Consider the following 55,913-nt stretch of genomic DNA (forward strand, 5'->3'; position numbering starts at 1 on the left):
CTGGTAGTGGGCCACCGCGTCGGAGGTGCGGCCGGCGCCGTAGACCCGGAGGAACTCGGCCAGTTCGGGGTGGGTCGGGGCGAGGCTGTCCGCGGCCTCGATGATGTCGCCCGCGGCGGCCACCGACCGCAGCAGCGACTGGATCTCGCGGACCACCCGCTTGACGGTGGGCGCACCCGAACTGTTCGTCGTGTGCGTGGTGTTGCTGAGCACGGAACCCCCCTGCGACTTCTTGATCTCGTCCATGCGCTCGGTCGCCTCGGCGGCGCTGACGCTGCCGTCCGCGACCTGGGCCGCCAGCTCCTGCAGCAGTTGCACCCGCTGGACCACCGCGGGATTGCCGATCTTCGCGCGCTGGCCGCTCATCAGCTGCGAGAGCATCGGAGCGGACAGCCCCAGGACCGCAGCCAGACGGGCCTGGTTGAGCCCGAGATCGTCGATGAGCTTACGGAAGAGCGCCCCCAACGGCTCCCCGTACCAGTTCCGCTGCAGCTCCCGCGCTCTGGCGGTGGCTTCCTGCTGTGCGGCGTCCATTGCGTCTCCCCATCGCTTCCCCTAAAAACGCGGTTCGCTGTAGCGAACCACGTCGAGCATCTTACGGAGAGTGGTCATCCACGGGGACCCCCAATCTTTTTGCGGGATACGGGGGGTGACCCGGTACTCTGGTCTGCGGCGCCCGCCGGACCACGCTTTCCCGGCCGGTCGCTCCTTCCCGGGGCCTTAGCTCAGTTGGTAGAGCGCCGTCTTTGCATGGCGGATGTCAGGGGTTCGACTCCCCTAGGCTCCACGGTCAAAAACCCCTCCGACCTGCGGAAACGCGATCGGAGGGGTCCTTTGTGCGCCCGGAGGCCCGCTGGTGCGGTCCGTTCTACGGCCTTCCGGTACGGCCATCCGGTTCCTCGAGGACGGCCTGTCCCGCCGTCCGGTGCCGGGCGGCCTCGGCCGGGTCGGTCTTCTCCAGCACGGTCGCGATTCCCTCGTGGGCCAGCGCCTCCGCGTGCCGGTTTCCCAGCCGGGGGGCCAGCTCCAGCGCCTGCCGGTGCAGCCGCAGGGCCTCGTCCGGGAGCCCCGCGAGCCGACAGGTCTCGGCGTAGCCGTTGAGGAAATGGATCTTCCAGTGCTCCTCGAACAACTCGTCGAGCAGCGCGAACGCCTCCCGGTGGCTGGCCAGCGCCTCCTCGTACCGGCCCATCTGCCGCAGGGCGACGCCCTGGCAGTTGAGGCACCAGGCCTGGTTGTGCAGGTGCCCGTCCTCGCGGGCCAGCTCCAGCGCCCGGTGCAGGTGCTCCGCCGCCTCGTCGGGCCGCTCCCGGGCGACGGCCAGGCCGAGCGTGATCCGCGCCGTCAGCCCGGGCGGCCACGCCGGGTCGGCGTGTGGCAGGGCCAGCAGCTCCCGGGCCCGCTGCGCCGCCTCCTCCCGGTGTCCCAGCTGGAGCATCGCCCAGGCCTCCGAGGCTGCCGCGTGGGCGGCGCCCGTGGGACAGCCGGCCTGCTCGTACAGCTTCCCGGCCAGCCGGAACAGCTCCAGCGGCTCCTCGACGTGCCCCTCGTCCCAGCTGAGATAGCCGCGCCGCAGGGCCAGCTCGGCCTCCGCCCGCGCGTCCCACGCCTGGGACAGCCGGCGCCCGGCCGCCTCGTACGCGGCGGCGGCCTCCGCCATCCGGCCCGCGTTGTAGCGGGCGAAGCCCAGGTCGCTGTGCGCCTCGGCGAGCCGCGCCGGGTCGCCCAGGCGCTCGGCGGCGGCGAGCGACCGCTCGAAGAGGACGTTGAGATGCGTGGTGCCGCAGCGCCGCGCGAAGTAGGAGCGCAGGACGCGCGGCAGCTCGCACACGTGCGCGTCGGACCCGACGGCGGCCGCCGTCTCGAAGGCCGCCATCAGGTTGCCGTACTCCGCGACGAGCCAGGCGAAAGCCGCGTTCTTGTCCGGGAACTGCGGCAGCTCGGCCGGGGACCGGCCCGCGCGGACGGCCCGGCCGGGCGACAGGAACGGCATCGCGGCGTCGGCGGCGGCCGCCGCGTGCACGTAGTAGTCCAGCACCCGGCAAAGGGCCCGCTCCCGCTCGCCCGCCGGGTCCTGTTCGGCGCCGGCCCGCCGCGCGTGCTGGTGCACCAGGTCGTGCAGCCGGTAGCGGTCCGCCGTCGGCTGCTGCACGAGGTGCGCGTCGAGCAGGTCCTCCAGCATCGCCTGCGCGCTGTGCAGCGGGACGTCCGCCAGCGCGGCCACCACGTACGCGTCGAAGGACGTTCCGGGCAGCAGGCCCAGCATCCGGAACAGGCGGGCCTGGGATCGGTTGAGCTGCCGCACCGACATGGCGAGCGCCGCGCCGAACGCGGCGTCGAACTCGCTCGTGCCCTGCGCCATCCGCTCGGCCAGGATGCCCACGGTCCAGCCCGGCCGGTGCCGCAGCCGGGCCCCGGCCAGCCGCAGGGCCAGCGGCAGACGCCCGCACAGCCGCAGCACCTCGGCGGCGGACTCCGGGTCGCGGGCCAGCCTGCCCTCGGGGCCGTCCGGATCGCCGCTGGCCCGGGCCAGCAGCCGCGCGCTCTCCTCGGGACTGAGCACGTCGAGCGAGACCGGGGGCACCTCGTCCAGGCCGAGCAGCCGGTTGCGGCTCGTGATCAGGGCGACGGAGGGACCGGCGCCGGGCAGCAGCGGGCGGACCTGGTCGGCGTCCGCTGCGTTGTCGAGGACCACGACGACCCGCCGTCGGGCCAGTTCCGACCGCCAGCAGGCGGCCAGCCGCTCGAGACCCTCCTGCGGAACCCGCTCGGACGGCACGTCGAGCGCGGCGAGCAGCGTCCGCAGCGCGGAGTCCGGGTCGAGCGGGGGACGACCCTCGGTGAACCCGTGCAGGTCCACATACAGCTGGCCGTCCGGGAAGTCTGCGGCGAGCCGGTGCGCGGCGTGCACCGCCAGACAGGTCTTGCCGACCCCCGCCATGCCGTCGACGGACACCGCCCGATGGCTGTCGAGCGCGTCGAACACGGCGGCGAGCCGCTCCTCGCGCCCGGTGAAGTCGGGCACGTCGCGCGGCAGGTCGTTGCGGGGCAGCGGCCGGCCCTGGCGGCTGCTCTTCGGGGGCGCCGGCAACGGGTTCGAGGCCCGCTCCCACAGGGGGCGCAGGGGGCGGGGGTCGCGCTTGACCAGGCGGCAGAGGGCGACCACCACGGGCCAGGGCGGCGCGGTCTGCCCGTTGAGGTAGCGCGACAGCGACGAGGAGCTGAGGCCGGTGTCCCGCGCGAGGGCGCGCACACCGAGACCGGACAGGTCCTGCAGCAGCCGCAACCTGGCCGCCAGTTCCTCCTGCGGATCGGCCTTCGCCGCCCGTTCCCGACCGTCCACGGTGTCCCCGCCTCCCCCGTCCCGTTCCGGCAGCAGTCTTCCGAGCCAATTCGCGGCTGGTCAAGGCTGTTTCAGGTGTCCCACGGTGTCCCATCGCCCTCGTTTCGGCGCCCGGGCCGGGCTGTCATTCAGTCACGCCCCGACGGGAACGGGGCGGCGACCCGGAAGAGGGAGACCACGATGCAGTCCCGCATGCAGAACCCCGCCGTCGTCCTGTCCGACGCGATGCAGCCCATTCAGCAGCTCGTCACGGCCGTGCACTCCGGCGGTGTGGACGCGCAGACGCTGGAGCTGGTGCATCTGCGGGTCAGCCAGATCAACGGGTGCAGCGCCTGCGTCGACGCCGGTGCCAAGACGGCCCGCACGGCCGGCGTGAGCGACGAGCGGCTCGCCACCGTCGCCGCCTGGAGGGAGGCCCCGTACTTCACCGACGAGGAGCGGGCGGCCCTTGCGCTGGCCGAGGCCGCGACGCGACTGGCCGACCGTGCCGACGCGGTGAGCGACGAGGTCTGGGACGCGGCGGCCACCTACTTCGACGAGAAGCAGCTGGCCGCGATCGTCCTGATGATCGGCGTCACCAACCTGTTCAACCGCCTCAACGCCACGACCCGGCAGATCGCCGGCGCCTGGGGCTGACGACGCACGCACGCCGCAGCCGACGACATCCGCACCCGCAGGAGGAGACCTACGATGAACAACGCGAAGAAGCCCGCCGGAACCGCCCTCGCCACCGACACGACGTCCGAGGGGTTCACGGACGAGGAGCGGGCCGCGATGAAGGAGCGTGCCAAGGAGCTGAAGGCCTCCGCGCGCCGCGGATCGCGCGCCGACAAGGCGGCGCAGGACGAGGCCGCCGTGCTCGCGAAGATCGCCGAGATGCAGGAGCCGGACCGGATCATGGCCGAACGACTCCACGCCGTCGTCAGGGCGAGCGCGCCGGAGCTCGCCCCCAAGCTCTGGTACGGGATGCCGGCGTACGCCCGGAACGGCAAGGTCGTCTGCTTCTTCCAGAGCGCGCAGAAGTTCAGCTCGCGCTACGCGACGTTCGGCTTCAGCGACCAGGCGAACCTGGACGAGGGCACCATGTGGCCGGCCTCCTACGCCCTGAAGGAGCTGACCGCCGCCGACGAGGCGAGGATCGGCGCGCTGGTCGAGAGGGCGGCGAGGCCACGGGGCTGAGGCTCCCGGCGATGTTTCACGTGAAACGGGCCGTGGGCCGGGAGATGCTCAACTCTCCCGGCCCACGGCCCGTTTGACGTCTGTGCGGGACAGGCCCGCCTCACTCCTCCTTGTCGCGGTCGGCGGAGTCCTCCTTGGCCTGCTTCGCCTGCACCTCCGGGTCCAGTGCCGAGGCGCTGCTGCCGTCCACGGAACTCAGCCGCCCCGGCTCGGGAACCTCCGTCGCGGCCGGCGGCTCGACCAGCCAGTCGGGGTTCGCCTGCTTGTCCCACCACTTCCAGGCCGCGAAGGCACCGCCCGCCACCACGCCCAGCAACGCCACCAGCTTCGCGGCCCGGCCGGCGCGGCACCTGCGCTGGTTCCTGCGGGCCAGCTTCTGGATGTCCTGGGCCGAGACGTTGCCGCGCAACGCGGCCAGTGCGGCGGCGCTGCGCGCGGCGGCCTCGTCACGGACCGGAGCGGCCGCGGCCATCGCCTGCTCGATCTTGGGACGCGAGTACCTGGCCGCCTGGCGGGCGGCCTTGCGGGTGCGGACGGCGGCCTCGTGCGCGGCCGAGTCCACCTTCGGCGGCACATACGCACGGGCTTGTTCCAGGCGCGGGGCGAGCCGGGCGTCGTACTGCACGCGGGCCTGTTCGGCGGCCTGCGAGACCACGGGCGCCAGCCGTACGCGTGCCTCCTGCGCGTACTGCGCGGCACGCTCCTTGGCCGTGTCGGCGTAGGGCGCCACCACTTCCGCGGCGTGCAGCACGCTGTCCCTCGCCGAGCCGGTCGCGGCGCGCACGCTGTCGATGCGGGTCACGGGTTCCTCCTCCTCGGTGGCGTACGGTATTTCGACTTTCCACCCTTTTACGGATCATGCCTGCCAACGGTCTGCGCGGCATGTGCGGGCGGGCATATGGGTGCCGATGGCTCTTTCGGCTCGATTCCGGGCAACAGGAGCTTGCCGACGACACTGTCACGAATCGCCGCCCGACGCTGCCCTACCGGTGGAACTCACGGCGGCACTCCTGGCCGACGGGCGACGCACGGGCCGGTCCGTGCGAGGATCGGAGAGTCACAGGAAGACAACGGAAGGCAGATCGTGGCTGAGCAGCTTTATGCCACCCTGAAGACCAACCACGGCGACATCGAGGTCCGGCTGTTCCCGAACCACGCGCCCGTCACGGTCAAGAACTTTGTCGAACTGGCGCAGGGCGAGCGCGAGTGGACGCACCCCGGCACGGGTGAGAAGAGCAGGAACCGGCTCTACGACGGCACGATCTTCCACCGTGTCATCAGCGGCTTCATGATCCAGGGCGGCGACCCGCTGGGTTCCGGCATCGGCGGCCCGGGCTACAAGTTCGAGGACGAGTTCCACCCGGACCTGTCCTTCAACAAGCCCTACCTGCTGGCCATGGCGAACGCCGGCCCGGGCACCAACGGCTCGCAGTTCTTCATCACCGTCGCCCCCACGACGTGGCTGAACCGCAAGCACACCATCTTCGGTGAGGTCACCAGCCCGGCCAGCCAGAAGGTCGTCGACGACATCGCCGCCGTGCCCACCGGCCGCAACGACCGCCCGGCCAAGGACGTCGTCATCGAGTCGGTCGTCATCGAGAACCGCGAGGGCTGAGCCCACCGCTCTGTGCGCCGTCCGCGGGGATCATCCCCGCGGAACACCCCACAGGGAACCAAACGCCCCGCTCGTCCGTAAGGATGGGCGGGGCGGGGTATGTGCCGGGGGAAGCGTCACGACAAGCAAGGGGACCTGATGGATCACGCTGCACGGAGCGCGCAGGAGGCCCGGAGCCTGCCCGTGTGCTACCGGCACCCGGACCGTGAGGCCGGGGTGCGCTGCACCCGCTGCGAACGCCCGATCTGCCCCGAGTGCATGGTCAGCGCCTCCGTCGGCTTCCAGTGCCCCGACTGTGTCCGCGGCGGCGGCTCCGGCACGGGTCCGGCGCCGGCCGCATCCCGGCCGCGCACGTTCGCGGGCGGCACCATGACGAGGGACCCGCGGCTGCTGACGAAGCTGCTCATCGGCGTCAACCTCGCCGTCTTCCTGGTCCAGCTCGCCGTCGGCGACCGCTTCACCAACCGGTTCGAGCTGATCGGCCAGGCCTACGCTCCGCTGCTGTCCGGGGTACAGGGCGTCGCCGCGGGCCAGTACTACCGCATGCTGACCGCGATGTTCCTGCACGGCGGCTACGCCCACATCCTGTTCAACATGCTCAGCCTGTGGTGGATCGGCGGCCCGCTCGAAGCCGCGCTCGGCCGCGCCCGCTATCTCACCCTTTATTTCGTCTCCGGGCTGGCCGGCAGCGCCCTCACGTATCTGGTCGCCGCCCCCAACCAGGCCTCGCTCGGCGCCTCCGGAGCGATCTTCGGTCTCTTCGGCGCGACCGGCGTGCTCATGCGCCGGCTCAACTACGATCTGCGGCCGCTGGTCGCCCTGCTGGTGATCAACCTGATCATCACCTTCAGCCCGGGCTTCAACATCGCCTGGGAGGCCCACATCGGCGGCCTGGTCGCCGGTGTCGTCGCCGGGTACGCCATGGTGCACGCCCCGCGCCGCAACCGGGCGCTGGTCCAGTACGGCACCTGCGCCCTCGTACTGGCGGTGGTCGTCGTTCTCACCCTGGTCAGGACGGTTCAGCTCACCTGATCCGGGCCGTTGTCCACAGCGGGTGGTGGATCTTGTGCACACGGTGCGGGCACAGGTGTGCCGCCTGCCGCTCGGATGTGTTTTCGCAGGTCGAGCCGGGTGCGAACGGGTGTGTGGGAGCCGGTAGGGCAGTCACACCGGCGTCAACGCTCGATGAGTTATCCACAGATCGTAGTCTTTTCCCCAGGGGGATGTGGAAATCCTCAGGCCTGTGGATAACTCATCGGACACCCCTGGGCAGAGCCAGGGCCGGCCGGCCTACTTCCACTGCGTGGAGACGCCGAACCCGGCGGCGATGAAGCCGAAGCCGACCACGATGTTCCAGTTGTCCAGCGCGTCGATGGGCAGCGAGCCGTCGGTCACGTAGAAGACGACGATCCAGGCCAGGCCGATGATGAACATGGCCAGCATGACCGGCGCGACCCAGGCACGGTTGCTCAGATTGATCGCGGTGGCCTGCTTCGCCGGCGGCGGCGTGTAGTCGGCCTTCTTGCGGATACGTGACTTCGGCACGAGGGTCTCTCCTGTCGATGCGCTGCGTGGCCGCGCAGGTAACTGGGTCGGGCTCGGGGCAGCGTACAAGGGGCCAAGATGACGACTCTGTGTGCTCCCCCGGGCGTCCGTTAGCGTAGTGCTTCCGCGGCGCCGAAGGAGATAAGGGTACGTTGAGCAATTCTGCCGACTCCGCCGGGACGGGAGCAACGGGCTCCGGCCCCGGCCGCAGGCTGCGGTTCCGTCCGGTGCGTGTCCTCACGGCGGCCGTCTTCGCCCTCGCGGGACTGATCTTCTTCACCAGTTTCGACACGGCGAAGGGCACCGACATTCGCCAGGACGGCTCCCTGCTGAAGCTGTCCGACCTGATCCAGCAGCGCAGCCGCAAGAACAAGGAGCTGGACGAGTCCAACGCCTCCCTGCGCAGCAGCGTGGAGTCCCTCGCGGAGAGTGACGACGGCAGCTCCAAGGCCCAGGACCGGCGGCTGACCAGGCTGGAGAACAGCGCGGGCACCCAGCCGCTCACCGGCAAGGCCATCACGGTCACCCTCAACGACGCCCCGCCCAACGCCACCGCCAAGCTGCCCGGCTACCCCGAGCCGCAGCCCGACTACCTGGTCATCCACCAGCAGGACCTGCAGGCCGTGGTGAACGCCCTGTGGCAGGGCGGCGCCAAGGGGATCAAGGTCATGGACCAGCGGCTGATCTCCACCAGCGCGGTGCGCTGCGTGGGCAACACGCTGATCCTCCAGGGCCGCGTCTACTCACCGCCGTACAAGATCACCGCGGTCGGGGACCCGGACAGGCTGCAGCAGGCGCTCGCGGCGAGCAAGGCGATCCAGACCTACATGGTGTACGTCAACGTCTACGGCCTCGGGTGGAAAGTCACCGAGGACGGGACGGTGACTCTTCCGGGTTACTCCGGCACAGTGGATCTGCACTACGCGAAGCCCGTGCAGTAGCCGCCCGCAGTCGCCGCCTGGAGCCGCCGGTGCGCGTGATCGTCAGGACCTTGAGCGAACTGTGTGTCACCGTCGGCGGGCTCATCGTGCTCTTCGTCGTCTACCTGCTGTTCTGGACGGGGATACGGGCCGACGGCGCGATGAACGACCAGATCGACCAGCTGCACCGGCAGTGGTCCACGGGGAGCGTGCGGCCCACGACGGGAACGGGAAGCGCCTCGGCGGGCGGGGTGAAGCCGGCGCCGTACCACTACGGCAGGCCCTTCGCGATCATGTACATTCCGCGGCTCGGTTTCACGTGGAACAAGCCGGTGCTGGAGGGCACCGGCCGGGACGTGCTGGCCAGGGGCCTCGCCCACTATGCCGGCACCGCCCGGCTCGGCCAGGTGGGCAACTTCGCGGTGGCCGGGCACCGGCGCACCTACGGCGACCCGTTCAAGGACTTCCCGAAGCTGCGGCCCGGCGACGCGGTCGTGCTCACGGACGGAATCACCTGGTTCACGTATCGGATCGACAAAGGCCCCTACAAAACAGTTCCGGCGGACGTTGAGGTGATCGACCCTGTGCCACGTAAGTCGGGGTACACGCGTCCGGGCCGGTACCTGACGCTGACCACCTGCGATCCGGAGTGGGGCCACAGCCACCGGCTGATCGTCTGGGCGCACCTGGACGCCACGCGGCCCGTGGAGTCGGGCGAACCGGAGGCTCTGCGCCGTTAGTCTGGTGACGTACGGCGTGTGTCTGATGCCGTAGGGATACGGAAGGGACGGCAAGGGACGGCATGTACGGCTGGATCTGGCGGCATCTGCCGGGAAACGCATGGGTGAAGGCAGTGATCAGCCTCGTCCTGGTCCTGGCCGTGATCTACATCCTCTTCCAGTACGTCTTCCCGTGGGCCGAACCGCTGCTGCCCTTCAACGATGTGACGGTGGACAACCAGTGACTGCGCGGATTCTCGTCGTCGACAACTACGACAGCTTCGTCTTCAACCTCGTCCAGTACCTGTACCAGCTGGGCGCCGAGTGCGAGGTGCTGCGCAACGACGAGGTGTCGACCGCGCACGCCGAGGACGGCTTCGACGGCGTGCTGCTCTCGCCCGGCCCCGGCACGCCGGAGGAGGCGGGCGTGTGCGTGGACATGGTCCGGCACTGCGCGGCCACCGGAGTCCCGGTCTTCGGCGTGTGTCTGGGCATGCAGTCCGTGCAGGTGGCGTACGGCGGCGTGGTGGACCGGGCGCCCGAGCTGCTGCACGGCAAGACCTCGCTCGTCGAGCACGAGGGCCGGGGTGTCTTCGCCGGTCTGCCCTCCCCGTTCACCGCGACCCGCTACCACTCCCTGGCGGCCGAGCCGGCGACGGTCCCGGCCGAGCTGGAGGTGACCGCCCGCACCCACGACGGCATCATCATGGGCCTGCGGCACCGGGAACTTCCCGTCGAGGGCGTGCAGTTCCACCCCGAGTCGGTGCTGACCGAGCACGGGCACCGGATGCTGGCCAACTGGCTGGTGGAGTGCGGCGACCAGGGTGCCGTGGCGAGGTCGGCGGGGCTCGCCCCGGTGGTGGGCAGGGCCACGGCGTGACCGCGGTGCGCCCCGAGCGTGAGGACTTGTACGGCGGCGAGAGTCCGTACGAGTCCCACGGCGGCGCGCCCTACGCCGGAAGCCGGGCCGAGCGCCGGGCGGGTCGCCACGCGGGGCGGCGGGACGACCCGCCGACGGCCGCGATGCCCGCGGTCGAGCAGCCCGGTTCCCCGCTGCGCGCGCCCGCCGGGGAGACGGCCCTGCTGCCGCCCCTCGGCGAGGCGCCCGGCGCGCCGCTGACGCGCCTCGACGACGAGACGATGGCGCTGCGGATTCCCGGCCCGGCGTCGGCGGAGCCGGGCGGCGGCCACAGACGGGCCTCTGAGGCCTCGTCCGCCTCATCAGCCACTGGATCCACAGCCGGGGGCCGAGCGGCCCGCAGGAAGGCCGCCAGGCGGCGCGGCGGACGTCATGGCGCCGGCCGGGAGACGGCCGCTTCCGCGGCGGCGCAGGATCCGCAGCGCCCGCTGTCGCGGGTGGAGGCCCGGCGGCAGGCGCGGCTGGCCAAGCCCGGCCCGGCCGTGATCGCGAGCCGCGTGATCGGCGAGGTGTTCATCACCACCGGCGTGCTGATGCTGCTGTTCGTCACCTACCAGCTGTGGTGGACCAATGTGCGCGCGCACGCGCAGGCGGGCAGCGAGACCCATCAGCTGCAGAACGACTGGGCCAGCGGCAAGCGCAACCCGGGCGTCTTCGAGCCCGGTCAGGGCTTCGCCATCCTGCACATCCCGAAGCTCGACGTGGTGGCGCCGATCGCGGAGGGCGTCAGCAACGCGAAGGTGCTCGACAAGGGCATGGTCGGGCACTACGGCGAGGGCGCGCTGAAGACGGCGATGCCCTATGACAAGACCGGCAACTTCGGCCTCGCGGCACACCGCAACACCCACGGCGAGCCCTTCCGGTACATCAACAAGCTCAAGCCCGGTGATCCGGTCGTGGTCGAGACACAGGACACCTACTTCGTGTACAAGGTGACGTCGATGCTGCCGGTCACCTCGCCGTCCAACACCAGCGTGCTGGACCCCGTCCCCAAGGGCTCGGGTTTCACCAAGCCCGGCCGGTACATCACGCTGACCACCTGCACACCCGAGTTCACCAGCAAGTACCGGCTGATCGTCTGGGGCAAGATGGTCGAGGAACGCCCACGCAGCAAGGGCAAGCCGGACGCGCTCATCGAGTAGGGGCAAAGACACAGTGGCAGCGACCGCCGACGAGACCGAAGAACACACGGACGCGTCCGGCCCGGAGCCGGCGGAGCGCCGCCGGCGGCCGGGCAGGATCGCGACGGCGGTGAGCTTTTTCGGCGAACTCCTCATCACGGCGGGCGTGCTGCTCGGCCTCTTCGTCGTCTACTCCCTGTGGTGGACGAACGTGATAGCGGACCGCAAGGCGGACAAGCAGGCCGACAGGGTCCGCCAGCACTGGGCGCAGTCCACGGACTCCGGCCCCGGCGCGCTGGACACCAAGGACGGCATCGGCTTCCTGCACGTGCCGGCGATGAAGAACGGCACGGTCCTGGTCGAGAAGGGCACGGACACGGACGTCCTGAACGACGGCGTGGCCGGCTACTACACCGACCCGGTCAAGGCCACGCTGCCGATGACCGGCAAGGACGGCAACTTCGCCCTCGCCGCCCACCGCGACGGTCACGGCGCGAAGTTCCACAACATCGACAAGCTGAAGAAGGGCGACCCGATCGTCTTCGAGACGCGGGACGACTGGTACGTCTACAAGGTCTTCTCGATCCTTCCCGAGACCTCGAAGTACGACGTCAAGGTCCTCGACCGGGTCCCGAAGGAGTCCGGGAAGACCAAGCCGGGCCACTACATCACGCTGACGACCTGCACGCCGGTGTACACGTCCCTGTACCGCTACGTGGTGTGGGGCGAACTGGTCCGGGTGGAGAAGGTGGACAGCAAACGGACGCCTCCGGCGGAGCTGCGCTGAGCATGTGACAGGGCCCCTGCCCGGAGGTTGCTCCGGGCAGGGGCCCTGTCGTCTGTGCGCCGGGTGGTCAGCCGGTGACACCGCCGAAGAAGTTGGTGCCGCCGTTGTTGTTGCCGCCCTGGCCGCCCGGGCCGCCCACGGTGACCAGGTTGACCACGGTGCCCTGGTTCACCGGGGTGCCCGGGGCCGGGTCCGAGTTGAAGACGATCGCGTTGTCGTCCTGGGAGCCCTGGATGTTCCCGACCTGCAGGCCCGCCTGCTGGAGCAGCCGCTTGGCGTCCCTCAGCTTCTGGCCCTGGAGGTTCGCCGGAACCTGCACCTGGCTGTTCTGGACCTTGCCGACGTTGACGGCGATGGGCGTGTTCTTGGCCACCTGCTGGCCCGCCGGCGGGTTGGTCGAGAGGACCTTGCCGTTGTCGTCGGGGTTGTTGGTCGGGGTGTCGTTGCAGGTCGGCGTCAGACCCAGCTGCTGCAGCTCGGCCTTGGCGTCGTCACAGGACTTGCCGACGAGGTCGTTGGGCACGGTGACCTTCTCCGCCTCCTTGGCGACGGTGAGGGTGATCGTGGTGCCCTTCTGCTTGCTCTCGCCGCCCGCCGGGTCCTGCTTGATGACGACGCCCGGGGTCTGGTCGGAGACCACGTCCTTCCTCTCGACCTTGAACCCCTTGTTCTCGAGCTGGGACTGGGCCTGGTCGAACTGGATGCCGCGGACGTCCGGCACGGTGACCTTCGGGGCGCCGGTCGACAGCGTGAGGCTGACCGTGGTGCCCTTCGCGACACTCGTCTTCGGGTCCGGGTTCTGGGCGCACACGCTGCCCTTGGGCTGGTCCTCACAGGGCTTGCGGGAGCCGACCGTCACCTTCAGGTCGACGTTGTCCGCCATGGTCCTGGCCGCGTTCAGCGGCTGGCCCACGAAGTTCGGTACGGACACCTTGCCGTTGCCGGCGTTGTGGCCGCTGAAGGCCCACTTGCCGATCAGGATGGCGCCGACCAGGACGAGGATGCCCGCGACCACGAGGAGGATCGTGGAGGTGTTGGACTTCTTCGGCTGCTGACGGCGCCGGTCGGGGCGCTCGTCGTAGCCGTAGCCGCCGTCGTCGGGGTTCATGGGCGGGAGCATGGTGGTCGCTCCGGCGCCCGGCTCCTGGCGCAGGGCTGTGGTCGGCTGGTCGTCGGGGTAGCCGCCGTAGCCGACGGCGCCCAGCGCGGCCGTGGCCGCGACCGGCTGGCCGTCCAGGCAGGCCTCGATGTCGGCGCGCATCTCGTCGGCCGACTGGTAGCGGTAGTTCGGGTCCTTGACCAGCGCCTTCAGGACGATCGCGTCCATCTCGGGCGTGATCTCGGGGTCGAAGACGGACGGCGGCTGCGGCTCCTCGCGGACGTGCTGGTAGGCCACCGCCACCGGGGAGTCGCCGACGAACGGCGGGCGGACCGTCAGCAGCTCGTACAGGAGGCAACCCGTCGAATACAGGTCGGAGCGGGCGTCGACCTGTTCGCCCTTCGCCTGCTCCGGTGAGAGGTACTGGGCCGTGCCGATCACCGCGGCCGTCTGCGTCATCGTCATGCCGGCGTCGCCCATGGCGCGGGCGATGCCGAAGTCCATGACCTTGACCTGGCCGTTGCGGGTCAGCATGACGTTGGCCGGCTTGATGTCGCGGTGGACGATGCCGTTGCGGTGCGCGTACTCCAGGCCCTGGAGGATGCCGATGGTCATCTCCATCGCGCGCTCCGGCAGGAGCTTGCGGCCGCTGTGCAGCAGTTCACGCAGGGTGGAGCCGTCGACGTACTCCATCACGATGTACGGGATGGAGACCCCGTCGATGTAGTCCTCGCCCGTGTCGTAGACCGCGACGATCGCGGGATGGTTGAGCGAGGCGGCCGACTGGGCCTCCCGGCGGAACCGGGCCTGGAAGGACGGATCGCGCGCGAGGTCGGCGCGCAGCGTCTTCACCGCCACGGTGCGGCCGAGCCGGGTGTCATGCGCGAGGTAGACCTCCGCCATGCCACCACGGCCGAGCACCTGGCCCAGCTCGTACCGGCCGCCGAGGCGACGCGGCTCTTCCATAGCTACCTACCAGCCCTCTCCGTCGGTCTCGGCCGTCACGTCGATGCGCGACCGAGGCTGCCGTCCGGGCCTACGGTACCCGGCTCGCTTTGTATGACCTGGCCAAGCCCGGAACCCGATACAGGACCGGTATCGCAACGTGCACCGATGTGAAAGCGTTGTGATGGGCCTCACTTCTTGGAGGAGATGACCGCCTCCATCACGCTCTTCGCGATGGGCGCGGCCAGGCCGCCGCCGGAGATGTCGTCGCGGTTGGCCTGCTCGTCCTCGACGACGACGGCCACGGCGACCGGCGAGCTCCCGTCGGGAAGCTTGGCATAGGAGATGAACCACGCATACGGGTTTGCGCTGTTCGCCACACCGTGCTGGGCGGTGCCGGTCTTGCCACCGACGGTGATGCCGCCGCCCAGCTGCGCGTTCTTGCCGGTGCCGTCCTTGACGACGGTCTCCATCATCGACTGCAGGATCTGCGCGTTCTGCGGCGACAGCGGCCGGCTCAGCTCCTCCGGCTGGGTCTTCTCGATCGGGTCGAGGTTGGAGGACTGCAGCGTGTCGACCATGTACGGCTTCATCAGCTTGCCGTCGTTGGCGACCGCCGAGGCGACCATGGCCATCTGCAGCGGGGTGGCGGCGGTGTTGTACTGGCCGATGGAGGACAGCGCGGTCTGCGACTGGTTCATGTTGTCGGAGAACACCGACGCGTTGGAGCGGACCGGGGTGAACTGCTCGGAGTCGAAGCCGAACTTCTTCGCCTCGGCCAGCATCTTGTCGTTGCCGAGGTCGGCGCCGATCTTGCCGAAGACGGTGTTGCAGGAGAACTGCAGCGCGACCCGCATGGTCGCGTTCTTGCAGGGGATGTTGCCCTCGTTCTTCAGCTCGGTGCGGGTGCCCGGCATCACGTACGGCAGCGGGGAGTCGGTCGGCTGGTCGGCAGAGGTGTACTTGCCGTTCTCCAGCGCGGCCGCCGCGGTCACCACCTTGAAGGTGGAGCCCGGCGGGTACGTCTCGCGCAGGGCCCGGTTCAGCATCGGGTCAGCCGGGTTGTTCTTCTTCTGCAGGCTGTTCCAGGCCTTGGCGTCCTTGTCGGTGGTGTTGCCCGCGAAGGACGACGGGTCGTACGACGGGTAGGAGGCCAGGGCCAGGATCTTGCCGGTGGACGGCTCCAGGGCGACGACCGCGCCCTTGCCGCCCTGACCCTTCAGCCCGTTGTACGCCGCCTTCTGCGCGGCCGCGTTCAGCGTGGTGACGACGTTGCCGCCCTGCTTCTGCTTGCCCGTGATCATGTCCAGGGTGTTGCGGAAGAAGAGCCGGTCGTCGTTGCCGGTCAGGATGCCGTCGTCGAGCTTCTCCAGCTGGGTGGCGCCGAAGGCCTGCGAGGAGTAGCCGGTGACCGGGGCCCACATGGGCCCGTTCTTGTAGGTGCGCTTGTACTTGAAGTCGCCGCTCTTGGCCTCGACCGAGCCGGTTATCGGGTTGCCGTCGACGATGATGTCGCCGCGGGGGGACGCGTACCGCTCGATGGCGACCCGTCGGTTGTTCGGGTCGGTGCGCAGCGCGTTCGCCTGGACGTACTGGAGGTAGTTGTCGCGGACGAGCAGGGCCAGCACGAGCAGGCCGCAGAAGATCGCGATCCGGCGCAGGGGTTTGTTCATGACGGGCGAACCACCTGGGTCATCTCGGCGTCGGGGTTGGCGGCGGGAGCGGGCGCCGGGCGGCGGGCGGTGTCGCTGATGCGGATCAGAATGCCGATGAGGGCCCAGTTGGCGATCACGGAGGAGCCGCCGTAGGCGAGGAACGGCATGGTCATACCGGTCAGCGGGATGAGGCCCATCACACCGCCGGCCACGACGAACACCTGGAGCGCGAAGGCGCCGGACAGGCCGACGGCCAGCAGCTTGCCGAACGGGTCGCGGGCGGCGAGGGCGGTGCGCACGCCGCGCTCCACGATCAGGCCGTAGATCAGCAGGATCGCCATGATGCCGGCCAGGCCCAGCTCCTCGCCGAAGGTGGCGAGGATGAAGTCGGAGTTCGCGGCGAACCGGATCAGCTCGGAGTGGCCCTGGCCCCAGCCGGTGCCGAGGGTGCCGCCCGAGCCGAACGCCCACAGGGCCTGCTGCAGCTGGTCGGAGTGGACACCGGTGACGCCCGGAGTGCGGCTGAGCTGGTATTCGCGCATCGGGTTGAGCCAGGCCTGCACACGCACCTGGATGTGCGGCTCGAAGCTCGCCACGCCGACGGCGCCGGCCGCGGACATCAGCAGACCGAACACGATCCAGCTGGTCCGCTCGGTGGCGACGTACAGCATGATCACGAACATGCCGAAGAACAGCAGCGACGTACCGAGGTCGGTCTCGAAGACCAGGATCAGGATCGAGATCGCCCAGACCACGAGGATCGGGCCGAGGTCGCGGCCGCGCGGCAGGTACAGCCCCATGACCCGGCGGCTGGCGAGGGCGAGCGCGTCCCGCTTGACCATCAGGTAGCCGGCGAAGAAGACCGCCAGCACGATCTTGGCGAACTCGCCCGGCTGGATGGTGAAGCTGCCGACGTGGATCCAGATCTTGGCGCCGAAGACGTTGGCGCCCAGGCCCGGGACCAGCGGAAGCAGCAGCAGGACCAGCGCGGCCACCATGGAGATGTAGGTGTAGCGCTGCAGGGCGCGGTGGTCCTTGAGGAAGACCAGCACCGCGACGAACAGCGCGATGCCCATCGCCGTGTACAGCAGCTGGTTGGTCGCCTTGCCGCCGGAGACGCCGATCGACTGCAGCAGCTTGGACTGGTCCAGCCGCCAGATGCAGACGAGGCCGAGCCCGTTGAGCAGGGTGGCCAGCGGCAGCAGCAGCGGGTCGGCGTACGGGGCGAACTTCCGGACGACGAGATGGGCGACGCCGGCCAGCAGGCCGAGGCCCAGGCCGTAGCTCAGCAGCCCGGCGGGCACCTGGTTGTCGATGGCCAGGCCCACGTTGGCGTAGGCGAACACCGGGATGGCCACGGCGAAGATCAGCAGGGCCAGCTCGGTGTTGCGGCGGCTCGGTGCGCCGATCGCGCCGATGGTGGACGTGTGGTGCGTCGGCGAGTTAGTCGTACTGCTCATCGTGTGACAGGGCCTCTCACGGCTTGCCTACTGCTTACCGCACAGCGAGACGACCTTCTGCTCATCCTCCGAGAGAGTGGGGCCGGGGCTGGGGGTCGCGGACGGGGTCGTGGACGGAGACTTCGACGACCCCGGGGAGGCCGGGGACGTCTTCGAGGTCGACGGGTGGGGGGTCGGGGAGGCCTTGGTGAAGGAGGTGCTGTTCGCGGTGGTGGTGTTGCCGCCGGTCTTGGCGGGGTGCCCGCCGGCGGCGGCCTGGCGCTCGGACTCCTTCTTGCAGGCGGAGGCCTGCACGGCGAGCTCCTGGATCTTCGACTGGGCGTCCTGCAGACCGCCCTCGGTGATCGTCGCCTTCACCTGCTTCTGCTGGTACGGCGGCAGGTACTTGAGTTCGATCTCCGGGTGGTCCTTCTCCACCTTGGACAGCGACACCCAGGCCAGGTCCTGGCTGATGCCGCGGTACAGCGCGACGTGCTCGTCGTTGGCGCCGACGTAGTACTGGGTCTGCGTCCACCGGTAGCCGCCGTACAGGCCGCCGCCGATCACGGCGAGGGCCAGGACGCTGTAGAGGGATCTCTTCAGCCACCTGCGCCCGCGGGGCTTGGTGAAGTCGTCGTCGGCCCAGTCGCCGAAGGCGCCGGCCGGGACGTAGCCGGTGGTGTCGCCGGAGCCGGGCGGGCCGAACTCGCCGCCGCCGTGCCCGCGGCCCTGCCGGCCGAGGTGCGAGGCACGGCCGGCCGGGGTCTGCATGATGCCGTTGTCGTGCAGGTGGTGCTGGTTCTCGGCGACCGCGCCGACCACGACCGGCTGGTCGGACAGCTGCCCGGCGAGGGTGTCACCGGTGTCCAGGTCGAGGACGTCGGCGACGATGACGGTGATGTTGTCCGGGCCGCCGCCGCGCAGGGCGAGCTGGATCAGCTCCTGGACGGTCTCCTGCGGGCCCTGGTAGCTGGCGAGGGTCTCCTCCATCGTCTGGTGGGAGACGACGCCGGACAGGCCGTCGGAGCAGATCAGATAGCGGTCGCCGGCGCGGACCTCGCGGATCGACAGGTCGGGCTCGACGTGGTCGCCGCTGCCGAGGGCGCGCATCAGCAGGGAGCGCTGCGGGTGGGTGGTGGCCTCTTCCTCGGTGATCCGGCCCTCGTCCACCAGCCGCTGCACCCAGGTGTGGTCCTGGGTGATCTGCGTGAGCACGCCGTCCCGCAGCAGATAGGCGCGGGAGTCGCCGACGTGCACGAGCCCGAGCCGCTGCCCGGTCCACAGCAGCGCCGTGAGCGTCGTGCCCATGCCCTCGAGCTGGGGGTCCTCCTCGACCATGGAGCGCAGCTGGTCGTTGGCGCGCTGCACGGCGGCGCCGAGGGAGGTGAGGATGTCGGAGCCGGGCACGTCGTCGTCGAGCGTGACCAGGGTCGAGATCACCTCGGACGAGGCGACCTCGCCGGCCGCCTGGCCGCCCATGCCGTCGGCGATCGCGAGCAGGCGGGGACCGGCGTAACCGGAGTCCTCGTTGCCCTCGCGGATCATGCCCTTGTGCGATCCGGCGGCAAAGCGCAGTGACAGACTCATGCGCACCTCGCCCGTCGGCTCCGGGTACAGCCGGTCGTGTCGAGCCACACTGCCCACCCTCCGGTCGGGAGCGCGCCGGCGGCCGGGTGGCGGCCTGCCGCTGCGTGCTCGCTCCGCTCGCTCATTGTCGTACTACTTCCGCAGCTCGATGACGGTCTTGCCGATGCGGATCGGCGCGCCCAGCGGGATCGGCGTGGGAGTCGTCAGCCGGGACCGGTCCAGGTAGGTGCCGTTGGTGGAGCCCAGGTCCTCGACGATCCACTGACCGTCGCGGTCCGGGTAGATCCTGGCATGCCGGCTGGAGGCGTAGTCGTCGTCCAGCACGATCGTGGAGTCGTGCGCCCGGCCCAGCGTGATGGTCTGGCCCTGCAGCGCGACCGTGGTGCCGGTCAGGGTGCCCTCGGTCACCACCAGCTTGGTGGGGGCGTTGCGGCGCTGCCGGCCGCCGGCCTGCTGCGCCCGCTGCTGCGGGGGCGCGGCCTGCTGCCGGGCCGGCGCCTGCTGCCGCCCGGCCTCCCTACGCGACCCGCGCTGGGTGACGCGCGTACCGAACAGGTCGCTCCGGATGACCTGCACGGCCACGATCACGAACAGCCACAGTACGGCCAGGAAACCCAGCCGCATGACCGTGAGGGTCAGCTCTGACATTGCCCCCGCTTCACCCTTCGGCTTGCCTATAGATAACGGTGGTGCTGCCCACGACGATCCGCGAGCCGTCGCGGAGCGTAGCGCGGGTGGTGTGCTGCCCGTCCACCACGATGCCGTTGGTGGATCCGAGATCCTGGATCGTCGAGGGCGTTCCGGTCCGGATCTCGCAGTGCCGGCGGGAGACGCCGGGGTCGTCGATCCGCACGTCGGCGTCGGTGCTGCGGCCCAGCACCAGCGTCGGGCGGGAGATCTGGTGGCGGGTGCCGTTGATCTCGATCCAGTGGCGGGTGCGCCCCGCGCCCATCGGCGCGGCCGCGGGCCGCTGCGTGGCGGGCTGGGGGTAGCCGTAGCCGCCGGGCCGGGAGCCGGGCGGCGGCGCGGACGGCATCGGGGGCGCGCCGGCGGGCATCGCGGGCGGGTACCCGTAGCCGCCCTGGGCGCCCTGGGCGTGGCGGCCGGGGGCCGGCGCCGCCGGAGCGGGCTGGCTGCTGGAGGAGGCGAGCGTGCGCGAGCGGACCCGGTACAGACCGGTGTCCAGGTCGTCGGCCTTCTCCAGGTTGACCTTGATCGGGCCCATGAAGGTGTAGCGCTGCTGCTTGGCGTAGTCGCGCACCATGCCGGCCAGCTCGTCGCCGAGCTGCCCGGAGTAGGGGCTCAGGCGCTCGAAGTCAGGAGCGCTCAGCTCCACGATGAAGTCGTTGGGTACGACGGTCCGGTCGCGGTTCCAGATGGTCGCGTTGTTGTCGCACTCCCGCTGGAGCGCGCCGGCGATCTCCACGGGCTGAACCTCGGACTTGAAGACCTTGGCGAAGGTGCCGTTCACCAGACCTTCGAGACGCTGCTCGAACTTCTTCAGGACTCCCATGGGGCACCTCCTCCGTCCCTGCCGTTTCCTGGCCCTGCTGTGGCGCTGCCTTGCCCGGTACTGCTGGTACTGCTTACTGATCGTATCTACGCGCCCGGCAATCAGCCGGTTCCCCCAGCTGGTCCCTTGGAACCACTCCCCGGGCCTGCGCGCACAACTCCTCCCGGCATGGATCGTAGAGGCGCACGAGGACCAGTGTCCCGCACCCGGCTGTGGACCCGGCCCGCCGACCGGGGAGACGGCCGCGACCGGTACGAGGTTGATACGTGAACCGGCACTCCTTGATACGTGCCCGGGCGCCAGGGCGCTGTGGGCACGGTCACGGGTACGTCCGGGCCTGCGGGAAGGGATGTGAATCCACCCCGGACGGCGTGCTAATGTTCTGGGTGTCGGAAGGGGCCGGCCCGAAGAGGCCGGAGCCGGAGGACACACCCAATGCGCGGGTGGCGGAATAGGCAGACGCGCTGGATTCAGGTTCCAGTGCCCGAAAGGGCGTGGGGGTTCAACTCCCCCCTCGCGCACAGAGAAACCGATGAGACGGGTCTCTGCCGGTGACGGAAGTCACGGCAGGGGCCCGTTTCTCGTTGTGTCCGGGTTTGCTCCGGGTTTGTGACGAATTGCACACCTGGGGACGGGCTTGGTAGACCCCGTCGGTGAGTCATCTCACCGACGGGGTCTACGGCTTTTCTTCAAGTGATGCCGTTTTGTTGCCTGAAGGCTTGCCCGCTGGGCGGCGGCGGGTGTGAGGTGCCCGGTCGGGGTCCAGGTCTTGGGTTCTTTCGCCCGACGGCGATGGCAGGTGCGCCGGCGTGGTCGGTCGCCGCCGAGAGGCACCCGGCTCGTCCAACGCGGCGTCGAGGGGGCCGACGGCACCCGCGCGAAGGCCGACGCGATCATCTGGTGCACCGGCTTCCGGCTCGCTCTCTCCCGCCTCGCCCCGCTCCGACTCCGCGGCGGGCGCGGCCACATCGAGCCGCGGGTGCATCTGCTCGGATGCGGCGACTGGACGGGCCCCGCCTCCGCCACCCTCATCGGCAGCGGGAGGCCGGCCCGCGAGGCTGCCCGCGAGATCAGCACGCTCCTCGCCGCGGGCGCGCGTTGAGCCGTCGGCCGCGACCCCGGTTGCCCGCCTCAGCGGTCCTCGGGGGTCAGCGTGAGCTGTCGGCGATGGAAGTCGAAGTGCTGGGTCGGGTAGCGGTAGAGGTCGGCGATGGTCATGACGTCGCGGAAGAACGGGTCCCAATGGGTGGGGTAGTGCATGGCGAGCGCGAGGTCGCTCTCCCGTTCGGCGTCGAGGCGGCCGTGCAGGAAGGTGATCACACGGTCGAGGACCGTCCCCATCCGGCGGCGCCCGAGCATCCTCGCCCCGCCGACGGGGCCCAGGTAGTTGACGACGTCGAAGGGCTTGGTTCCCGCGTTGAGGAGCCGGGCGAAGGCCCGGCCGGCACCGCGCGGCAGCCGCCCGAAGACCCGCAGCAGGAAGAGCAGCGGCGGGATCAAGAGGTAGCCGAAGACCATGTGGAACAGCAGTTGCTCGTTGGTCCACCGGGTGCCGACGGTGGACCGACGCAGGTCGTCCTCGGTGGCTCCGTCGAGAAGCTCGTGGAACGTCGCACGGGCGCGTTCCAACTCGGCGTGAGTCGCCTGACGGTCCACCAGCGGCTCGTCCATCGGATCCTCCCGCTCGCCGTACGGTTGGGGCCGTCGCCTCAGCCGAGAGTGCCGAGCATGCGCCCCATCGCGGCGACCACCGACGGCTCCACCCGGTAGTACACCCAGGTGCCACGCCGCTCGGAAGCCAGCAGCCCGGCCTCCTTCAGCTTCTTCAGGTGGTGGGAGACGGTCGGCTGGGAGACGCCGACATCGGAGATGTCGCACACGCACGCCTCGCCACCCTCGTGCGAGGCGACCAGCGAGAACAGCCGCAACCGCACCGGATCGCCGAGCGCCTTGAACATCCGGGCGGTCTTCTCCGCCTCGTCAGCGGTCAGCGGGCGCTCGGTGAGGGGCGGGCAGCACGGCACCACGGTGTCGGAGCCCGTCGGCTCCAGCAGCGGCAGCACCTTCGTATTCGACATATGTCTATGTTGACACATGTCGAACCAGTCTGACGAGGGTCGGGCTCGTTCCTCCAGGAGCGGGGTGGTGGTCGGCGATGCGGCGCACCCATGGCAGTGGATTCGATAGATGTCTATATTGACGCTTGCCTATTCAGGTGCCATGCTGGCCACATAAGCCATCGACAAACGTCGAATCAAATCGGTATCGGCACCCCCGCATCGTCCGGCGGCTGCTGACTCCCGCACTCACGAGGTGGTTCGCCATGTCCCGCGTACAGCTCGCCCTCCGCGTCCCCGACCTCGAGGCGTCCATCGCCTTCTACACCAAGCTGTTCGGCACCGAGCCCGCCAAACTCCGCGACGGCTACGCCAACTTCGCCATCGCCGAACCCCCGCTCAAGCTCGTCCTGATCGAGGGCGCCCCGGACGAGCCGACACGCATGGACCACCTCGGCGTCGAGGTTGAGACCACCGAGGCCGTCCACGCCGCGGCCGGCCGCCTCGGCGAGGCCGGCCTGACCACCGACGTCGAGAACGACACCACCTGCTGCTACGCCCTCCAGGACAAGGTCTGGGTCCACGGCCCCGGCCAGGAACCCTGGGAGGTGTACGTCGTCAAAGCCGACGCCGACTCCCTGACCAAGCAGCAAGGCAGCACCTGCTGCACCGGATCGGCCGAGGCCGATCCGAAGGAACCAGCGGTAACGGGCGGCTGCTGCTGATCAGCCGATGACCGACCTCCACACCAGCGGAGCCGCGACGGGATCGGGGGACCGGTCGCGGCCCCGCGCTGCCCTGCCCGCGCTCTGCGCCACGCAGATCACCGGCTGGGGCGTCGTCCCCTACGCGTTCCTCGTTCCCGGCTCCACTTCGGCGTCGGAGACCTGTGTGGTCGGCGTACGTCCGCTCTCGGCATCTGCCGTGTGACCGCGCTCTGTCCCGCACGCCGCCGACTCGGACGTGGACGCCGGCTTCGCATGCGTTCAGGGCGGTGGGGCGGCGGGCTGCACGGTGCCGTCCTTGTCCGAGGTGCAGTCGGGAGATCGTCGGCGCGAGGCTCGCGACGGCGATGCGGCGAGGGTTCACGGCGGGTTCCGCCCGCGACCGGCTCCGTCCGCGTCCGGTTGACACCGCGGGCACCACACCGTGCCGCGGCCGGCCAGGCGGGTGCGGCGCAGGTGGGTGCCGCACCGGGGGCAGAGCGGGTCGGGGTCGTCGCGGTGGCCGGTCAGCCATGCGTCGCGCGGTGGGACGCAGCCGGCGGTGACCGCGGAGCGCAGCGTCCGGCGCATGTGCGTGTACAGGCGCCGGCGTTCGTCGTCCGTGAGATCGCCCGCCCGGACGCGGGGGTGCACTCCGGCGCGCCACAGGATCTCGTCGGCGAGCAGGTTGCCGAGGCCGGCCAGGACGGACTGGTCGGTCAGCGTGGTCTTGATGCGGCCCCGGCGCGAGGAGAGCGCGGCCTCGAAGTCCGCGCGGCCGACCGCCAGCGCGTCGGGACCCTGACGGCCCATCACGCGGGCGAGACCGGCGTCGTCGTCGGCCAGCCAGAGCCCCCGGAGCTTGCGCTGGTCGCGGTAGCGCAGCTGACGGTCGCCGCTCAGGGTGAACAGGACGCGGTCGTGGGCCTCGACCGCGTCGTCGGGGCGGGCGCACAGCAGCCGGCCGGTCATGCCGAAGTGCAGCAGGAGGGTGGGGCCGCTGGTGTGGGCGAGCAGCCACTTGCCGTGCCGCTCCGGCTCGGTGAACCGCCGGCCCTCCAGTGCGTCGCGCAGCCGCCGCCCGCTCGTTCCGTGCAGGACGCCCGCGTCGCGTACGTCGACGCGCCGGATGGTCCTGCCCTGACCGCAGGACACGAGCACCTTGCGGAAGCCCTCGACGTCGGGCAGCTCAGGCACGGCGGACGCCCCCACGCAGGACGACGGTGCCCGGCGCGTGCCGGGGCAGGGCCGTGGCTCGCCTCTGCACCAGGACCACGGCAGCCTCCTCGACGCGCTGTGCCGACGCTCCGTCCCCCGTCAGGTGGCCGCCGGCCTCTGCCGACAGGCTGCCTCCCGCGCCGCCTGCTCGCGCGCGCAGGTCCGCCGGACGGGCCACCGGGGGCGGAGCGCGTCCGTCACGGCGTCGATCGGTCGCGGCGCAGGGTGGCGAGCGTTGCGGCGAGGTCGGCCGGGCGCGGGCGGTTGTGCGGCAGCTTGCCGAGCAGTACGGCCATGCCGCAGGTGTCGGTGAGCGCGGAGAAGACGAGTCCGCCCGCGACACCGGCCGAGAGGAGCTGGAAGGCCGGGTGCACCAGCAGGCCGAGGAGCAGGCCCAGGAGCACCAGCGCGCCCGCGGTGAAGCGCACCTGCCGCTCCATGCTCCAGCCGGCGCGGGTGTCACCGGCGGCGGGCCGGTCGAGGCCGTGCCCCGCGGCGGCCCACGCGTGGGTGCCGCCGGCGAGCGTGGCCGTCCGGACGCCCTGCTCGGCAAGCAGCGTGCAGGCGCTCTGGGAGCGGGCGCCGGACGCGCACACCACGAGGACGTCACCGCGGTCGGCCGCGTGCCGGATCTCGGGCAGCGCGCGCCCCATGAGGTCCAGGGGGACGTTGAGGGCGCCGGGCAGGTGGCCGGAGGCGTACTCACCGGGGGTGCGCACGTCGATGACGGTGAGGTCGTGCAGCCGGGCGCGGGCCTGGTCGGGGTCGAGGGTGAGGGGGCTGGTCATGGGTGTGATGATCCTTGTCGGTCGCCGCCGTCCCGAACCGGGACGTACAGTACCCCTAGGGGTATTTTTCGAGGAGTGATCGTGGAACTGGAGCTTGAGGGCACGGCACTGAAAGCCGTGGTGAACCGGTTGCGGCGGGCGCAGGGCCAGATCTCCGGCGTGATCCGGATGATCGAGGAGGGGCGGGACTGCGAGGACGTCGTCACGCAGCTGGCCGCGGCCTCGCGGGCGCTCGACCGGGCCGGTTTCGCGATCATCGCCACCGGACTGCAGCAGTGCGTGGCGGACATCGAGTCGGGCCGCACGAACGGTGAGGACACCGAGGCGATGCGGGCGCGGCTGGAGAAGCTGTTCCTGTCGCTGGCGTAGGGGAAGTCCGCGCGGGGATGCGGGCGTAGCGGAAGTCCGCGCCGGGGAGGCGTGCGTGGGGAACTCCTCACTCGGGATGCGTGCGTAGGGAAACTCCTCACTGGATGTGGGCGTGGGGGAAGTCGTCCCTGTCGCCGGTGCGAGAGGGCCCAGTCGGACTGTCATCGCACCACCGCGTCCACCAGCATGAAGCCGGCCACCGCCAACAGGGCGAACGCGAACGCCCGTTGAAGGGTGCGCCCGGAGAGCCTCGCCGACAGGCGTCTGCCGTCCCACGCGCCCAGAATCGCCGCGCCGGCGAACGGTCCCATGACGGCCCCGTCCAGGCCGTCGGCCGTACCGGCACGCATCGCCAGGGCGGCCAGTGAGTTCACCGTGATGACGAGCAGGCTGGTGCCGACGGCCGCGCGCATCCGCAGGCCGAGGACGTCGACCAGCGCGGGGACGGCGAGGAAGCCGCCGCCCACCCCGAGGACGCCGGTGAGCGCGCCCAGGCCGGCGCCGGCGGCTGCCGCCCGGCCCGGCCGTACGGGGGCGGTGCTTTCCGTGCGGCGGCGGGGCCTGAGCATGCGCGCCGAGGCGGCGGCCGCGACCACGGCGAAGGCCGCGGTCAGTACCGGTGCGGGCAGACGTCCGGCGAGCGCGCCGCCCAGCAGCGCGGGGCCGATGCCGGCCGCCGCGAACAGCAGCCCGGTACGCCAGCGGACGTGGCCGTCGCGTGCGTGCGCGGACAGGGCGGTGGCGGAGGTGACCCCGACGATGACCAGGCCGGCCGTGGTCGCCGCGACCGGGGTGAAGCCGAGCAGGTAGATCAGGGCGGGGACGGCCAGCACACTACCGCCGCCTCCGAGGGCCCCGAGCGACAGACCGACGACGGCGCCGGCCAGCAGGGCGAGTATCACCGCGCTCATGCGACGGTCCCCTGCTCGCCTCGCGTGTTCATGACCGGGAACCGGGAGTCCGGCCGCGGCGCACGCCTGCATGCCGCCGATGACGTCGACGGCCTCGACTCCCTGCTGGCGGTCACGCGCTCGGGACCGCCCCGGTCGCGTCCGAAGAGGCTCATGAAGAGACCCATCGTGGTTCGCTCCTGTTCGTCTTCCCGGTGCGGCTGATCCGAGGCGGTCGCCGTCAGGGCGTGCGGACGGTCAGCCCGGCCTTCGCGGCCGCGTCAAAGCTGTCGTCGACGGCGACGACGTCACGGCCGGCGGCAGCCAGCAGGGAGGCGGCGACGGCGGCGCGCATACCGCCGGCGCAGTGCACCCACACCTGCCCGTCGGGGACCTCGTGCAGGCGGCGGCGCAGGGCGTGGACGGGGATGTGGACCGAGCCGTCCACGAAGCCGCCGGCCCGCTCCGCGTTGCGGCGGACGTCCAGGACGACGAAGCCGCCCCGGGGCCGCGCCGCAAGGTCGGCGAAGGTGGCCCGCGGGAAGGAGGCGAGCTCATCGCGAGTCCAGTTCGACGGGTCGCCGGTGGCCGCCGCGGCCGGGCGGTCGATGCCGACCCGGACCAGCTCGCGCTGGGCGGCGGCGAGTTGCGCGGGCGACTCGGCGAGCAGGGTCACCGGCCGGCCCCACGGGATCAGCCAGGCCAGGTAGGTGGCGAGCTGCCCCTCGGCCTCGAAGTTGAACGAGCCCGCCACGTGCCCGGCCGCGAAGGCGACCCGGTTGCGCAGGTCGACCACCCACTCCCCGGCGGCGAGCCGGGCGGCGATCTCGTCGGCATCGGCCGCGGCGGGCGGGGTCAGGTCGACGGGCGCGGGCCCGGCCGCGTTGGCCGGAGCCATGTGGGTGTAGTACGCGGGTATGTCGTCCAGTCCGGCGAGCAGGTCGGCGACGAAGCCGTCGACATCGCGGACGAGCGCCGCGTTGGACGCCTTCTCCCTGCCGATCGTCGTGGACTCGCCGCGCGGCCGGCCGGAGGAGCAGAAGCTGCCGAAACCGTGCGTGGGCAGGACTGCCGTGTCGTCCGGCAACTCGTCGGCCAGGCGGTTGGCGGAGGCGTGCTGCGCCCTGGCGAGCCGCTCGGTCAGCCGCGGTTCCACCAGGTCGGGACGGCCGACGCTGCCGATCAGCAGTGAGCCGCCGGTGAACACGGCGACGGCCGTTCCGTTCTGCTCCAGCGCGTACGAGGTGTGGTGCGGCGTGTGGCCGGGGGTCACCAGCGCACGCAGCATCAGGCCGGACGCGGCGTCGATCTCGCGGCGGTCGCCGTCGTGCACGGGCATGCGGTCGTACGAGACCCGGGCGCCGGCGGGGACGAGGTAGGCGGCGCCCGTGATGCGGGCCAGTTCCAGGCCGCCGGTGAGGTAGTCGTTGTGGACGTGCGTCTCGACGACGTGGGCGATCCGCACCCCGCGCCGCGCGGCCGCCGCGATCACCCGGTCGATGTCGCGCGGCGGGTCGACGGCCACCGCCGCGAGTTCGCCGCCGGCCAGGTAGCTGCGGTTGCCGAGCCCGGTCACCTCGATCGTGTCGATGAAGAACACGGGGGACTCCCTTCCAGTGCAAATTACCCCCGGGGGTATATCCCGACGGTAGCACGAGTACCCCCGGGGGTATTTTGGGGAGTGGCCGACGGACGAGACAGCTGCGAGGCGACGGGCCTGAGACGAGCCGACGGGCCGACCGACGGACCGACGCCGTGTGCCCCTGGGCGGACGGCAACGCCGTGGCAACCGGGCTTGTGCGGTACGGCAGTTGAGAAAGGTTTCCGAGGGCCCGACCCGGACTTGGGGTGAGCTGCTCGGTCATGGAGTTGTCCCCAACCGCCGAGTCATCCACAGGGTCTGACGCGTTTCGTTCACCGGCTGTACGGTCTCCACGAGTTGATGTTCGTGTCGAGGTCCGTGCCGGCGCCCTTTCGGGGGCGTGCTCGGAGTGCGGGGGAGGCGAGTCGTGGTGACCGGAACCGGAGTGGACGTGGCGGACGCGGTGGGCCAGGGGGAGCGCAGGCTGCCCCGGGTGCGGGGATTCGCCGAGTGGCCGCGGCAGGGCTCGCCCAAGAAGGAGGGCAAGGCGCTGCGGGAGAGCGTGCCGCGCCGTGCGCACCGCGCCCTCGACCTGGACGCCGCCCGCCCCGACGCGGTGACCACGGTCGCCGAGTCCAACGCCGGCAGGCTCCCCGAGCTGACCGCGCTCCGCGTGGGGCGGATGGCGGCCACGCCCTTCGCCTTCCTGCGCGGCTCGGCGGGGCTGATGGCCTACGACCTGGCCCGCACCCCGATGACCGGGATAGGAGCCCAGATATGCGGAGACGCGCACGCCGCCAACTTCGGCCTGTACGGCGACGCGCGCGGCGGCCTCGTCATCGACCTCAACGACTTCGACGAGACCGTGCACGGCCCCTGGGAGTGGGACCTGAAGCGGCTCGCGGCCTCGCTGGTGCTCGCCGGACGCGAGGCGGGCGCCGACGAGGACACCTGCCGCGCGGCGGCGCAGGACGCGGTGGGCGCCTACCGCCGCACCATGCGGCTGCTGGCGAAGCTGCCGGTGCTGGACGCGTGGAACGCCATCGCGGACGAGGAACTCGTCTCCCACGCCGACGCCCACGACCTGCTCGGCACCCTGGAGCGGGTCTCGGAGAAGGCGCGGGCCAACACCAGCGGCCGGTTCGCGGCGAAGTCCACCGAACAGGCCGGGGACGGCGGGCGGCGGTTCGTCGACGCCTCACCCGTGCTGCGCCGTGTTCCGGACGCCGAGGCGGCGGCGGTGGCCGCGGCCCTGGAGGAGTACGTGACGACGCTGTCCGAGGACCGGCACCCCCTGCTCGCCCGGCACGCGGTGCACGACGTGGCGTTCCGCGTGGTGGGCACCGGCAGCGTCGGCACCCGGTCGTACGTCGTGCTGCTGCTCGACCACCGCGGGGAGCCGCTGGTGCTGCAGGTCAAGGAGGCCCGCCCCTCCGCGCTGGTCCCGCACCTGGCCACCGCCGGCTTCGAGACGCCGCCGGTGGAGCACGAGGGCCGGCGCGTGGTCCTCGGGCAGAAGCGGATGCAGGTGGTCAGCGACATCCTGCTCGGCTGGACCACGGTCGACGGGCGCCCCTTCCAGGTCCGCCAGTTCCGCAACCGCAAGGGCAGCGTCGACCCGGCCGCCCTCGCCGCCGACCAGATCGACGACTACGCGCGCATGACCGGCGCCCTGCTGGCCCGCGCCCACTCCCACAGCGCCGACCCACGCCTGATCTCCGGCTACTGCGGCAAGAACGAGGAGCTGGACGAGGCCATAGCCGGCTTCGCCGTCACCTACGCCGACCGCACAGAGGCCGACCACGCCCACCTCCTCACAGGAATCCGAACGGGCCGCATCCCAGCAGAACCAGGAGTCTGAAACATCACCCCCAGCGCCCCGCCAGGGACGCGAGCAACCACGGCGCTCCCGCACCGTGGCGAGTACACAGCACTCCGTCAGGGGTGCGGGGAACTGCGCGAGCAACCACGGCGCTCCTGCACCGTGGCGAGTACACGGCACCCCGCCAGGGGCGCGGGGAACTGCGCGAGCAACCACGGCGCTCCCGCACCGTGGCGGGTACACGGCACCCCGTCAGGGGCGCGGGGAACTGCGCGAGCAACCACAACAGCCCCGCACCCGGCAACCGACCCCTCACCCCTACGGCGAGAAGCCCGCACCCCTCCCCCAAGAAGCCCGCACTCCTGAACCAAGAGACCCGCACCCCCCGTTCAAGCCAAGCGCAGCGACTACGCTGGGGCGCGTGACGACCCCCGAAGCTGAGCAGTCCCAGCCACCGAGGCCCGAGGAACGGCTCGAGCGGGCCGTACGGGCGGCCGAGCAGGCGTTGATCGAGTACGAGATCGCGGTCGAGACCTTCCGCATCGAGGTCGAGAACTTCGCCCGGCTGCACGAGCAGCGACTCGGACCGCTCTACACCCGCATCGAGGAACTCGACGCCGAGATCGCCGAGGCGAAGGCCGCCCGCACCGGCGACCCGGAGGACGTCCGCCGTGCCCAGGAGGCGCGTGCCCTCGTCATGCCCATCCCAGGCGTCGAGGACCTCATGGGGGGCTGGATGGACGGCGACGGCCTCTACCCGGAGGCCGTCGCCATGCTCACCGACCAGCCCGTACGGCCCCCGGAGCGGGTGCGGCCCAGCGAGGAGGCCCGCAAGCTCTACCGCGAGCTGGCCCGCAAGGCCCACCCCGACCTGGCGCAGGAGGAGGACGAGCGCAAGCGGCGGGAGGAGTTCATCACCCGCGTCAACGCCGCCTACGCCCGGGGCGACGAGGCGCTGCTCCGGGAGCTGGCCGAGGAGTGGGCGGCCGGCCCGGTCCCGCCCGAGCGGCGCCCGAGCCCCGCGGAGGAGCTGTACGCCCGCCTCGAGTGGCTCGCCCAGCGCAAGGAGCTGCTCACCCACGTCGCGCGCCAGCTGGAGGAGGGCGCGATCGCCGGCATGCTCCGCCTCGCCCCCGACGACCCGGACAAGCTGCTCGAGGAGATCGCCGGCAAGCTCCGTGCCGACGTCGCCCAGCGGGAGGCGGAGCTGGCGGCCCTGCTGGCGCAGGGCTGAACCGCGGCGTCCTTCGGGTAGCGTCGGGGGCATGAATTTCGGAGCTGGTGTGCCCACCATCGAGGTCACGGACCTCAAGGACGACGACTTCCTGCTGGACGTCCGCGAGGACGACGAGTGGCAGGCGGGTCACGCCGAGGGAGCACTGCACATCCCGATCAGCGAGTTCGTGGCCCGCTACGGTGAGCTGACCGAGGCCGCCCCGCAGGACGGCCGCGTCCACGTCATCTGCCGCTCCGGCGGCCGGTCGGCCCAGGTCACCATGTATCTGGTGCAGCAGGGCATCGACGCGGTGAACATCGACGGCGGCATGCAGTCCTGGGCGGCCGCGGGCCGTGCAGTGATCACCGACGACGGCCTGCCGGGCCAGGTGCTGTAGCCCACCCGCCCGCTCCGGGACCGCGGTCAGCCCAGCGGATGCGCGGCCAGCAGGTCCCCGAGCTGCTCCTCGTAGGCCGCCGCCGGGCCGAGCGCCAGCTCCAGGTGCTTGGCCCAGGCGTGATACCGGTGCAGGGGACAGTCGGTGTCCGCGCCGAACCCGCCGTGCAGATGCTGTGCCGTCTGCACGATGCGCCGTACACCCTCCGCCGCCCAGATCTTCGCCACGGCGATGTCCCCGGCGGCGGGCAGCGGCCCCGGCGCCCCGGAGGCGATCCGCCACGCGGCCTGCCACAGGGTGGCCTCCATGGCGCGCAGGTCGATGTAACGGTCCGCGGCCTGCACGGCCACCGACTGGAAGGTCGCGAGCGGATGCCCGAACTGCTCCCGCTTGCCGGTGTACTCACTGGTCATCCTCAGCACCCGCTCGCCCAGACCGAGCGCCAGCGCACAGGTACCGGTCGCGAGCAGCGCGTGCAGCCACTCCCACGCGCCGTCGGCCTCGACGACGTCGCCCGCGTCGATCCGCGCGGACGCCAGCCTCAGCTCGGCCAGCCGCTCCCCGCTGGTGGACACCTGCTCGGCTAGGGTCACGCCGTCCCGTGCGGGAGGCACGAGCGCGAGCACGCTCCGGCCGGCCGCCGTGTCCTCGATGTGCGCGGGTACGACGACGAGGTCGGCGTCGTACGCCCACGGCACCGCCGTCTGCACCCCGTCCAGCACCCACACCGGGCCGTCCCGCCGTGCGGTGACGGCGAGGTCGGCGGGGTCGTGGCCGGTACGGCCGCTCGCGGCGACGGTCAGCACCAGTTCACCGCGCCCGGCCGGGCCCAGCACGCGCCCGGCGTGCTCCTGCTCGCCGAAGGCCTGTACGGCCGCGGCGGCCGCACTGTGCTCCAGCAGCGGCACCCGGGCGAGGACCTTCGCCGACTCGCGCAGGACCAGGCACAGGGCGATCGCGTCCAGACCCGCGCCGCCGTGCGCCTCGTTGAGGAGCAAACTCAGTAGGTCGGCCCCGGCGAGCCGGGACCACAACTCGCGGTCGAAGCCGTCGGCCACGGCGCCGCGCGTGAGCGCGGGGCTCGGCACCGCGTCCGGCGCGACACCGGCGAACACCCCGCGCGCCGCCTCGGCCGCCGCCCGCTGCTCCTCGGTGAAGGTGAAGTCCACGGCTGTCCCTCCGACGGTGCGGTCATCTGACGGGCCGTCAAGATAGAACAGGTTCTAAGAGAAGGGAACGCCCGGCGCGGGACCCCGCGCGGCGCCCGGCCTCGGTGGTCGCCGGCTGACGGCAGAGCCCGGACCGGCGGGCGCGGCCTCGTACCCCTGGCTGACGCGGAACACAGACCGGCGAGCACCGCCACATGCCAGTCAGTGGGGGCAGAACGCGGACCGCTCGCGAGGACGGAACACGAACCGGCGACCACAGCCACCTCCCTCTCGTGAGGACGGAACACGAACCGGCGACCACAGCCACCTCCCTGTCGCGAGGACGGAACACGAACCGGCGACCACAGCCACCTCCCTCTCGTGAGGACGGAACACGAACCGGCGACCACAGCCACCTCCCTCTCGTGAGGACGGAACACGAACCGGCGACCACAGCCGCGCTGCGGTCGTGAGGCCACGTCGTGCCAGGTCGGGTGGTGCGCCCTGGGGCCCGTGGATGCCCGGCGAGGGGCCGCACCGGGCGCCGCCTCCCGGGCCCGGGGATGCCCGCCCGGGCGGGCCGCGTGGTGAGGACCACGGCCGTCCGCCCGCACCCGGGGCTGCGCCCGGTGGCCGGGGCTGAGTACCGTTCCGTGCGAGCGCCGGGCTGTGGCGCTCGTGCATCAAGCGGCGCCTGTGAGGGGCGGCCGTGCAGAGCGCTGACCCACTCGGCCGACCGGGCCGAACGACCGAGCCGAAACGGGGGACGGGGCGGAATGGACGCGTACGACGAGGACTCCGGTGGCCGGGACGCCGCGGAGCCGGCCACCCACGCCTCCGGTCAGGCCCCCGACCCCGCACCCCCGGCACCCCCTGCCCCACCCCGCACGGGTGTCGCCGCGCTCTCCCCCCGCTACCAGGTCGGCGCCGCGCTGGCGGTCGCCGTGGTGGCCGTCGGCGTGTGTGCGCACCTGCTGATGGTCTTCCTCAGCGTCGCGCCGCCGAACACCGTGTCGAAGCAGCACGGCAAGGCGGTCGAGGAGTGGGTGTACCCGGAGTTCGAGCAGAACTGGAAGCTGTTCGCGCCGAACCCGCTGCAGCAGAACATCGCCGTGCAGGTGCGCGCCGAGGTGCGGATGAAGGAGGGCGACGTGCGCACCACCGGCTGGACCGACCTGTCCGCGCAGGACGGCGCCGCGATAGACCACAACCCGCTGCCGAGCCACACCGAGCAGAACGAGCTGCGCCGGGCCTGGGACTTCTTCGCCGCCACGCACGGCACGGACAACCGTCCCCTGGGCCTGCGCGGCTCGCTGTCCGAGCAGTACCTGCGCCGGCTGGTCGTGATGCGCCTGTACCGCACGGACCCGACCAGCCGGGCGGGCGTCATCGAGCGGGTGCAGGTCCGTTCGAGCACCACCAACGTGCAGCCGCCCGCCTGGAGCCATGAACGGGTGCCCGACAAGCCCGTCTACCGTGAGCTGCCCTGGTGGACGGTGACCGCCGACGAGGCCGCCGGAGGTGTGCGGTGAACCCCTTCTCGCTGACCCTGTCGCGCGGGATCGCCCGCGTCACCGAGGCGGCCTTCGGCCCGTACCAGAGCGCCGTGATCCGGATCGGGTTCGCCGGCACCTGGCTGCTGTTCCTGCTGCGCGAGTACCCCCACCGCCAGGAGCTGTACGGCCCCGCCGGTCCCTGGGGCTGGAACCTCGCCAGGCAGCTGACCGAGGACAACCACGCCTTCACGGCCCTGATGTGGTCGAACGGGCAGGCGTGGTTCGAGTGCTGCTACCTGCTGGCCGTCCTCGCGAGCGCCACCCTGCTGCTCGGCTGGCGTACCCGCACCGCGTCCGTGCTGTTCATGGTGGGCGTGCTGTCGCTGCAGAACCGCAGCGTCTTCGTCGGCGACGGCGGCGACAACGTGCTGCACCTGATGTCCTTCTACCTGGTGTTCACGCGCTGCGGCCGGGTGTGGTCGCTGGACGCACGGCGGGCGGCGCGCGCCGAGGCGGCACGCGCGCGCGGGGAGCGGACTCCCGCCGACCGGGTGGGGCCGGTGCTGTGGGCGGTGCTGGGGCTCGCGCTCGTCACCGTGACGGCGGCCGGCCGGTTCGACAACGGCTGGCTGATCCCCGCGCTGCTGTGGACGGTGTGGGCGGTGCTCGCCCTGTGGTGGCTGGTCCAGCGCCGGGCGAGGTCGGCCGAGCCGCGGATCATGCTGGACGTGATCGCCAACGTCGTGCACAACGGCGCCCTGCTGGTGATCATGGCGGAGGCGTGCCTGATCTACGCCACGGCCGGCTGGTACAAGATCCAGGGCTCGCGCTGGCAGGACGGCACGGCCGTCTACTACCCGCTCCACCTGGACTACTTCTCGCCCTGGCCCGGCCTCGCCGACCTGATGTCCTCCAGCGGCACGATCATGATGATCGTGGCCTACGGCACGGTCATGGTGCAGGTCGCCTTCCCGTTCACCCTGTTCAACCGGCGGGTGAAGAACGTCCTGCTGGTCTTCATGATGCTGGAGCACGCCGTGATCGCGGTCGTCCTCGGCCTGCCGTTCTTCTCGCTGGCGATGATCACCGCAGACGCGGTCTTCCTGCCGACGTCCTTCCTGCGCCGGCTGGGCGCGCTCGCGGCACGCGCGCGGGGGATCGGCCGGCGCGGGGGCCGTACGGTGCCGCCGCCCCGCGCCCCGGAGGAGAGCACTCCGGGGCGCGTAGGGTTCACGGCATGACCGACCCGCTGACCCGCTGGCGCGAGCACGCCGGCCGCGCCGTGCTGCTCGACGGCTTCCACGCCCTGAAGCACGCGGTGCGCTTCGGGGCCGAGGTGCCGGTGGCGGTCACCACCGACCGGCGGGCCGCCCTCGCCCTGGCGGACGAGCTGGCCCAGGACGTGCGGGAGGCCCTGGACGCACTGCTCACCGAGGTGCCCGCGTCAACGTACGCGTCCCTGGTCCCGCGGCCCCATCCGACGGGCGTGGCCGCGCTCGCCGTACGGCCCCCCCGCGAGGCCAACCTCCGGGCGCTCGCCCGCACCCCCCGCACCGCCCCCGTCGTGCTGCTCGACAACCCCCGCAACCTGGGCAACGCCGGCGCCGTGATCCGGCTGGCCGCCGGCTTCGGGGCGACCGGCGTGGTCACCACGGGCACGCTCGACCCCTGGCACCCCACGGTGGTGCGCGGCGGCGCGGGCCTGCACTTCGCGACGGCCGTGGAACGCCTCGGCGCCGACGAGCTGCCGGCGGGACCGCTGTTCGCCCTCGATCCGGAGGGCGAGGACATCCGCGGCACCAAGCTGCCCGACGACGCCGTGCTCGCGTTCGGCTCGGAGCGCAGCGGGCTGTCGGCGCGGCTGCGCGCGCGTGCCGACCATCTGCTGCGGCTGCCGATGCGCCCCCAGGTCTCCAGCTACAACCTCGCCACCAGCGTGGCGATGACGCTGTACCACTGGAGCGCCACCGGGGGCGCACCTTCCTGAGCCGCTGCTACGCCTCCCTGCGCACCTCGACGACCCGGAACCGGTTCGCCACGAAGGCGCCGTCGCACAGGGCCGCGTTGGCCGCCGGGTTGCCGCCGGAGCCGTGGAAGTCGGAGAAGGCGGCGGTCTGGTTCACGTACACCCCGCCGGTGAGGTTGAGCGACAGCTGGGCCGACTCCTCCAGGCACACGTCCTCGACGGCCTGCTCGACCTCGGGGTCGGTGGTGTAGGCGCCGACCGTCATCGCGCCCTTCTCGCGGACCGTGCGGCGCAGCAGCTCCACCGCGTCGGTCACCGAGTCGACGGCGACGGCGAAGGAGACGGGGCCGAAGCACTCGCTCATGTAGGCGGCCTCGTCGTCCGGCTTGGCGCCGTCCAGCTTGACGAGGACCGGCGTGCGGACCACCGCGCCCGGGAAGTCGGGGTTGGCGATCTCCCGCGAGGCGAGGGCGACCTCGCCGAGCCCGGCCGCGGCCTCCAGACGTGCCTTGACGTCCGGGTTGACGATCGCGCCCAGCAGGGCGTTGGCGCGCGCGTCGTCGCCGAGCAGGCCGTCGATCGCGCGGGCGAGGTCGGCGGTGACCTCGTCGAAGGTCTTCGGGCCCTGGTCGGTGGCGATGCCGTCCCGGGGGATCAGCAGGTTCTGCGGGGTGGTGCACATCTGGCCGCTGTACAGGGACAGCGAGAACGCCAGGTTGGACAGCATGCCCTTGTAGTCGGAGGTGGAGTGCACGATCACCGTGTTGACGCCGGCCTTCTCGGTGTAGACCTGCGCCTGGCGGGCGTTGGCCTCCAGCCAGTCGCCGAAGGACGTCGACCCGGTGTAGTCGATGATCCTGATCTCGGGGCGGGTCGCGAGGGTCTTGGCGATGCCCTCGCCGGGGCGCTCGGCGGCGAGCGCGACCAGGTTCGCGTCGAAGCCGGCCTCGGCGAGCACCTCGCGGGCGATCCGTACCGTCAGGGCGAGCGGCAGCACCGCGCGCGGGTGCGGCTTGACCAGGACCGCGTTGCCGGTCGCCAGGGAGGCGAACAGGCCCGGGTAGCCGTTCCAGGTCGGGAAGGTGTTGCAGCCGATGACCAGGCCGATGCCGCGCGGCACGGGCGTGAACTGCTTGGTGAGGACCAGCGGGTCGCGCTTGCCCTGCGGCTTGGTCCACTGCGCCGTCCGCGGCGTGCGGACCTGCTCGGCGTACGCGTACGCCACCGCTTCCAGGCCGCGGTCCTGGGCGTGCGGGCCGCCCGCCTGGAACGCCATCATGAACGCCTGTCCGCTGGTGTGCATGACCGCGTGTGCGAACTCGTGCGTCCGGTCGCTGATGCGCTTCAGGATCTCCAGGCACACCACGGCCCGCACCTCGGCGCCGGCGTCCCGCCAGGCCCGCTGGCCGGCCTTCATCGCCGGGATCAGCACGTCCACGTCCGCGTGCGGGTAGCTCACGCCCAGCTCGATGCCGTACGGGGAGACCTCGCCGTCCACCCAGCCGTCCGTGCCGGGCTGGCCGAGGTCGAGGCGGGTGCCCAGCAGGGCGTCGAAGGCGGCCTTGCCCGCCGCCGCGTCCAGGCTGCCGTCCTCGCCGTACGCCTTGGGGTGCTCGGGGTGCGGGGACCAGTACGCGCGCGTGCGGATCGCTTCCAGGGCCTGGTCGAGAGTGGGCCGGTGCCTGGCGATCAGCTCGGGCGCGGTCAGTTCGGCGGCCATGCGGGACCAACTCCTCGTTCTCGGAAAACTCGTCGTCGAGTTCATGACCTGGGCAGAAACAGGTGCGGGTGGGGCGCGAGGCGCCTCGATCAGGGTGTGGCGGGTGACGGGCGGTGCGGTCAGAGCTAGAGTAACCGAACGATCGGTCGGGACAAGGGGGACCGCCGCATCTGTGGAAAACGGCGTGCGGGAGGATCGCGCACATGACAGCACTCGACCTCAGCAGTCCCGTGGCCGTCGTCGGCACCGGCACCATGGGCCAGGGCATCGCCCAGGTCGCGCTGGTGGCCGGCCACACCGTGCGGCTCTACGACGCCGTCCCCGGGCGGGCCCGGGACGCGGCCGCGGCGATCGTCGCCCGCCTGGACCGGCTGGTGGACAAGGGCCGGCTCGCCGCCGCCGACCGGGACGCGGCGCGCGCCCGCCTGGAGCCCGCGGAGGGCCTGGCCGAGCTGGCCGACTGCACCCTGGTCGTGGAGGCCGTCCTGGAGCGGCTGGACGTCAAGCAGCAGCTCTTCGGTGAGCTGGAGGACGTCGTCGCCGAGGACTGCCTGCTCGCCACCAACACCTCCTCGCTGTCGGTGACGGCGATCGCCGGCGCGCTGCGCCATCCGGGCCGTTTCGTGGGCCTGCACTTCTTCAACCCGGCGCCGCTGCTGCCGCTGGTCGAGGTCGTCTCCGGCTTCGCGACCGACGTCACGTCGGCCACGCGCGCGTACGAGACCGCACGCGCCTGGGGCAAGACCCCGGTGGCCTGCGCGGACACCCCCGGCTTCATCGTCAACCGGATCGCCCGGCCGTTCTACGCCGAGGCGTTCGCCGTGTACGAGGCCCAGGCCGCCGACCCGGCCACCATCGACGCGGTCCTGCGCGAGTCCGGCGGCTTCCGGATGGGCGCGTTCGAGCTGACCGACCTGATCGGGCAGGACGTCAACGAGTCCGTCACCCACTCGGTGTGGCAGTCCTTCTTCCAGGACGTGCGCTTCACGCCCGCCCTGGCCCAGCGCCGGCTGGTGGAGTCGGGCCGGCTCGGCCGCAAGAGCGGGCGCGGCTGGTACGACTACGCCGACGGCGCCGAGCGGCCCGAGCCGCACACCGCCGACAAGGAACAGCCGCCGGCGTACGTCGTCGCCGAGGGCGGACTCGGCCCCGCGGCTCAGCTGCTCACACTGATCCGCGAGGCGGGCATCCCCGTCCGCGAGGAGGACGAGGACAACGGCACCCGCCTGGTGCTGCCCAGCGGTGGCCAGCTGGTCCTCGCCGACGGCCAGACGTCCGCGGAGTTCCGCGACGTCGTCTACTTCGACCTCGCGCTCGACTACCGCACCGCCACCCGCATCGCCCTGTCCGCCTCCCAGGACACGGCTCCGCAGACCCTCGCCGAGGCCACCGGACTGTTCCAGGCGCTCGGCAAGGACGTCAGTGTCATCGGTGACGTCCCCGGCATGATCGTGGCCCGCACGGTGGCCCGGATCATCGACCTCGCCCATGACGCGGTCGCCAAGGGGGTGGCCACCGAGGAGGACATCGACACCGCGATGCGGCTCGGCGTCAACTACCCGCTCGGCCCGTTCGCATGGGACCGCAAACTCGGCCGCGAGTTCGCCTTCGACGTCCTGGACGAGATGCACGAGCGCGACCCCTCCGGGCGCTACGCCCCCTCCCTCGCGCTCTACCGCCACGCCTACGCCGTCGACAAGCGGGAGGGCACCTCATGACCACGGCCAAGCGCGACACCTACACCCCCGAGACGCTGCTCTCGGTCGCCGTCCAGGTCTTCAACGAGCGCGGCTACGACGGCACCTCCATGGAGCACCTGTCGAAGGCGGCCGGCATCTCCAAGTCGTCGATCTACCACCACGTCAGCGGCAAGGAGGAGCTGCTGCGCCGGGCCGTCAGCCGCGCCCTGGACGGCCTGTTCGCCATCCTGGACGAGGAGCGGGCGCGCGAGGGCCGGGCCGTGGACCGCCTGGAGCACGTCGTGCGGCGCATGGTCGAGGTGCTCATAGCCGAGCTGCCCTACGTCACGCTGCTGCTGCGCGTGCGCGGCAACACCGCCACCGAGCGGTGGGCCCTGGAGCGGCGCCGCGACTTCGACCACCGGGTGGCCGAGCTGCTGAAGGCGGCCGCCGCCGACGGGGACGTGCGCGGGGACGTGGAGGTGCGGCTCGCCACCCGCCTGGTCTTCGGCATGATCAACTCCGTGGTGGAGTGGTACCGGCCGGACGCCCGGGGCGCCACGGGCCGCGAGGTGGCCGACGCGGTCGTGCGGCTGGTCTTCGCGGGACTGCGCAGGGGCTGAGCCGGGCCGCGCGCGGTCTCAGGACTCCGGCTCCAGGTCCTCCTCCTCGAACACCAGCAGCGTGCGGGTGCTCAGCACCTCCGGAATCGCCTGGAGCCGAGTGAGCACCAGCTCGCGCAGCGCCCTGTTGTCGGGCGTGTGCACCAGCAGCAGCACGTCGAAGTCGCCTCCCACCAGTGCGATGTGGGAGGCGCCCGGCAGCTGGCGGAGCTGCTCGCGCACCGTGCGCCAGGTGTTCTGGACGATCTTCAGCGTGATGTACGCCGACGTGCCGTGGCCCGCCCGCTCGTGGTCCACGCGCGCGCCGAACCCCCGGATCACCCCGTCCTCGACCAGCCGGTTGATGCGCGCGTAGGCGTTGGCCCGCGAGACGTGGACGCGTTCGGCCACGGACCGTATCGAGGCGCGGCCGTCCGCCTGGAGGATCTTCAGGATGTCCTGGTCGATCGCGTCCAGCGGACGCGGCGGCAGCGGGACGCCGTCCTGCGGCCCGTCGGCCATTTGTTCAGCTGCCATTGCCCCCCGCTCCCTCGCCGTGGACGTCCTGCGTTCATTCCAGGCTGTGGAGAACCGTTTGTCCACAGCCTGGTGGGGGCTGTAGCCAAAATGTGCCGACGACCGAACAATCGGTAGGTGAGGCGCCTCACAGCCGACGCGCCTCCCGTAGCCGCTCCCACGAGGAGGTGCCGTCATGACGGTTCTGGAGCAGCGGGGCGCGTACCGGCCATCGCCGCCGCCCGCCTGGCAGCCCCGTATGGATCCTGCGCCGCTGCTGCCCGACGCCGAGCCCCACCGCGTCCTCGGCACCGAGGCGGCCGCCAAGGCCGACCCGGACCTGCTGCGCCGGCTGCACGCGCACCTGGTGCGCGGCCGCCGGTACAACACGCAGGCCACCGCGCTCACCAAGCAGGGCCGCCTCGCCGTCTACCCCTCCAGCACCGGCCAGGAGGCCTGTGAGGTCGCCGCCGCCCTGGTCCTCGAAGAGCGCGACTGGCTCTTCCCCAGCTACCGCGACACCCTCGCGGTCGTCGCCCGGGGCGTGGATCCCGTCGAGGCCCTCACCCTGCTGCGCGGCGACTGGCACAGCGGCTACGACCCCTACGCCCACCGGGTCGCCCCCCTCAGCACCCCGCTCGCCACCCAGTTGCCGCACGCCGTCGGCCTCGCCCACGCCGCCCGCATCAAGGGCGACGACGTGGTCGCGCTCGCCATGGTCGGCGACGGCGGTACCAGCGAGGGCGACTTCCACGAGGCGCTGAACTTCGCCGCCGTCTGGCAGGCACCGGTCGTCTTCCTCGTGCAGAACAACGGCTTCGCCATCTCCGTCCCGCTCGCCAAGCAGACCGCCGCGCCCTCCCTGGCCCACAAGGCCGTCGGGTACGGCATGCCGGGCCGCCTGGTCGACGGCAACGACGCCGCCGCCGTGCACGAGGTCCTCAGCGACGCCGTGCGCCACGCGCGCGCGGGCGGCGGACCGACCCTCGTGGAGGCGGTGACGTACCGCATCGACGCCCACACCAACGCCGACGACGCCACCCGCTACCGCGGCGAGGCCGAGGTCGAGGCCTGGCGCGCCCACGACCCGATCCGGCTGCTGGAGGCGGAACTGACCGCGCGCGGCCTGATCGACGAGGCCGGCCTCGACGCCGTACGGGAGGAAGCCGAGGCGATGGCCGCCTCCTTGCGCGAGCGCATGAACCAGGACCCCGAACTGAACCCCATGGAAATCTTCGACCACGTCTACGCCGAGACCACCGCCCAACTGCGCGAACAGCGCGCCCTGCTGCGGGCCGAACTGGAGGCCGAGCAGGACGGGCACGGGACGCACGGCGAGCCGGAAGGCGGCGCCCGATGACCACCGTCGCCGTCAAGCCCGCCACCATGGCGCAGGCCCTCACGCGCGCGCTGCGCGACGCGATGGCCGCCGACCCCGCCGTGCATGTCATGGGCGAGGACGTCGGCACCCTCGGCGGTGTCTTCCGCATCACCGACGGCCTCGCCAAGGAGTTCGGCGAGGACCGCTGCACCGACACCCCGCTCGCCGAGGCCGGCATCCTGGGCGCCGCCGTCGGCATGGCCATGTACGGCCTGCGTCCGGTGGTGGAGATGCAGTTCGACGCCTTCGCCTACCCGGCGTTCGAGCAGCTGATCAGCCATGTCTCCCGGATGCGCAACCGCACCCGCGGGAAGATGCCCCTGCCGATCACCGTCCGCATCCCCTACGGCGGCGGCATCGGCGGCGTCGAGCACCACAGCGACTCCTCCGAGGCCTACTACATGGCCACCCCAGGCCTGCACGTGGTCACGCCCGCGACCGTCGCCGACGCCTACGGGCTGCTGCGCCAGGCCATCGCATCCGACGACCCGGTCGTCTTCCTGGAGCCCAAGCGGCTGTACTGGTCGAAGGACGCCTGGAACCCCGAGCAGCCCACGGACGTGGAGCCCATCGGGCGCGCGGTCGTGCGCCGCCCGGGCCGCAGCGCCACCCTGATCACCTACGGCCCCTCCGTGCCCGTCTGCCTGGAGGCCGCCGAGGCCGCGCAGGCCGAGGGCTGGGACCTGGAAGTGATCGACCTGCGCTCCCTGGTGCCGTTCGACGACGAGACGGTCTGCGCGGCCGTCCGGCGCACCGGACGTGCGGTCGTCGTGCACGAGTCCACCGGATTCGGCGGGCCGGGCGGCGAGATCGCGGCCCGCATCACCGAGCGCTGCTTCCATCACCTGGAGGCCCCCGTGCTGCGCGTGGCCGGGTTCGACATCCCCTACCCGCCGCCCATGCTGGAGCGGCACCACCTGCCCGGCGTCGACCGCATCCTGGACGCCGTGGCCCGGCTGCAGTGGGAGGCCGAGCGCTGATGGCACAGGTGCTGGAGTTCAGGCTTCCCGACCTCGGCGAGGGACTCACCGAGGCGGAGATCGTCCGCTGGCTGGTCCAGGTCGGTGACGTGGTCGCCGTCGACCAGCCGGTCGTCGAGGTCGAGACGGCCAAGGCGATGGTCGAGGTGCCCTGCCCCTACAGCGGCGTGGTCACCGCCCGCTTCGGGGAGGAGGGCGCGGAACTGCCCGTCGGCGCCCCGCTGCTGACAGTGGCGGTCGGCGAACCGGCCGCCGGGGGCGACTCCGGAGGGTCCGGCAACGTCCTGGTCGGCTACGGCACCTCCGAGGCGCCCGCGCGGCGCCGCAGGGTGCGCTCGACCACGGTCGCGAACGGACAGGCGAGGCAGCCCGCTCCGGCAGCGCCCGCACCCACGCGCGCCGACGGTCCCGTGCCCGTGATCTCCCCGCTGGTGCGCCGGCTCGCCCGGGAGGGCGGCGTGGACCTGCGGCAGCTGTCCGGCTCCGGGCCCGACGGGCTGATCCTGCGCGCGGACGTCGAGGGCGCCCTGCGCGCGAAGGCCGCCACGGCTGCCCCGGCTCAGGAGCCGGCCCGTGCCGCCACGGCCCCGCGGGGCGGCATCCGCATCCCCCTCAAGGGCGTCCGCGGAGCCGTCGCCGACAAGCTCTCCCGCAGCCGCCGCGAGATCCCCGAGGCGACCTGCTGGGTCGACGCCGACGCGACGGAACTCATGCGCGCGCGGGCCGCGATGAACGCGGCCGGAGGACCGAAGATCTCCCTTCTCGCGCTGCTCGCCCGCGTCTGCACGGCCGCGCTGGCCCGCTTCCCCGAGCTGAACTCCTTCGTCGACACGGAGGCCCGCGAGGTCGTTCAGCTCGAACAGGTGCACCTCGGGTTCGCGGCGCAGACCGACCGGGGCCTGGTCGTGCCGGTGGTCCGGGACGCCCATGCGCGCGACGCCGAGTCGCTCACCGCCGAGTTCGCCCGGCTGACCGAGGCCGCCCGCGCCGGGACGCTGACCCCCGGCGAACTCACCGGCGGCACCTTCACGCTGAACAACTACGGGGTCTTCGGGGTCGACGGCTCCACGCCGATCATCAACCACCCCGAGGCCGCCATGCTCGGCGTCGGCCGCATCGTCCCCAAGCCCTGGGTGCACGAGGGCGAGCTGGCGGTGCGCCAGGTCGTGCAGCTCTCGCTCACCTTCGACCACCGGGTGTGCGACGGCGGTACGGCGGGCGGCTTCCTGCGGTACGTGGCGGACTGCGTGGAGCAGCCGGCGGTGCTCCTGCGCACCCTGTGACCTGACGGGACGCGGCGGGGGACGGCCTTCGCGGGCGTTCCCCGCGCTTCGCGTCCCGGTCCATCGGTTCCCTGTGATCAGCTCGGCACGCATACTCGGGGAGTGACCGACAACGCCACCGCCGCGCCCGCGCCCGCCGTGCCGTACGACGTCGTCGTGCTGGCCGGCGGCGCCGCCCGGCGGCTGGGCGGTGCGGACAAGCCCGGGGTCCGGGTCGGCGGCCGCGCGCTGCTCGACCGGGTGCTCACCGCCTGCGCGGGCGCCCGTACGACCGTCGTCGTGGCGGCACCCCGGCCCACCGTGCGCCCGGTGCGCTGGGCGCGCGAGGAGCCGCCCGGCGCCGGACCGGTCGCCGCCCTGGAGGCGGGGCTGCGTCAGGCCACGGCCGAGCACACCGTCGTCCTCTCCGCCGACCTGCCCTTTCTCGAACCGGTCACGCTGCACCGCCTGTTGGCCGCCCTCGGGCAGACCGGTGCCGACGGCGCGCTGCTCACCGACGCGGACGGCCGGGACCAGCCGCTCGTGGCCGCCTACCGCACGGCCGCGCTGCGCCGCGAGCTGGCCGGCCTCGCCACCGGGCCGGACGGTCTCACCGGTCTGCCCCTGCGCCGGCTGACCGGCGCCCTCCGACTCACCCGCGTCCCGGACCCGCTCGCGTCCTTCGACTGCGACACCTGGGACGACATCGCCGACGCCAGGGCACGCATCAGGGAGCATGGGCACGTGTTGGATGAATGGATCTCCGCAGTCAAGGACGAACTGGGCATCGACCTGGACGTCGACATCCGCGGTCTGCTCGACCTGGCCCGTGACGCCGCGCACGGCGTGGACCGGCCGGCCGCCCCGCTGACCACGTTCCTCGTCGGCTATGCCGCGGCCCGGGGCAACGGCGGCCCCGAGGCCGTGGCGGAGGCCGCCCGCAAGGCCGCCGCGCTGGCCCAGCGCTGGGAGGAAGAGCACAGAGGGCGCAAGGACGACAACGGCGGGGGCCCGAGCGCCCCGGACGCCGGATGACCGCCCCCGGCACCCGGGCCGGGGCGCCCGCGGAGGACCGCGACGACCTCGACGTCGAGGAGGCCCTGGCCCTCGTGAGGGAAGCCAAGGACGACAACACCGGCCGTGTCCCCGCCCCGGCACCCGAGGGGCGCCGCGAGCGGCACCGGGCCACCCCGTGGGCGCAGGCCGGCGACATCGCCGCCCGGGCCGCCCGGTCCGGCGTCCGCCGCAGCCCGGTGTCCGTGCCGCTCGGCGACGCCCTCGGCCTGGTCCTGGCCGCGCCCCTTGACGCGCTCACCGACCTGCCCTCCTTCGACACCTCCGCGATGGACGGCTGGGCGGTCGCCGGTCCCGGACCGTGGGAGGTGCGCGACGAGGGCGTACTCGCCGGGCATGCGCAGCCCGGGCCGCTCACCGACGGCGAGGCCGTCCGCATCGCGACCGGCGCCCGCATCCCTGCCGACACCACCGCCGTACTGCGCAGCGAACACGGCCGCACCGATTCCCAGGGCCGGCTGCACGCCACCCGGGACGTGGCGCACGGCCAGGACATCCGCCCGCGCGGCCAGGAGTGCCGCACCGGCGATCAGCTGCTGCCCGTCGGCACCCTGATCACCCCCGCCGTCCTGGGGCTCGCCGCGGCGGCCGGATACGACACCGTGACCGTCGTGCCCCGGCCCCGCGTGGAAGTTCTCGTGCTCGGCGACGAGTTGCTCACCGAGGGCCGTCCGCACGACGGGCTGATCCGGGACGCGCTCGGCCCCATGCTGCCGCCCTGGCTGCGGTCGCTCGGCGCCGACGTCGTCGCGGTACGCCGGATCGGCGACGACGCCAGGGCCCTGCGCAAGGCCGTCACCGGTTCCGCGGCCGACCTGGTCGTCACCACCGGAGGCACCGCCGGCGGCCCCGTGGACCACGTCCACCCCACCCTGGAGCGCATCGGCGCGGAACTCCTCGTCGACGGCGTCAAGGTGCGCCCCGGTCACCCCATGCTGCTGGCCCGCACCAAGGACGGCCAGCACCTCGTCGGCCTGCCCGGCAACCCCCTGGCGGCCGTCTCCGGTCTGCTCACGCTCGCCGAACCACTGCTGCGGACCCTGGCCGCACGGCCGGCCCCGGAGCCGTACGCGCTGCCGCTGAAGGAGGCGGTGCAGGGGCATCCGCACGACACCCGGCTCGTCCCCGTGGTGCTGCGCGGTGACCGTGCCGTACCGCTGCGCTACAACGGGCCGGCCATGCTGCGCGGCATCGCCGCCGCCGACGCCCTGGCCGTCGTCCCGCCGGGCGGGGCCGAACAGGGCGAGGAGGCGGAGCTGCTGGACCTGCCCTGGGCGGCGGTGGGGATCGGGGTGTGTTTCACGTGAAACGTCCGGGCCCGCACCACCCGGACACCCGGCCCCCGCCCCGCCACCCAGCGGTCTGCGCGGCCGGAAACCGCCCAGGGGAGTAGCGTCACCGGCATGCATGCGATCACGATTCCCGAACCTGGTGGTCCGCAGGCGCTGGTCTGGGACGAGGTCCCCGATCCGGTGCCCGGCGAGGGCGAGGTGCTGGTCGAGGTGGTGGCCAGCGCCGTGAACCGCGCCGACATCCTGCAGCGGCAGGGCTTCTACAACCCGCCGCCCGGCGCCTCCCCCTACCCCGGCCTGGAGTGCTCCGGAAGGATCGCCGCGATCGGCGCCGGGGTGTCCGGCTGGGCCGTCGGCGACGAGGTGTGTGCGCTCCTTGCGGGCGGCGGCTACGCCCAGAAGGTCGCCGTACCGGCCGGGCAGCTGCTGCCCGTGCCCGAGGGCGTCGGCCTCAAGCGGGCGGCGGCGCTGCCGGAGGTGGTGTGCACGGTCTGGTCCAACGTGTTCATGATCGCGCACCTGCGTCCCGGGGAGACGCTGCTCGTGCACGGCGGCTCCAGCGGCATCGGCACCATGGCGATCCAGCTGGCCAAGGCCGTCGGCGCCAAGGTCGCGGTGACCGCGGGGACCAAGGAGAAGCTCGAGTACTGCGCCGAGCTCGGCGCGGACATTCTCGTCAACTACCGCGAGCAGGACTTCGTCGCCGAGGTCAGGCAGGCCACCGACGGGGCGGGTGCCGACGTCATCCTCGACAACATGGGCGCCAAGTACCTCGACCGCAATGTGCAGACGCTCGCCGTCAACGGGCGTCTGGCGATCATCGGGATGCAGGGCGGGTCCAAGGGCGAGCTGAACATCGGCGCGCTGCTGAGCAAGCGGGCCGCCATCAGCGCGACCTCGCTGCGGGCACGTCCGCTGGACGAGAAGGCGGCGATCGTCGCCGCGGTGCGCGAGCATGTGTGGCCGCTGCTCGCCGCCGGTCATGTCCGGCCGGTCGTGGACCGCGAAGTGCCGATGCCGCAGGCCCGTGAGGCGCACCAGGTCGTGGAGGAGAGCGGTCACATCGGCAAGGTGCTGCTGGTGGCGCCGTAACGGCGTCACGGGGGTGCCTCGCGCAGGAGGCACCCCCGCGTCCCACCGGGCCGCCGCACCCGCGCGCCTGCCGGCGCGGCGGTCAGCTCTTGCGGAGTCTCAGGCCCAGGAAGGCCAGACCGAGGCCCAGCCCGATCAGGACCAGGCCGCTGCCCAGCGGCAGGATGCGCAGGACCGGTCCGTCCGTGTCGCCGGCGCTCTGGGCCCCCGCCGAGGGCCGGGCGGGGTCGAGGCCGGCTTCGGCGGGCGGCGGCGAGGACGTCGGCGACTGCTCCGGGGTGTCCGCGATCTCCGGCTCCTCCGGCTGTGCGGCGGCGGAGTCGGAGGAGCGGGTGGGCACGGATTCGTCGTCGTCGCCCTCCCTGTGCGCCATGGGCCCGTCCGGCCGGCCCGGGCGCAGCCGTCCCTCCCCGGCCCCGCTCCCGGCCCGCGACGGCTCGGCGGCCGGGGTGTACGAGGCGGACGCGGAGTCGGAGGGCATGGGCGGCCGGGACTGGTCGCTCGGGGTGTGCTCGTGGTCGTGATCGCGGCCCGGGTGGTCGGAGGGGTCGTGGCCGGGGCCGGGGTGGCCGGAGGGGTCGTGGCCGGGGCTCAGGTGGCCGGAGGGGGAGGAACTGGGGGAGGAACGCGGTGCGCCGGGTTCGGTGGCGTACGCGGCGGCCGTGCCGTACGCCGGCAGAGCCGTCGTGAGGACGACCAGCAGCCGAAGAGTGCGGAGCTTGAGTCGCAGCCATGGAGTCACGTCGGTGACCTCCCGGAGCCCGGAGTGTCGTGATGGGTGGATGAACGGATGCAGACAAGCCTCACATTCGGCGATTTGAAGGGCATTCCGGATTGGGCCGACGGGTCTACACGGTGGATCAGTGGCTCCGGGGGGCACCACGCTGATGAGGTGTACGCGTGCGAGAGAATGGCGACATGGAGATGCCGAGGAACGAACGGTCGCCGGAGAATCCGCAGATCCTCGTCGTGGGTCAGGACGGGATGGCGCTCGGCGGTGGCAACGGGGACGACGACTCCCGCGAGACTCCGGTCACGGAACAGGTCGAGCAGCCTGCCAAGGTCATGCGGATCGGCAGCATGATCAAGCAGCTCCTGGAGGAGGTGCGCGCGGCTCCCCTGGACGAGGCCAGCCGGGTGCGGCTGAAGGAGATCCACGCCAGCTCGGTGAAGGAGCTGGAGGACGGCCTCGCGCCGGAGCTGGTGGAGGAACTGGAGCGGCTGTCCCTGCCGTTCACCGACGACGTGACCCCGAGCGACGCGGAACTGCGCATCGCCCAGGCGCAGTTGGTGGGCTGGCTGGAGGGCCTCTTCCACGGGATCCAGACGACGCTGTTCGCCCAGCAGATGGCCGCTCGGGCCCAGCTGGAGCAGATGCGCCGCGCGCTGCCGCCCGGCGTGGCGGGCCACGAGGGCGACGACCCCCGCACGGGGGGCCGGTCCGGCGGTCCGTACCTGTAGAAGGCCCGACGTCCCGGACGGCTCGGGACCCGGACGCGGGAAAGGGCCCGGCGGACGAACCGCCGGGCCCTTTCCCGCGTGTCACTGCGGCGGGTTGCCCGTCGAGACGCTCAGCTCGATGGTGCCCGGGTCCTTCGGGTCGACGTCCGAGCCCTCAGAGGGGAACTGGTCCAGCACGGTCCCGTCGCCCCAGGTGTTGTCGTCCACCTTCTTGATGCGGTACTGCCAGCCCGCCGCCTGGAAGCACGCCTTCACCGAGTTGATGTCCTTGTACCGGAAGTCGGGCAGCTCGACCTTCTTCGCGTCGTCCCACGCCTTCTGCGGCTCGGTGCACTTGGCCTTGTCGATCACGCGGGTGGTGTCCGGCCCGCGGTAGCCGGCCCGGTGGGAGGCGGACGCCGAGGGGCTCCCTCCGCCGCCCTTGTCGTCGCCGCCGTGGTTGTTCAGCGTCAGCGCCACGACCAGGGCCACGACCGCGACGAGCGACACCGCGACCGAGCCGATGATCACCGGTTTGTTGCCCCTGCCGCCACCGGAGCCCGACGGCTGAACGGAGGTCTGCGGCGACATGACGTACGGCGGCGGGGTCGACGGGCTCTGCGGTCCGTAGCCCGCCGGAGGCGTCTGGTAGCCGGCCTGCTGCGGGTAGCCGTAGGACGGCGCGGGACCGGTTTGAGCGGGCGTGTGCGGGCCGTACGGCCCCGGCTGGTACGGCGTCCGAACCGGTCCGGCGGGCGCCTGGGCCGACTGGTCGACCGGCGGGAACACCGCGGACCCGACCCCGGCGCCGCTCTGCTGAGGCCCGGCGCCCGGCACGATGCTCGGCGGAGCGGCCTGGACGGAGGCGGCCACCCGCAGGCACTCGTCGCGCATGGCCTCGGCGGTCGGGAACCGCTCGTTCGGGTTCTTCTTCAGCGCGCGGGCGACCAGCGCGTCCACCGCCGGAGGCAGCGAACGGTTGATCGAGGACGGAGCCACCGGCTCCTCCTGCACATGCGCGTACGCGATCGCCAGCGGGGAGTCCGCGTCGAACGGCAGCCGCCCGGTGACCAGCTGGAACAGCATGATGCCGACCGAGTACAGGTCGGAGCGGGCGTCCACGCCGCGGCCGAGGGCCTGCTCGGGCGAGAGGTACTGAGGGGTGCCGACCACCATGCCGGTCTGTGTCATCGACGTGACACCGGACTGCATGGCGCGGGCGATGCCGAAGTCCATGACCTTGACCACACCGCGCTTGGTCACCATCACGTTGCCCGGCTTGATGTCGCGGTGGACCAGCCCCATCTCATGGCTGATCTCCAGCGCGGCCAGCACGTCCGCGGTGACCTTCAGCGCCTTGTCGGCGGGCATGGCGCCGTACTGCCGGATGTCCTCCTCGAGGACCGAGCCGAGCGGACGGCCCTCGACGTACTCCATGACGATGTACGGCGTCGCCATCCCGTCCAGCTCGTCCTCGCCCGTGTCGAAGACCGAGACGACATTGGTGTGCGTGAGCTTCGCCACGGCCTGGGCCTCACGGCGAAAGCGCTCTCGGAAGGCCTGCTCCCGGCCGAGTTCCGTGTGCAGCGTCTTGATGGCGACCTGGCGGTCCAGCACGGCGTCGTACGCCAGGTGCACCGAGGCCATGCCGCCCTGGCCGAGCAAGTCGCGCAGCTGGTAGCGGCCGCCGGCCAGCGCCTGCCCCGCGTACCGGCCGTGTGCGCCGTCCTGGCTCATCTCTCCGCGTCCCCCACTGGCCGTCCGGCGCGCCGTCACCCCGCGAACAGGCCTTGATCGAATGTGTCATTCCCGGCCAAGTCTGCCCCAGGGCACCGACACGTCAAGCTCGGTGCCCGTTCCGTGACCGTACGCGCAAGAAGCGTCGTGCAAGCGTTACAGCGGCCGTACGACCGGCACACAGAATTTGCACGACAGCGCGTGCTGGAGGTTTGATGGCCGGTCCGTCTCGGGCCGGCCCCGGATCCGGTTCAGGACCGGTGGCCCCCACGAAGGCTGTAGCGTGGGCCGACGGAGACCGTGACAACACCGCGCGCACCGCGGGCAGAAACGACGGCGAGGACTGATGGCACAGACGCAGCGCGCCCAGGGCCCGTCCGACCCCGAGGCGACTGGCGGCGGCATGTCGGACGCGCCGGAGATGTGGGGCAACGGAGGGCTCGTCGGCGACGGCCGGTACCGGCTCACGCACCGGCTCGGCCGGGGCGGCATGGCCGAGGTGTTCGCGGCCGAGGACGTGCGCCTGGGCCGCACGGTCGCGGTCAAGCTGCTCCGCGCGGACCTGGCCGAGGACCCGGTCTCCAAGGCCCGTTTCACGCGCGAGGCGCAGTCGGTCGCCGGGCTCAACCACCACGCGATCGTCGCCGTGTACGACTCCGGCGAGGACATGGTGGGCGGCCAGTCGGTGCCGTACATCGTGATGGAGTTGGTCGAGGGCCGCACCATCCGCGACCTGCTGATGAACGCGGAGGCGCCCGGCCCCGAGCAGGCGCTGATCATCGTCTCCGGCGTGCTGGAGGCGCTCGCCTACTCGCACCAGCACGGCATCGTGCACCGCGACATCAAGCCCGCCAACGTGATCATCACCAACAGCGGCGCCGTCAAGGTGATGGACTTCGGCATCGCCCGCGCGCTGCACGGCGCGTCCACGACGATGACGCAGACCGGCATGGTCATGGGCACCCCGCAGTACCTGTCCCCGGAGCAGGCGCTCGGCAAGGCCGTCGACCACCGCTCCGACCTGTACGCGACCGGCTGCCTGCTCTACGAGCTCCTGGCCCTGCGGCCGCCGTTCACCGGCGAGACCCCACTGTCGGTGGTCTACCAGCACGTCCAGGACCTGCCGACCCCGCCGTCGCAGACCTCCGACGGCTGCCCGCCGGAGCTGGACGGCCTGGTCATGCGCTCCCTCGCCAAGGAGCCGGACGACCGGTTCCAGACGGCCGAGGAGATGCGCGGCCTGGTCCAGTACGCCCTGCAGATGCTGTACGACCAGGGCGGCCACACCGGCACCTGGAACACCGGCCCCGTCGACATGCACGACGGCCGGCACACCCCGGCGGGCGGCTTCGCGGGCACGACCGCCATGTCGCACCCGATGGACGGCTCCGGCACCACGCAGATCCCGCAGCCGATCCTTCCCGCGGGCTACGGCGGCGACGACGGCGGCTTCGAGGGCCACGGCAACAGGGGCAGCGGCCGCGGCAAGCTGTGGATCCTCGCCGTCCTCGCGGTCATCGCGATCGCGGCGGGCGTCGCGCTGGCCATGAAGGGTGCGGGCGCCGGTGGTGGCGGCGGCACCGACACCAAGCCGCCGGCGACCCACTCCACGAGCACGAAGGACGACTCGGCCACCTCGGAACCGACCGACGACAACACCGGCCAGCCGTCGGACACCAACAACAACAACGGGTCGGACACGGGCAACGGGTCCGGCTACACGCCGTCGTACACCCCGTCGCAGACGCAGCCCACGGAGCCGACCGGCGAGCCGTCGAACACGCAGCCGTCGTCGCCGCAGTCCTCGAAGCCGTCGACCGGCGGCGCCAACGGGGGCAGCAACGACGGTGGCACCGGCGGGGGGACGAACGACGGCGGCACCACCGACGGCACCACGGCCGGCGGCACGGGCGGGGACCCCGCCAGCGGCGGCAACGGCAACGCGGCCGGCAACACGACGGTCGGCGATCTGGGCGGATCCACCCCCTGAACGACACCGGCGGGCCCGTGACCGCGTCACCCTGAGGTGACGCGGTCCGGCCGGTCATCGCACGAACGCGTCGCACACCGCGTCGTACTCGCGCGTCCACCACACCGCGAGGGCCGACGCGGCCGGGAACTGGCAGTCTGCGCGCGTGTCGCCGCGTTCGTAGTGCCAGCGCAGCATCCAGAAGTCGTTCAGCCGCTCCCACCACACCCGGCGCACGGCCGCGGCCAGCTCCGAGGGCGGGGCGCCGGCCGCGCGCCGGTACGCGCGCGCGTAGGCGCGCACTTTCGGCAGGTCCAGGGTGCCGCCGGCGCGCACGAAGAAGATCACGGCGGCGCGTACGGCCTCCTCGGCGCGGGGCTGCACACCGAGCCGGTCCCAGTCGACGATGGCCGCCGGGGCGTCGTCCTTGTAGAGCAGGTTGAACGGGTGGAAGTCGCCGTGCACCCAGCCCACCGAGCCGCCGCGCGGCGGGCGCCGGTCCGCGTGCTGCTCCAGCAGCGCACGGCGCTCCAGGAGGCGGTGCCGGGCCAGCTCGTCGAAGGCGTCGGCGGGGTGGTGCCGGCGCACGTGGGCGAGCAGGTCGTCGATGAGGGCGAAGGTGTCGGCCGGGTCCGCGCTCTCCACGGGGTGCGGGCTCGTGGCGGGGCGGGTGCGCCGCTTCGGCGGCATCACGCGCTCCAGACAGGCGTGCACGGCGCCCAGCAGCGCGCCGAGGCGCGCGCTCTCGGCAGGGGTGAGCTGGCCGCCGTGCCGGTGTCTGCCGTCGATCCACGGGTGCAGCGCGTAGGCGTGGCCGCCGATGACGGCGACGGTGCGGCCCTCGCGGTGCGCGAGTGGCGGGGCGACCGGGACGCCGAGGTCGGCGAGGCGCTGGGTGGCCCGGTGCCGGCGCTCGATGGCGGCCGGATCGGCGGTGTCGGGGTCGAAGTGGTGCTTGAGGAAGTAGCGGCCGCGGGTGGTGCACAGCCGGTAGCCGCGGTTGAGCAGGCCCTGGTCGACGGGTTCGCAGGTCAGCGCGGTACCGGCGGCGTACAGGCGCAGCAGGGTGCTCAGAGGGGGCGCGTGGGGCACGGCGGGTGGTACACAAGAGCGCGGCACGCGGCAGATGCTAGGGCACGGAAAACCGGCCGTGAGCTGGGGCTTGTCACGCTCGGTCGCGGCCGATCGCATTCGGTCAGGTGCGGCCGCACCGCCACCTTTAAAGGTCTGACTTAAAAATCCGGGGAAACAACCCGCCGGACGGCCGGAGCGAAGGGCCCGCAAAGAACCCGATTTCGCCGCCTTCGTACACCGGACACTCTCGGACACAAACTCTTCCCGTGACCCGGGTGAGCGGGATAACGTGCGGGTGCTCCGGCCTTGCCGCAAGGCTGTGACCAGCACGCTTCCACATCGCCGCGATTTACTTGGAAATCCAAGCAAAAACGCAGGTCAGGTGGGGTTTCACAGAAATGTGGAGCACTGGGTAACGTAATGGTCGCAGGGCGCTCGCCGGGGCACCTGTCACGCCTGTTCCCGGCCGAGTGGCACCCACCCCGTGCCCGGTGGTCGAAACAGGTGAGCCGCACTGGCCTACCGGCAACCCCGGGGGCCGGAACGACGGAGGAGCACACGTGACCGTGGACAGCAGTGCCGCGCGCCAGCCGCGACGCAGCGCCGCAGGGAAGGCCGGCACCACCGGCAGCAAGACCGGTACGGCCGGCGACAAGTCGCGCGGCACCGGGACCAAGCGCACCAGCACCACCCGCGCCACCGCGAAGAAGACCGCCGACACCGACCTGGTGCAGCTTCTGACGCCCGAGGGCAAGCGGGTCAAGAACGCCGAGTACGACGGCTACGTCGCCGGCATCACCCCCGAAGAGCTGCGCGGCCTGTACCGCGACATGGTGCTCACCCGCCGCTTCGACGCCGAGGCCACCGCCCTGCAGCGCCAGGGTGAGCTGGGCCTGTGGGCGTCCCTGCTGGGCCAGGAGGCCGCCCAGATCGGCTCGGGCCGGGCTTTGAACGACGACGACTACGTCTTCCCGACCTACCGCGAGCACGGCGTCGCCTGGTGCCGCGGCGTCGACCCGACCAACCTGCTCGGCATGTTCCGCGGTGTGAACAACGGCGGCTGGGACCCCAACAGCAACAACTTCCACCTGTACACGATCGTCATCGGCTCCCAGACGCTGCACGCCACCGGCTACGCGATGGGCGTGGCCAAGGACGGCGCGGACTCGGCGGTCATCGCCTACTTCGGCGACGGCGCCTCCAGCCAGGGCGACGTAGCCGAATCGTTCACCTTCTCCGCGGTCTACAACGCCCCCGTCGTGTTCTTCTGCCAGAACAACCAGTGGGCGATCTCCGAGCCCACCGAGAAGCAGAGCCGCGTGCCGCTGTACCAGCGCGCCCAGGGCTACGGCTTCCCCGGCGTCCGGGTGGACGGCAATGACGTGCTGGCCTGCCTCGCGGTCACCAAGTGGGCCCTGGAGCGCGCCCGCAACGGCGAGGGCCCGACCCTGGTCGAGGCGTACACCTACCGCATGGGCGCCCACACCACCTCCGACGACCCCACGCGCTACCGGGGCGACGAGGAGCGGCTGGCCTGGGAGGCGAAGGATCCGATCCTGCGGCTTCGCCGGTACCTGGAGGCGTCAAACCACGCGGACGAGGGATTCTTCGCGGAACTCGAGGCCGAGTCCGAGGCGTTGGGCAAACGAGTGCGCGAAGCGGTCCGCGCCATGCCCGACCCGGACCACTTCGCCATCTTCGAGAACGTGTACGCGGACGGGCACGCGCTCGTCGACGAGGAGCGAGCGCAGTTCGCCGCCTACCAGGCGTCGTTCGCCGATGCTGAAGGGGGTCACTGAGATGGCCGAGAAGATGGCGATGGCCAAGGCCATCAACGAGTCGCTGCGCCGCGCCCTGGACACCGACCCCAAGGTCCTCGTCATGGGCGAGGACGTCGGCAAGCTCGGTGGTGTCTTCCGGGTCACCGACGGCCTGCAGAAGGACTTCGGCGAGAGCCGGGTCATCGACACCCCGCTCGCCGAGTCCGGCATCGTCGGCACCGCGATCGGCCTGGCCCTGCGCGGCTACCGCCCGGTGGTGGAGATCCAGTTCGACG

Annotated in this window: 52 protein-coding genes, 2 tRNA genes and 2 pseudogenes (1 of these 56 running past the window's edge); 34 read left to right on the forward strand and 22 right to left on the reverse strand. The window is 72.0% G+C overall.

Annotation, left to right across the window (positions count from 1 at the left end; genetic code table 11):
• The coding region (locus ACLU3S_RS02255) for a helix-turn-helix domain-containing protein (RefSeq protein ID WP_413949978.1) at positions 1–534 on the reverse strand (534 nt) is incomplete at its 3' end.
• A 180-nt stretch (positions 535–714) separates the two neighbouring features.
• Here ACLU3S_RS02255 and ACLU3S_RS02260 point away from each other — a divergent pair.
• Positions 715–787, forward strand: a tRNA-Ala gene (locus ACLU3S_RS02260).
• A gap of 81 nt (positions 788–868) precedes the next feature.
• Here ACLU3S_RS02260 and ACLU3S_RS02265 read toward each other — a convergent pair.
• A complete protein-coding gene (locus ACLU3S_RS02265) occupies positions 869–3,343 on the reverse strand; it encodes an ATP-binding protein (RefSeq protein WP_413949979.1) in 2,475 nt (824 codons plus the stop codon).
• 180 nt (positions 3,344–3,523) lie between these two features.
• On the opposite strand from ACLU3S_RS02265, the gene ACLU3S_RS02270 reads away from it, so the two are divergent.
• Complete coding sequence (locus ACLU3S_RS02270; RefSeq protein ID WP_413949980.1) at positions 3,524–3,979, forward strand: carboxymuconolactone decarboxylase family protein; 456 nt, start codon at positions 3,524–3,526, stop codon at positions 3,977–3,979.
• Between the two features lie 54 nt (positions 3,980–4,033).
• Entirely contained in the window at positions 4,034–4,522 is a 489-nt protein-coding gene (locus tag ACLU3S_RS02275) for an iron chaperone (protein WP_413949981.1), read from the forward strand.
• Between the two features lie 100 nt (positions 4,523–4,622).
• On the opposite strand, the gene ACLU3S_RS02280 is transcribed toward ACLU3S_RS02275, so the two are convergent.
• Positions 4,623–5,324, reverse strand: a complete 702-nt coding sequence (locus tag ACLU3S_RS02280) for a DUF5324 family protein (protein WP_413949982.1) — start codon at positions 5,322–5,324, stop codon at positions 4,623–4,625.
• A gap of 282 nt (positions 5,325–5,606) precedes the next feature.
• Here ACLU3S_RS02280 and ACLU3S_RS02285 point away from each other — a divergent pair, with 282 nt between their 5' ends.
• Positions 5,607–6,137 carry a peptidylprolyl isomerase gene (locus ACLU3S_RS02285; RefSeq protein ID WP_413949983.1) on the forward strand — a complete coding sequence of 177 codons (531 nt, stop codon included), beginning with the start codon at positions 5,607–5,609 and terminating at the stop codon, positions 6,135–6,137.
• A 138-nt stretch (positions 6,138–6,275) separates the two neighbouring features.
• On the forward strand, positions 6,276–7,169 hold the full coding sequence (locus tag ACLU3S_RS02290) for a rhomboid family intramembrane serine protease (RefSeq protein ID WP_413949984.1): 894 nt from the start codon (positions 6,276–6,278) through the stop codon (positions 7,167–7,169).
• 258 nt (positions 7,170–7,427) lie between these two features.
• Here ACLU3S_RS02290 and crgA read toward each other — a convergent pair whose 3' ends face one another.
• Positions 7,428–7,682, reverse strand: coding sequence for a cell division protein CrgA (gene crgA / locus ACLU3S_RS02295; RefSeq protein ID WP_413949985.1), 255 nt, complete (start codon positions 7,680–7,682; stop codon positions 7,428–7,430).
• A 152-nt stretch (positions 7,683–7,834) separates the two neighbouring features.
• Between crgA and ACLU3S_RS02300 the strand changes: the two genes are divergently transcribed.
• From ACLU3S_RS02300 to ACLU3S_RS02325, 6 genes are all read left to right on the forward strand, one after another.
• Positions 7,835–8,623 carry a DUF881 domain-containing protein gene (locus ACLU3S_RS02300; RefSeq protein ID WP_413949986.1) on the forward strand — a complete coding sequence of 263 codons (789 nt, stop codon included), beginning with the start codon at positions 7,835–7,837 and terminating at the stop codon, positions 8,621–8,623.
• Between the two features lie 29 nt (positions 8,624–8,652).
• Complete coding sequence (locus ACLU3S_RS02305; RefSeq protein WP_413949987.1) at positions 8,653–9,342, forward strand: class E sortase; 690 nt, start codon at positions 8,653–8,655, stop codon at positions 9,340–9,342.
• Between the two features lie 62 nt (positions 9,343–9,404).
• On the forward strand, positions 9,405–9,566 hold the full coding sequence (locus tag ACLU3S_RS02310) for a hypothetical protein (RefSeq protein ID WP_413949988.1): 162 nt from the start codon (positions 9,405–9,407) through the stop codon (positions 9,564–9,566).
• Positions 9,563–10,201 carry an aminodeoxychorismate/anthranilate synthase component II gene (locus ACLU3S_RS02315; protein ID WP_413949989.1) on the forward strand — a complete coding sequence of 213 codons (639 nt, stop codon included), beginning with the start codon at positions 9,563–9,565 and terminating at the stop codon, positions 10,199–10,201. Before ACLU3S_RS02310 ends, ACLU3S_RS02315 begins: the two co-directional genes overlap by 4 nt.
• Positions 10,198–11,382 (forward strand): class E sortase, encoded by a 1,185-nt coding sequence (locus tag ACLU3S_RS02320; protein ID WP_413949990.1) that lies wholly within the window; start codon positions 10,198–10,200, stop codon positions 11,380–11,382. Before ACLU3S_RS02315 ends, ACLU3S_RS02320 begins: the two co-directional genes overlap by 4 nt.
• A gap of 13 nt (positions 11,383–11,395) precedes the next feature.
• On the forward strand, positions 11,396–12,148 hold the full coding sequence (locus ACLU3S_RS02325; RefSeq protein WP_413949991.1) for a class E sortase: 753 nt from the start codon (positions 11,396–11,398) through the stop codon (positions 12,146–12,148).
• 67 nt (positions 12,149–12,215) lie between these two features.
• Here the strand turns inward: ACLU3S_RS02325 and pknB are convergent, their stop codons facing one another.
• From pknB to ACLU3S_RS02355, 6 genes are all read right to left on the reverse strand, one after another.
• On the reverse strand, positions 12,216–14,213 hold the full coding sequence (pknB, locus tag ACLU3S_RS02330; protein ID WP_413949992.1) for a Stk1 family PASTA domain-containing Ser/Thr kinase: 1,998 nt from the start codon (positions 14,211–14,213) through the stop codon (positions 12,216–12,218).
• A gap of 170 nt (positions 14,214–14,383) precedes the next feature.
• Positions 14,384–15,865: a peptidoglycan D,D-transpeptidase FtsI family protein gene (locus ACLU3S_RS02335; protein WP_413949993.1), complete on the reverse strand. Its 1,482-nt coding sequence runs from the start codon at positions 15,863–15,865 to the stop codon at positions 14,384–14,386.
• Positions 15,862–17,307, reverse strand: coding sequence for an FtsW/RodA/SpoVE family cell cycle protein (locus ACLU3S_RS02340; RefSeq protein ID WP_413949994.1), 1,446 nt, complete (start codon positions 17,305–17,307; stop codon positions 15,862–15,864). The genes ACLU3S_RS02335 and ACLU3S_RS02340 overlap by 4 nt, the downstream gene beginning before the upstream one ends.
• A gap of 27 nt (positions 17,308–17,334) precedes the next feature.
• Entirely contained in the window at positions 17,335–18,873 is a 1,539-nt protein-coding gene (locus ACLU3S_RS02345; RefSeq protein ID WP_413950076.1) for a Stp1/IreP family PP2C-type Ser/Thr phosphatase, read from the reverse strand.
• 132 nt (positions 18,874–19,005) lie between these two features.
• A complete protein-coding gene (locus tag ACLU3S_RS02350) occupies positions 19,006–19,521 on the reverse strand; it encodes an FHA domain-containing protein (RefSeq protein ID WP_413949995.1) in 516 nt (171 codons plus the stop codon).
• 10 nt (positions 19,522–19,531) lie between these two features.
• Entirely contained in the window at positions 19,532–20,386 is an 855-nt protein-coding gene (locus ACLU3S_RS02355; protein WP_413949996.1) for an FhaA domain-containing protein, read from the reverse strand.
• Between the two features lie 437 nt (positions 20,387–20,823).
• On the opposite strand from ACLU3S_RS02355, the gene ACLU3S_RS02360 reads away from it, so the two are divergent.
• Both ACLU3S_RS02360 and ACLU3S_RS02365 read left to right on the forward strand, forming a co-directional pair.
• Positions 20,824–20,907, forward strand: a tRNA-Leu gene (locus ACLU3S_RS02360).
• Positions 20,908–21,200: 293 nt separating this feature from the next.
• A pseudogene (locus tag ACLU3S_RS02365) lies at positions 21,201–21,488 on the forward strand (pyridine nucleotide-disulfide oxidoreductase); the annotation flags it as partial.
• A gap of 29 nt (positions 21,489–21,517) precedes the next feature.
• On the opposite strand, the gene ACLU3S_RS02370 reads toward ACLU3S_RS02365, so the two are convergent.
• Both ACLU3S_RS02370 and ACLU3S_RS02375 read right to left on the reverse strand, forming a co-directional pair.
• Positions 21,518–22,057, reverse strand: coding sequence for a DinB family protein (locus tag ACLU3S_RS02370; RefSeq protein ID WP_413949997.1), 540 nt, complete (start codon positions 22,055–22,057; stop codon positions 21,518–21,520).
• A 38-nt stretch (positions 22,058–22,095) separates the two neighbouring features.
• Positions 22,096–22,464 carry an ArsR/SmtB family transcription factor gene (locus ACLU3S_RS02375; RefSeq protein WP_413949998.1) on the reverse strand — a complete coding sequence of 123 codons (369 nt, stop codon included), beginning with the start codon at positions 22,462–22,464 and terminating at the stop codon, positions 22,096–22,098.
• 245 nt (positions 22,465–22,709) lie between these two features.
• Between ACLU3S_RS02375 and ACLU3S_RS02380 the strand changes: the two genes are divergently transcribed.
• Both ACLU3S_RS02380 and ACLU3S_RS02385 read left to right on the forward strand, forming a co-directional pair.
• Positions 22,710–23,168 (forward strand): ArsI/CadI family heavy metal resistance metalloenzyme, encoded by a 459-nt coding sequence (locus ACLU3S_RS02380; protein WP_413949999.1) that lies wholly within the window; start codon positions 22,710–22,712, stop codon positions 23,166–23,168.
• Positions 23,169–23,175: 7 nt separating this feature from the next.
• Positions 23,176–23,325: pseudogene (locus ACLU3S_RS02385) on the forward strand (MFS transporter); the annotation flags it as partial.
• Positions 23,326–23,528: 203 nt separating this feature from the next.
• Here the strand turns inward: ACLU3S_RS02385 and ACLU3S_RS02390 are convergent.
• Entirely contained in the window at positions 23,529–24,344 is an 816-nt protein-coding gene (locus ACLU3S_RS02390) for an Fpg/Nei family DNA glycosylase (protein WP_413950000.1), read from the reverse strand.
• Between the two features lie 218 nt (positions 24,345–24,562).
• The gene (locus ACLU3S_RS02395; protein ID WP_413950001.1) at positions 24,563–25,153 is read right to left on the reverse strand and encodes a rhodanese-like domain-containing protein; all 591 of its coding nucleotides are present in this window, start codon (positions 25,151–25,153) and stop codon (positions 24,563–24,565) included.
• Positions 25,154–25,234: 81 nt separating this feature from the next.
• Between ACLU3S_RS02395 and ACLU3S_RS02400 the strand changes: the two genes are divergently transcribed.
• The gene (locus ACLU3S_RS02400) at positions 25,235–25,522 is read left to right on the forward strand and encodes a metal-sensitive transcriptional regulator (protein WP_413950002.1); all 288 of its coding nucleotides are present in this window, start codon (positions 25,235–25,237) and stop codon (positions 25,520–25,522) included.
• 161 nt (positions 25,523–25,683) lie between these two features.
• Here the strand turns inward: ACLU3S_RS02400 and ACLU3S_RS02405 are convergent, their stop codons facing one another.
• Both ACLU3S_RS02405 and ACLU3S_RS02410 read right to left on the reverse strand, forming a co-directional pair.
• On the reverse strand, positions 25,684–26,433 hold the full coding sequence (locus tag ACLU3S_RS02405) for a sulfite exporter TauE/SafE family protein (protein ID WP_413950003.1): 750 nt from the start codon (positions 26,431–26,433) through the stop codon (positions 25,684–25,686).
• A 220-nt stretch (positions 26,434–26,653) separates the two neighbouring features.
• Entirely contained in the window at positions 26,654–28,012 is a 1,359-nt protein-coding gene (locus tag ACLU3S_RS02410; RefSeq protein WP_413950004.1) for a rhodanese-like domain-containing protein, read from the reverse strand.
• 412 nt (positions 28,013–28,424) lie between these two features.
• Between ACLU3S_RS02410 and ACLU3S_RS02415 the strand changes: the two genes are divergently transcribed.
• The 3 genes from ACLU3S_RS02415 (at position 28,425) to ACLU3S_RS02425 (ending at position 31,429) form a co-directional block, all read left to right on the forward strand.
• Positions 28,425–29,855 (forward strand): DUF2252 domain-containing protein, encoded by a 1,431-nt coding sequence (locus ACLU3S_RS02415; RefSeq protein WP_413950077.1) that lies wholly within the window; start codon positions 28,425–28,427, stop codon positions 29,853–29,855.
• Positions 29,856–30,237: 382 nt separating this feature from the next.
• Positions 30,238–31,050, forward strand: coding sequence for a hypothetical protein (locus ACLU3S_RS02420; RefSeq protein WP_413950005.1), 813 nt, complete (start codon positions 30,238–30,240; stop codon positions 31,048–31,050).
• Between the two features lie 49 nt (positions 31,051–31,099).
• Entirely contained in the window at positions 31,100–31,429 is a 330-nt protein-coding gene (locus ACLU3S_RS02425) for a rhodanese-like domain-containing protein (protein WP_413950078.1), read from the forward strand.
• A gap of 26 nt (positions 31,430–31,455) precedes the next feature.
• On the opposite strand, the gene ACLU3S_RS02430 is transcribed toward ACLU3S_RS02425, so the two are convergent.
• A complete protein-coding gene (locus tag ACLU3S_RS02430) occupies positions 31,456–32,598 on the reverse strand; it encodes an acyl-CoA dehydrogenase family protein (protein ID WP_413950006.1) in 1,143 nt (380 codons plus the stop codon).
• 755 nt (positions 32,599–33,353) lie between these two features.
• Here ACLU3S_RS02430 and ACLU3S_RS02435 point away from each other — a divergent pair.
• Genes ACLU3S_RS02435 through ACLU3S_RS02445 form a run of 3 tightly spaced genes read left to right on the forward strand, consistent with a single transcriptional unit; the run spans position 33,354 to position 36,060 of the window.
• Complete coding sequence (locus tag ACLU3S_RS02435) at positions 33,354–34,109, forward strand: DUF5819 family protein (RefSeq protein WP_413950007.1); 756 nt, start codon at positions 33,354–33,356, stop codon at positions 34,107–34,109.
• Positions 34,106–35,314: an HTTM domain-containing protein gene (locus ACLU3S_RS02440; protein WP_413950008.1), complete on the forward strand. Its 1,209-nt coding sequence runs from the start codon at positions 34,106–34,108 to the stop codon at positions 35,312–35,314. The genes ACLU3S_RS02435 and ACLU3S_RS02440 overlap by 4 nt, the downstream gene beginning before the upstream one ends.
• Complete coding sequence (locus ACLU3S_RS02445) at positions 35,311–36,060, forward strand: TrmH family RNA methyltransferase (RefSeq protein ID WP_413950009.1); 750 nt, start codon at positions 35,311–35,313, stop codon at positions 36,058–36,060. Before ACLU3S_RS02440 ends, ACLU3S_RS02445 begins: the two co-directional genes overlap by 4 nt.
• A 7-nt stretch (positions 36,061–36,067) precedes the next feature.
• Here ACLU3S_RS02445 and paaN read toward each other — a convergent pair whose 3' ends face one another.
• Positions 36,068–37,759, reverse strand: a complete 1,692-nt coding sequence (gene paaN / locus ACLU3S_RS02450; protein WP_413950010.1) for a phenylacetic acid degradation protein PaaN — start codon at positions 37,757–37,759, stop codon at positions 36,068–36,070.
• 203 nt (positions 37,760–37,962) lie between these two features.
• Between paaN and ACLU3S_RS02455 the strand changes: the two genes are divergently transcribed.
• Both ACLU3S_RS02455 and ACLU3S_RS02460 read left to right on the forward strand, forming a co-directional pair.
• Positions 37,963–39,477, forward strand: a complete 1,515-nt coding sequence (locus tag ACLU3S_RS02455; RefSeq protein WP_413950011.1) for a 3-hydroxyacyl-CoA dehydrogenase — start codon at positions 37,963–37,965, stop codon at positions 39,475–39,477.
• Positions 39,474–40,061 (forward strand): TetR/AcrR family transcriptional regulator, encoded by a 588-nt coding sequence (locus ACLU3S_RS02460; protein WP_413950012.1) that lies wholly within the window; start codon positions 39,474–39,476, stop codon positions 40,059–40,061. The genes ACLU3S_RS02455 and ACLU3S_RS02460 overlap by 4 nt, the downstream gene beginning before the upstream one ends.
• An 18-nt stretch (positions 40,062–40,079) precedes the next feature.
• Here ACLU3S_RS02460 and ACLU3S_RS02465 read toward each other — a convergent pair whose 3' ends face one another.
• On the reverse strand, positions 40,080–40,577 hold the full coding sequence (locus ACLU3S_RS02465) for an Lrp/AsnC family transcriptional regulator (protein WP_413950013.1): 498 nt from the start codon (positions 40,575–40,577) through the stop codon (positions 40,080–40,082).
• Between the two features lie 175 nt (positions 40,578–40,752).
• Between ACLU3S_RS02465 and pdhA (ACLU3S_RS02470) the strand changes: the two genes are divergently transcribed.
• From pdhA (ACLU3S_RS02470) to ACLU3S_RS02495, 6 genes are all read left to right on the forward strand, one after another.
• Positions 40,753–41,916 (forward strand): pyruvate dehydrogenase (acetyl-transferring) E1 component subunit alpha, encoded by a 1,164-nt coding sequence (gene pdhA, locus ACLU3S_RS02470; protein WP_413950014.1) that lies wholly within the window; start codon positions 40,753–40,755, stop codon positions 41,914–41,916.
• Positions 41,913–42,917 carry an alpha-ketoacid dehydrogenase subunit beta gene (locus ACLU3S_RS02475; protein ID WP_413950015.1) on the forward strand — a complete coding sequence of 335 codons (1,005 nt, stop codon included), beginning with the start codon at positions 41,913–41,915 and terminating at the stop codon, positions 42,915–42,917. The genes pdhA (ACLU3S_RS02470) and ACLU3S_RS02475 overlap by 4 nt, the downstream gene beginning before the upstream one ends.
• On the forward strand, positions 42,917–44,200 hold the full coding sequence (locus ACLU3S_RS02480; protein ID WP_413950016.1) for a dihydrolipoamide acetyltransferase family protein: 1,284 nt from the start codon (positions 42,917–42,919) through the stop codon (positions 44,198–44,200). The genes ACLU3S_RS02475 and ACLU3S_RS02480 overlap by 1 nt, the downstream gene beginning before the upstream one ends.
• Before the next feature lie 102 nt (positions 44,201–44,302).
• On the forward strand, positions 44,303–45,214 hold the full coding sequence (locus ACLU3S_RS02485) for an NTP transferase domain-containing protein (protein WP_413950017.1): 912 nt from the start codon (positions 44,303–44,305) through the stop codon (positions 45,212–45,214).
• A complete protein-coding gene (locus ACLU3S_RS02490; protein WP_413950018.1) occupies positions 45,211–46,560 on the forward strand; it encodes a molybdopterin molybdotransferase MoeA in 1,350 nt (449 codons plus the stop codon). The genes ACLU3S_RS02485 and ACLU3S_RS02490 overlap by 4 nt, the downstream gene beginning before the upstream one ends.
• A gap of 96 nt (positions 46,561–46,656) precedes the next feature.
• The gene (locus ACLU3S_RS02495; protein ID WP_413950019.1) at positions 46,657–47,637 is read left to right on the forward strand and encodes an NAD(P)H-quinone oxidoreductase; all 981 of its coding nucleotides are present in this window, start codon (positions 46,657–46,659) and stop codon (positions 47,635–47,637) included.
• 82 nt (positions 47,638–47,719) lie between these two features.
• On the opposite strand, the gene ACLU3S_RS02500 is transcribed toward ACLU3S_RS02495, so the two are convergent.
• Positions 47,720–48,379, reverse strand: coding sequence for a hypothetical protein (locus ACLU3S_RS02500; RefSeq protein ID WP_413950020.1), 660 nt, complete (start codon positions 48,377–48,379; stop codon positions 47,720–47,722).
• Positions 48,380–48,555: 176 nt separating this feature from the next.
• Between ACLU3S_RS02500 and ACLU3S_RS02505 the strand changes: the two genes are divergently transcribed.
• Complete coding sequence (locus ACLU3S_RS02505) at positions 48,556–49,098, forward strand: bacterial proteasome activator family protein (protein ID WP_413950079.1); 543 nt, start codon at positions 48,556–48,558, stop codon at positions 49,096–49,098.
• 81 nt (positions 49,099–49,179) lie between these two features.
• On the opposite strand, the gene ACLU3S_RS02510 is transcribed toward ACLU3S_RS02505, so the two are convergent.
• Positions 49,180–50,814: a protein kinase domain-containing protein gene (locus tag ACLU3S_RS02510; protein ID WP_413950021.1), complete on the reverse strand. Its 1,635-nt coding sequence runs from the start codon at positions 50,812–50,814 to the stop codon at positions 49,180–49,182.
• Positions 50,815–51,160: 346 nt separating this feature from the next.
• On the opposite strand from ACLU3S_RS02510, the gene ACLU3S_RS02515 reads away from it, so the two are divergent.
• Positions 51,161–52,804: a protein kinase domain-containing protein gene (locus ACLU3S_RS02515; protein ID WP_413950022.1), complete on the forward strand. Its 1,644-nt coding sequence runs from the start codon at positions 51,161–51,163 to the stop codon at positions 52,802–52,804.
• Between the two features lie 54 nt (positions 52,805–52,858).
• On the opposite strand, the gene ACLU3S_RS02520 is transcribed toward ACLU3S_RS02515, so the two are convergent.
• Positions 52,859–53,875, reverse strand: coding sequence for a phosphotransferase (locus ACLU3S_RS02520; RefSeq protein WP_413950023.1), 1,017 nt, complete (start codon positions 53,873–53,875; stop codon positions 52,859–52,861).
• Between the two features lie 542 nt (positions 53,876–54,417).
• On the opposite strand from ACLU3S_RS02520, the gene pdhA (ACLU3S_RS02525) reads away from it, so the two are divergent.
• A complete protein-coding gene (gene pdhA, locus ACLU3S_RS02525; protein ID WP_413950024.1) occupies positions 54,418–55,656 on the forward strand; it encodes a pyruvate dehydrogenase (acetyl-transferring) E1 component subunit alpha in 1,239 nt (412 codons plus the stop codon).
• A gap of 1 nt (position 55,657) precedes the next feature.
• Positions 55,658–55,913, forward strand: the beginning of a protein-coding gene (locus tag ACLU3S_RS02530) for an alpha-ketoacid dehydrogenase subunit beta (protein WP_413950025.1). It continues 722 nt past the right edge of the window; only the first 256 of its 978 coding nucleotides appear in the window; the start codon lies at positions 55,658–55,660; its stop codon lies beyond the right edge, outside the window.

This window comes from Streptomyces sp. AF1A, assembly GCF_047340315.1.
Taxonomy (GTDB): domain Bacteria; phylum Actinomycetota; class Actinomycetes; order Streptomycetales; family Streptomycetaceae; genus Streptomyces.

Excerpts from the sequence above, each read along its gene's own strand:
- ACLU3S_RS02380 (WP_413949999.1), top strand. The coding sequence starts at position 22,710 with ATGTCCCGCGTACAGCTCGCCCTCCGCGTCCCCGACCTCGAGGCGTCC.
- ACLU3S_RS02475 (WP_413950015.1), top strand. The coding sequence starts at position 41,913 with ATGACCACCGTCGCCGTCAAGCCCGCCACCATGGCGCAGGCCCTCACG.
- ACLU3S_RS02270 (WP_413949980.1), top strand. The coding sequence starts at position 3,524 with ATGCAGTCCCGCATGCAGAACCCCGCCGTCGTCCTGTCCGACGCGATG.
- ACLU3S_RS02340 (WP_413949994.1), bottom strand. The coding sequence starts at position 17,307 with ATGAGCAGTACGACTAACTCGCCGACGCACCACACGTCCACCATCGGC.
- ACLU3S_RS02510 (WP_413950021.1), bottom strand. The coding sequence starts at position 50,814 with ATGAGCCAGGACGGCGCACACGGCCGGTACGCGGGGCAGGCGCTGGCC.
- ACLU3S_RS02490 (WP_413950018.1), top strand. The coding sequence starts at position 45,211 with ATGACCGCCCCCGGCACCCGGGCCGGGGCGCCCGCGGAGGACCGCGAC.
- pknB (WP_413949992.1), bottom strand. The coding sequence starts at position 14,213 with ATGGAAGAGCCGCGTCGCCTCGGCGGCCGGTACGAGCTGGGCCAGGTG.
- ACLU3S_RS02460 (WP_413950012.1), top strand. The coding sequence starts at position 39,474 with ATGACCACGGCCAAGCGCGACACCTACACCCCCGAGACGCTGCTCTCG.
- ACLU3S_RS02435 (WP_413950007.1), top strand. The coding sequence starts at position 33,354 with ATGGACGCGTACGACGAGGACTCCGGTGGCCGGGACGCCGCGGAGCCG.
- ACLU3S_RS02310 (WP_413949988.1), top strand. The coding sequence starts at position 9,405 with ATGTACGGCTGGATCTGGCGGCATCTGCCGGGAAACGCATGGGTGAAG.
- ACLU3S_RS02345 (WP_413950076.1), bottom strand. The coding sequence starts at position 18,873 with ATGAGTCTGTCACTGCGCTTTGCCGCCGGATCGCACAAGGGCATGATC.
- paaN (WP_413950010.1), bottom strand. The coding sequence starts at position 37,759 with ATGGCCGCCGAACTGACCGCGCCCGAGCTGATCGCCAGGCACCGGCCC.
- ACLU3S_RS02495 (WP_413950019.1), top strand. The coding sequence starts at position 46,657 with ATGCATGCGATCACGATTCCCGAACCTGGTGGTCCGCAGGCGCTGGTC.
- ACLU3S_RS02505 (WP_413950079.1), top strand. The coding sequence starts at position 48,556 with ATGGAGATGCCGAGGAACGAACGGTCGCCGGAGAATCCGCAGATCCTC.
- ACLU3S_RS02275 (WP_413949981.1), top strand. The coding sequence starts at position 4,034 with ATGAACAACGCGAAGAAGCCCGCCGGAACCGCCCTCGCCACCGACACG.
- ACLU3S_RS02405 (WP_413950003.1), bottom strand. The coding sequence starts at position 26,433 with ATGAGCGCGGTGATACTCGCCCTGCTGGCCGGCGCCGTCGTCGGTCTG.
- ACLU3S_RS02335 (WP_413949993.1), bottom strand. The coding sequence starts at position 15,865 with ATGAACAAACCCCTGCGCCGGATCGCGATCTTCTGCGGCCTGCTCGTG.
- ACLU3S_RS02370 (WP_413949997.1), bottom strand. The coding sequence starts at position 22,057 with ATGGACGAGCCGCTGGTGGACCGTCAGGCGACTCACGCCGAGTTGGAA.
- ACLU3S_RS02395 (WP_413950001.1), bottom strand. The coding sequence starts at position 25,153 with ATGACCAGCCCCCTCACCCTCGACCCCGACCAGGCCCGCGCCCGGCTG.
- ACLU3S_RS02355 (WP_413949996.1), bottom strand. The coding sequence starts at position 20,386 with ATGGGAGTCCTGAAGAAGTTCGAGCAGCGTCTCGAAGGTCTGGTGAAC.
- ACLU3S_RS02445 (WP_413950009.1), top strand. The coding sequence starts at position 35,311 with ATGACCGACCCGCTGACCCGCTGGCGCGAGCACGCCGGCCGCGCCGTG.
- pdhA (WP_413950014.1), top strand. The coding sequence starts at position 40,753 with ATGACGGTTCTGGAGCAGCGGGGCGCGTACCGGCCATCGCCGCCGCCC.
- ACLU3S_RS02465 (WP_413950013.1), bottom strand. The coding sequence starts at position 40,577 with ATGGCAGCTGAACAAATGGCCGACGGGCCGCAGGACGGCGTCCCGCTG.
- ACLU3S_RS02290 (WP_413949984.1), top strand. The coding sequence starts at position 6,276 with ATGGATCACGCTGCACGGAGCGCGCAGGAGGCCCGGAGCCTGCCCGTG.
- ACLU3S_RS02455 (WP_413950011.1), top strand. The coding sequence starts at position 37,963 with ATGACAGCACTCGACCTCAGCAGTCCCGTGGCCGTCGTCGGCACCGGC.
- ACLU3S_RS02350 (WP_413949995.1), bottom strand. The coding sequence starts at position 19,521 with ATGTCAGAGCTGACCCTCACGGTCATGCGGCTGGGTTTCCTGGCCGTA.
- ACLU3S_RS02515 (WP_413950022.1), top strand. The coding sequence starts at position 51,161 with ATGGCACAGACGCAGCGCGCCCAGGGCCCGTCCGACCCCGAGGCGACT.
- ACLU3S_RS02480 (WP_413950016.1), top strand. The coding sequence starts at position 42,917 with ATGGCACAGGTGCTGGAGTTCAGGCTTCCCGACCTCGGCGAGGGACTC.
- ACLU3S_RS02375 (WP_413949998.1), bottom strand. The coding sequence starts at position 22,464 with ATGTCGAATACGAAGGTGCTGCCGCTGCTGGAGCCGACGGGCTCCGAC.